The organism is Flavobacterium azizsancarii (assembly GCF_027980145.1).
GTDB classification, from domain to species: Bacteria; Bacteroidota; Bacteroidia; order Flavobacteriales; family Flavobacteriaceae; genus Flavobacterium; species Flavobacterium azizsancarii.
Window position 1 is genome coordinate 1 of sequence record NZ_JAMZNK010000029.1, and the last position, 57,671, is coordinate 57,671.

The following is a 57,671-nucleotide window of genomic DNA, read 5'->3' on the forward strand; positions in this document are numbered from 1 at the left end:
GTATCTATCTTAAAATGTATCGTAAATTAAGAACCGCCTTGGTACGGATCCGTATGCCGGGTGGTGTGGAAGGTCGCCTAGGGAATTAATCCCTAGGCTCCTATCCGATTAGTAAGAAAAGTTATTCAATGTTTTGTGCTGTTTTAGGATTTTAATATTTTATTGTATTAAAAAAAACATATAATATATTTTTTGTATTAATAAAAATTGGAAAATTAAAATAATATGTTAATTTCGTCATGCTATACTAACCAAGACCAATTATATTATGACTAAAAAATTACTTATCCTACTATTTTTTTTAGGTTCATTCTTTCTGCATTCGCAAAACTTAGTTTGGAGAACAAACATGACTGATGCTATTGCAATAAGTAATGAATTAAGAAGACCAATGTTAATTTTATTCACTGCCTCAGGTGTACCCGAAAATCTTCAAAACGAAATCTTTAAAACCCCGGATTTTGCCGTATGGTCCCGTGATAATGTAGTCCTTGTTAAACTGGATTTATCAGATCCTAACGCAGATCAAAGTGATAAAGATCAGAATATCAAATTAAAAAATGCTTTTGGTGTTCAGGACCTGCCGGAAGTTTGTTTTGCAAGTGCTTCGATTCGAAAAAGTAAAACAACATTTAGTGCATTAGGAAAAATTGCTTACAAACCAGGCGGCGCAAAAGCTTGGATAGCAGAATCAAATGCAATTTTGCACCCAAGTGAATAATAAAATTTAAATTAAGTTTCTTAGTTTAATTTGTAGATTCCCTTTTCGTTTTTTAAACGGAAAGGGATATTTTTTTATAGGTCTGTTTCAGCAAGTTAATTAGGAGTTTAGCTATTTAAAACGGATTATTTTTTAGTTTTCTTAAAAAATTAGTGTTTTATTATTGTATTGCTGTTTTTGTTGTTTTTTATGTATTTTGTGTTTGAATATAGCTTGTTTGGTGAGGATATTATGTTAATTTAGTCGCGTAAACCTACCTAAAAACCAATTTAATATGACCCAAAAACTACTTATTCTACTCTTATTTTTAGGCTCATTTTTTCTGCATTCACAAAACTTAGTTTGGAAAACAGATATGAATGATGCTATCGTGGCAAGTGATACACAAAAACGACCATTATTGATTTTTTTTACTGCTACCGGTATTTCGACAAGAATCCAGAGCGAAATTTTTGCAACACCGGATTTTGCAGTCTGGTCACGCGACAATGTTATTTTAGTCAAACTGGATTTATCTGATGCTGCAGCATCTGATGTTGTAAAAGAACAAAATGTGAAATTAAAAAATGCTTTGGGTATTGACGAATTGCCACAGGTATGCCTTTTATTGGCTTCTGTCAGAAAGGGAAAGACAACTTTTAATAATATGGGTTTGATTCCTTATAGACAAGGAGGGGCAAAAGTGTGGATAGCAGATGCAAATTCGATCCTGAATCCATAAATAATTTAAGTTAAACTCCTTTAATCTAAAAGACCCCTTTTTGTAGTTTAAGCAAAAAGGGATTTTTTATTTTAATCTCTTTTTTTGATTGTTAGTCAGAACTTTATAAAATAAAGCTTGATTTTTTATTAAACAATTAAAAACCTATGGATTTATTGTTTAATCTGTATTTGTGTGTCTTTTTTAGCATTTTTAATTAATAAATATTAATTTTTAGTATCATTTGTGTTAAATTGGCTAAATAAATGTAATTTAAAAAAGCCTCATATGATTAAAAAATTACTTGTCCTGCTATTTTTTTTAGCTTCATTTTTAGTTCATTCGCAAAATTTGGTTTGGAAAACAAATATGAATGATGCAATCAAAATGAGCGATGAGCAAAGAAAGCCCTTGTTGATTTTTTTTACTGCAAATGGTATTTCTAAAAGCATACAAAGCGAAGTTTTCGAAACATCAGATTTTCTGGACTGGTCAGGTAAAAATGTTGTTTTATTGAGGCTCGATTTGTCAGATTCTTCAATATCTGATGAAGAGAAAGAACAAAATATTAGATTAAAAGAAGCTTTGGGTATCGAAGAGTTGCCGCAAGTGTGTCTTGCTGCAGCATTTATTAGAAAAAACAGGCCAAGAATCGACAAACTGGGACTGCTCAGTTATAAAGTTGGAGGAGTAAAACAATGGATCTCTGACGCTAAAATAATATTGCTTGGCGAATAAAAGCAAATTTCAATTTAGTTTAATTTATAAAATCCCTTTTCATTTGTAGCGTGAAAAGGGGTGTTATTTTTCAGGCAGGTCGTTTTCCATATTTTCTGGATAGCATATGAATTTGAAGCATCGGCAATTATAATTTTGGGATGTAAATCTTCTAAAATGCGTTCTAAGTTTATTTTCGGTGATTGGGTTAGTATCAAAATATCAGGTTGAATTTTACTTTCGTAAGTTCCTGAACTATCGATTACAAAAATCTTTTTTCCGTTATAGAATAAAGTGTTTTTAATTCTTTTAGTGGATTTTATTTTACTGAAATTTCCAACTAAATAAGAATTCAAAGCGTTATTTTTAGAAAAAGTGTCTTTTGTAAAGACAGTGATTTCTTTGCCTTTTCGTTTTGAAATCAGTGTGTTTTTCTTTGTGTTGTATACAATTAATTCATTTCCGTTTTCGATTTCTTTTTTTGTGCAGATCAAAGAAGCCTGTAACGAAACTATTGTGATTAGTAAGAATACTAATTTGCTGTACGTTGGTTTTTTACTCCAGATTACAGCTGAGATAATCACTAAATAAAGAGTCAGCAGATAATAAGAATTAAAACTAATATCTCGTATAACAAACCATTCAAACGATGCTACAATGTGAATTGTTTTGTTTAAAAGATAAATGCTTTTTTCGAAAATTTCAATTAATAATATTGGCGGAGAACAGTAAATGGCAATAAGCATTACGATGATTCCCGCAATCATTATAAAGGATAAAAGTGGAATTATAATAATATTGGTAACAAAAAATAAGCCCGGAAATTGATGAAAATAGTACAAGCATAACGGCAGAGTGCCTATCTGAGCAGCAAATGAAACGGTAAGTGCATTCCAGATCGTTATTTGGATTTTGTTTTTAGGAGTCCATATTTTTTTTAATACAGGCTGCAGCCAGACAATAAAAAATAACGCAAGATAACTCAGCTGAAAACCAACATCAAATAAAAAATAAGGTTCAAAAAGTAATATTAGCAACATAGAAACTAATAAGGTATGATAAATACTTCCGCTTCGTCGCAAATGGTTGCCTATTGCCAGAAACGAAAACATTACGACAGAACGTAAAACAGACGGAGATAATCCTGAAATTACAGCAAAAGTTGTGAGAGATAATAAAATAGAAAGCAGTTTTATTAGGGAGCCTTTTCGTGTATTTGGAATTGGTTTTAAAATAAAATTGATAAAAATCATGATAAATCCCACATGCAATCCTGAAACCGAAAGTATGTGAGTCGCTCCTGAATATTGGTAATCCTGAATAATATCTGACGCAATTTCTTGTTGCTGTCCCAGGATAAGAGCCAATGCTACATTCATTTCTTCTTTGTTGAATTTGGCCTTTTCAAGATTGCGGACTATTCGGGAATGAAGTTTGCCGGAGTAGTACCAAATATCTTTTTTGAGTTTTTTATTAATTGTAATTTCAGCTTTGTTAATATAAACCTGAGCATAAATTTGCTTGTTGGCCAGATATTTACTGTAGTCAAATTGGTTTGGATTTTTGTTTGAAGTGTTTTGCTGTAATGTAGTTTTTACTTTTATGACGCTTCCTATAATTGGGTTTTTAAGGCTGTCTTTTTGTATGTTGACAATTATTTTGCCGGAATAAGCCTGATTGTTAATCGTGTTTATTACTGCAGTAAAGCGGTCGCTATAGGAGTTGCTTTTGAGTTTTTCCCGTAATGTAAAGGTTATAAATTGTGGCGTTTCGAAGGCTTTTTTGCAATGAATGTAATTGGATTTCTGAAGGGAATTAGTGTGCAGTAATAAAGTTAAAATACCCACGAAGAAAGAAATGAAATAAGTGCTTGAACCAAAAAGGATATTCAGGTTTTTATTTCTTTTAATCGTAAAATAAGAAAGTAAAAAAATAATTAAACCAATACTAAATACTGGAAGGACAACATATATTGACGGTTGACAGTAGTAACAAAATAAAATACCGATAAGAAACCAAATTGTAATTTTTGTTAAAGGAAAATCTAATACTTTCATTTGCTAAAAGTATTAAATATTTTGTAAGAAAAGAATTATATTTTATTTTTAAGGCAATCTATTCGATAACCCTGTTAATCTGTACATATGAATTTTGATAATAGGCTTCTTTAGTAGACGAAATAATGACTCCTTTTGAAGTAGAAGAATGCACAAATTTTATTTCGGTAGAATTGACTTCGACAATAAGGCCAACATGATTGATTTGTTTACTTCTGTTGGTTTTAAAAAAGATCAAATCACCTTTTTGAGCATCGCTGAATTTGATTATTTTTCCAACCTTTGCCTGTTCATAAGAAGGTCTTGGCAATTTAATATTTTCAGACTCAAATGTAGTATATACTAAACCGGAACAATCATAGCCATTTCTTGTTGTTCCGCCAGCTTTATAGCGAACACCAATATTATCTGTGGCTTTGCTGATCAAATTGTTTACCACGTATTTGTTCTCTTTTTTCGACTCTTTTTTGCTCACAGCAGTCGAAGTCGATTTACAAGAAGCAAAAAGCACTGATAAAAGGAGTAAGATGTATATTTTTTTCAAACCAAAAAATCTTTAAACTTGTTTTAAATCAGCAACAATAAGTTTCGCCGTTTTTTTGCTTGCACCAACTCCGCCTAATTTTTGCTCAAGGATATCATAATTCTTAAGCAGTTTTTCGCGATAATTCGGTTCCAGTAATTTTTGTAATTCTTCTTTGATTCGTTTTGTATTGCAATCGCTCTGAATCAATTCAGTTACAACCTCCTCGTCCATGATTAAATTCACCAGAGAGATGTATTTTAGAGTAATAATACGTTTTGCAATTTGATAAGAAATAGTACTTCCTTTATAACAAACTACTTCCGGAACTTTAAAAAGAGCCGTTTCAAGAGTTGCAGTTCCTGAAGTTACCAAAGCCGCAGTCGAAGAACGCAATAAATCATAGGTTTTATTCGAAATGAACTTAATGTTTTTATTGCTGATAAATTGTTGGTAAAACTCAAAATCCTGACTAGGAGCTCCTGCGATTACAAATTCATAATCCTGAAAATCATCGACAACACTTAGCATGACACTCAGCATTTTGGTAATTTCCTGTTTTCGGCTTCCGGGCAAAACCGCAATAATAGGTTTTTCGCCTAACTGGTTTTCTTTTCTAAAAGTAGCTTCATCAAAAGGCGGCTGATTCTGAATAGCATCAATTAATGGATGCCCAACGAATTCTACAGGAAAATGATGTTTGTCCTCATAGAAGCTTTTTTCGAAAGGTAAAATCACAAACATTTTATCAACGTCATGTTTGATCGCTTTAATTCGGTTTTCCTTCCAGGCCCAAATTTGAGGTGAAATATAATAATGAGTTTTATAATTTAATTCCTTGGCCCATTTTGCAATACGCATATTGAATCCCGGATAATCAATAAAAATCAAAACATCAGGTTGAAATTCCAGAATGTCTTTTTTGCAAATTTTGATATTGTTTAAAATGGTTTTCAGATTAAAAATCACTTCAATAAAACCCATAAATGCCAATTCACGATAGTGTTTTACTAAAGTTCCTCCGGCTTTTTGCATTAAATCACCTCCCCAAAATCTAATATCAGCCTGAGGATCTTCCTCATATAAAGCTTTCATTAAATTAGAACCATGCAGATCTCCGGAAGCTTCGCCAGCTATTATGTAATATTTCATATAAATTTTCTTGAAAGTGTGCTCCAATAATCAAACACAACATTTTTTTGCATAGCAAAGATAAGATTTAAATAAATAAAGTAGAAATTGCAAGAACAATCACTGCAAGAACAACACCTCTTGCCATGAGTTCCTCATTTCTTTTTAACAGAATTCCAAAAACCGCAAGATCCAATACTGTTCCTATAGTGATTACTTTTCCCATGTATCCTTGCTGTTTTATGGTTTGAATTCCTGTAGAGATGTCAAACTTTGTAAAAAAAGCAACAAATAAATAACTGCCTAATAATGCAGTAAAAATCCCGATGATAAAACCAATAAGGATGTCTTTCTTACTCATTTAAGTTCCATGTATTAAGGAGTTGCATAGAATGATGTGCCGTTAGGTCAAATTGCACCGGAACTACAGAAATATAACCATTTTCTAAAGCCCATTCATCAGTATCTTCACCTTGGTCTTCGTTAGTAAATTTGCCTGTAAGCCAGTAATAATCTTTACCGTGAGGTGTTTGGCGCTTGTCGAATTTCTGTGCATAGTACGCTTTCGCCTGACGGCAAATTTTGATTCCCTTAATCTCTTCTTCTTTTAGTTTCGGGAAATTAACGTTCAGAACAACACCCGGAGGAAGCTTGTTTTTAAGCGTTTCCAAAGTGATTTTTTTTACGAATGATTTTATTTGTTCAAAATCAGCATTCCAGTCAAAGTCTAAAAGGGAGAATCCAATGGCCTGAATTCCTTCTATTCCTGCCTCGACAGCAGCACTCATGGTTCCGGAATAAATTACATTTATAGAAGAATTTGTACCGTGATTAATACCTGAGACACATAGATCAGGTTTTCTTTTTAGGATTTCATTTACTGCCAGTTTTACACAATCAACAGGAGTTCCTGAGCAGCTGTATTCGGTTATAGGATCTTCTTCTTTCGAAATTTTGTCAAGAAATAAAGTGTTGTTTATGGTAATTGCATGACCCATTGCGCTTTGAGGTTTGTCCGGAGCTACTACAACTACCTCTCCAATAGTTTCCATAACACTTATCAGAGCCCTGATTCCGGGTGCTAAGATACCATCATCATTGGTTACTAATATTAGGGGTTTTTCATTTTTCATGCTGTGATATTTATTCTGATTTGTCAAAATTAAGACTTATAAAAACAAATGTAGTAACAGATTTTAGTAGAATACTAACAAATAAGTAAAAATTGTAAACTAAATTCAAGAAGACTTTTGAGCGTCAAACATTTTTATATCTTTAACAAAAAATTATAGTGAACTTGGCAAGTTGACATAGTTTTTACAGTTAACTTAGATTAAAAAATTTGATGAATGCTATTATTAAGTTTATGAAAAGAAATTATAAAATACTTATAGCCGTATTATGCTTGTCTTTAACCTTATTTGCTTTTAAAATTAATGCAGATAAGTCAGTTGATCCGGACCCGAACAGAGATAAAACACTTTTAGAATTACTTGCATTTGTTATTGAAAAAGGACATTATAGTCCTGCGGAAATAAATGATGAATTTTCTAAAGGAATTTTTAAAGATTACGTAAATGCACTGGATCCTTCAAAAAGATTCTTCTTACAGTCTGATATTGATGAGTTTAAGCAATATGAGCTGCAATTAGATGATCAGTTTTTGAATAAGGATTTAACGTTTTTCAATCTTACTTACACAAGATTGATGAAACGTATGGAAGAAAGCAAAAAACGTTATAAAACGATTTTAGCTCAGCCATTTAATTATGATGTTGATGAAACTTTCAATGCTGATTATGATAAGCTGCCTTATGCAAAAAATGCGACAGAGATTAATGAAAGATGGAGAAAACAAATTAAATTGTCGACACTTTCTTCACTTGTAACGAAGCAAAAACTAGAAGAAGATAAAAAGAAAGCAGATCCTAATTATAAGGAAAAATCTTTCGAGACTCTGGAAAAAGAAACTCGTGATAGTTCTTTAAAATCATTAGATGATAACTTTAGCCTTATTAAAGATCTTAATAAAGAAGATTGGTTTTCTGTATATGTAAACTCAATTATGAGTCGTTTTGATCCGCATACAAGTTATTTTGCTCCGGAAGAAAAAGATCGTTTTGATGTAAATATCAGTGGAAAACTAGAAGGTATCGGAGCAAGATTAACCAAGAAAAATGATTTCACTCAAATAGATGAGTTAATTTCCGGCGGACCAGCCTGGAAAGGAAAACAACTGGAAGCAGGAGATTTAATCTTGAAAGTAGCACAAGGAAACGAAGAGCCTGTAGATGTTGTAGGGATGCGTCTGGATGATGTTGTGAAAAAAATTAAAGGTCACAAAGGAACAGAAGTAAAACTAACAGTTAAAAAAGTAGACGGAACTATCAAAGTAATTTCGATTGTCAGAGATATTGTCGAAATTGAAGAAACCTATGCTAAATCTAGTATTGTAGAAAGAAACGGATTGAAATATGGTGTGATTTATTTACCTAAATTTTATATCGATTTTGAAAATAAAGACGGTCGTGATGCAGGAAAAGATATCGCTCTTGAAGTTGAGAGATTGAAAAAAGAAGATATCAGCGGTATTGTACTTGACGTTCGTGATGACGGAGGTGGATCTTTATCTACAGTGGTTGATATTGCAGGTTTATTTATTGAAGACGGACCAATTGTTCAGGTAAAATCAGCAGGTAAAAAGAAAGAAGTTTTATACGATAAAGATAAAAAAATCGAGTGGGACGGACCATTAGTAATTATGGTAAACAGCTTCTCAGCTTCGGCATCAGAGATTTTGGCTGCTGCAATTCAGGATTACAAAAGAGGTGTGATCATTGGTAGTAAACAAACTTACGGAAAAGGAACTGTGCAAAATGTTCTGGATTTAAATCAATTCGTTCGTAATGCCAATTATGGTGATTTGGGAGCATTGAAAATTACAGGACAAAAGTTTTACAGAATCAACGGAGGTTCAACTCAATTAGAGGGTGTTCATAGTGATGTTGTTATGCCGGATCGTTATGCTTACCTAAAAATGGGAGAGCGTGATAATGAAAATGCTATGCCATGGGATAAGATTGATCCAGCGGATTATACTACGTGGAAATCGAATGAGAATTTTGCTAAAGCAATTGGCAATAGTAAGAATAGAATCGCTCAAAATGCACAATTCAAATTAATTGAAGACAATGCAAAATGGATCGATGTTAAAAACAAAGAGAACACTTACAGCTTAAATATCAATAGCTTTAAAGCAACTCAGGAGCAAGTTGAAAAAGAAGGTAAAAAATACAAACCAATTTCAGATTATAAAAATGATCTGGTTTTTAAATCTTTGCCATACGAAGAACTTGAAATGAAAAGTGATGCGAGCTTAAAAGAAAAAAGAGATGCATGGCATCAGTCATTGTCTAAAGATATTTATGTAGAAGAGGCATTGAATGTTTTAGATGATTTGCAATCTAAAGGTGGTGTCGCAAAAGGATCTGTTTCTCCTAAAATGAAAAAGGATAAATTAGTAAAATCTTAATTCTTTAAAGGATTAATTTGTTAGAAAACGCTTCAAAAAGTACTGCTTTTTGGAGCGTTTTTTTTGTAAGTTTAACTCAAAATTAAATACGGATAAATGAGGAATTGTATTGTTTTAGGTTTGATGGTCTTTGCATTATTGTCATGCAAAAAAGAAATGAGTGATAATGTTATGATTCAGGAAAAGGAATCTGGTTTTGTTTCCGGTCAAAATAGTACAGACTCACTGTATACATTTGCCTATCTGCCAAGTTCTACAACCAGACAAATTGTAAAACATCAATATTATACACTTTCTTATAATGAAAAGTTTGAGCAGGCTGAATGGGTTGCTTATGAATTAAAGAAAGAATACCTGAAAAATTCAAATTACAAACGTCCTTATTTTATTGAAGATCCAAAGGTAACAACACGTTCTGCAGATTGGAGAAATTACAAAAATTCAGGCTATGATAAAGGACATCTTTGTCCTGCCGGCGACATGGAATTTGATCAGAATGCTTATAATGATACCTTTTATACTTCAAATATTTCACCTCAGGATCATGATTTTAATAGCGGAATCTGGAATAGACTGGAGCAAAAAACACGCTATTGGGCAGATAAATACAATGATATTTATGTAGTAACAGGAGGGATTCTGAAAGATTCAGATAAAAAAATAGGAACAGAAAAAGTAGCTGTTCCTAAATATTTTTATAAAATTGTCCTCGCTAAAACGGGAAAAGAGCATAAAGCGATTGCTTTTTTGATTCCAAATGAGGACAGCAAGAAATCGCTTTATGATTTTGTAGTTCCAATTGAGACTTTAGAAAAAATGACAGGAATTGATTTCTTTCCCAATTTAAAAAACTTAAAAGACAGTAAGGATTTTTAGGATAGCGCTGCTTTCATAAGAACTCATTACTAAAGATATTTAGCGCAAAATAAACACGAATTAGTTGGTAAAATAATGTCACAAACTAAGTTAGCGTAATTAAACTTTGTGCAAGTTCTTACAATTGGTGTTTATAATATTTTTGTCTATAATAGTAGCTATTGGAACAGTCATCAGAATTGGAAAATTACAAGTTTTTTTGTGCTTTTCCCGGGTTAAATAGCATATAACTTAATAAGGCTAAAATCCAGACACCAATTCCTCCGTACAATAATACCATCTCAAAACCATGGGCAAGAGCTGCATGTAAAACAGATCCGGAAGAGTCTAAGATATTCAATTCCGGAAAATCCTGATTCAGGGACGAAAAGTTTCCGGCTGCCACTTTTTCTGCAATAGTGTGCAAGGCTGTTTTATTAAGAGATCCTGCAAAAGCAGCATTCAGATAAGAATAAATTCCCTCGACCAGAATAAAGCCCATTAATGCAATGTTAATAGATAGTGCAATCATTCTTGCGCTCATATCGATACCGGATGCCATACCAGCCCGATTACTCGAAACTGAACCTGTGGTGGTATTGGTCACCGGAGTATTAGTAAAACCAAGTCCAATACCGGCCATCAAAGAACCCGGAAGCATTGTAACCCAACTTGGATTGTCTGCAATCATACCATATCGCATCAAAATAAACCCTAATCCTAATATAAAAAGGCCAAATGGAATTACGATTCCTGAACGATATCGAACCGAAAAATATTCGGCAAATGGAGGAATGATTAAAGTAGGCAGCGTGTAGGCAAGCAAAGAAAGTCCTACTGAGACCACATCATATCCTAAATAGGTTTGAAAATAAATAGGCAAATAAATTATAAAGGGCCAGAAGCTGAAATTCATTCCTATAGAACCCATGATTGCGCCCGAAAAATCACGTATTTTGAATACAGAAAAATCAAACATGGGATATTCATTTGTTTTTTCGACCCATATAAATAAGATAAAACTTATTGCTGCAACAATTATACTGCCCAAAGCTATTGGGCTTGTGAAACCTAGATCCGGTCCTTGTGTAATAAAATAAATTAAGCCAAAAATAGCTGCCGACAAGGTAATCATACCCCAAATGTCGATTTTTTTAGCATGAGAATCCTTAGACTCGTCTACATAACCGTAAACCAAAGCCACGGCAAGAATAGCAATGGGAAAATGAATTAGAAAGACCCATTCCCACGATAATAATGCTATTATTGATCCGCCAATAATAGGTCCGAACCCTAATCCGACACCAAGAATAATTCCCCAGATACTAAATGCCCTGCTGCGTTCCTTTCCTTCCTGAAATTGATGGGATAAAGTGGCTACCTGACAAATTAACATTGCCCCGCCGCTTACTCCCTGAAAAAAACGGCTAATAACCAGAAACGTTATATTTTGAGCGAGACCGCAAGCTAAAGAAGAAATCCCAAATAAAATTAAGGTTATTATAAGAATGCGTTTTCGGCCATATCGATCAGCAAGAGTTCCTGCGGCCATTAGAACCGTAGTACAGCCAATAGTATAAATATTCATGATCCATTGCATGTCTCTAAGGTTCGCTTTTAGTACTTTTTCTAATGTTGGGAGTATTACGGGAACACTTGAGATTTCGAGAGAAAACATTAATGTAGCCAGGCAAATGGCGATTAAGGCAATTGTGTTTTTGGTTGAGGAAATTTTTTGCTCCATTTCTTATGTTGTTTTATGTTTGGCAAAAATAAACTGCTATAAGATGTTATTTCAGTACTATTTTGTTATAAAAAGGTATCTTTGCAGGATGAGAAAAGAAAACATGCATCAATCTGTCGAAGTGCTTTATAAAAAAGTAGATGAATGCCCAATTGTAAATTCACAATTTAGTTTCTTTCAATTGGTATATGTTATTTCAGGAAATGGATTTCTTCATATCAACGGCAATTGTATTTCTTATCAAACAGGGAATCTGATGTTGCTTACTCCAAATGACTATCACACATTTGATATTACAAATACAACTGAGTTTTTGTTGGTAAAGCTTAATAGCGAATATGTAAAAGAGTACAGGTCTAAAAGTATTGATCATATCGAATGTTTGTTGCATTATGCAACGCATTTGTCAGGCTGTATTTTGAATAGAAAAGAAGACGAGTTTCTTGTCAGTTCAATATCAGAATCGTTAGTACATGTTATAAACAGCAAAGATATTTATGATGAGGATTTAATAATTCACTATGTAAATGCGCTAATTGTAATTGCCGCAAGAAACATTGCAAAAATAAAACCACTGGGAATAAAAGAAAGTGCTGATAAAAGAATTCTTGAAATCATCAATTATATTCAGGCTAATATTTTCTGTCCTCAAAAAATAAAGGTCTCCGTTATAGCAGAGAAATTTGATATATCAGATTCCTATTTAGGAAGTTATTTTAAAAATCATTGTGGCGAAACGATCCAGTCTTTTGTCTCCAATTATAAAATAAGATTAATAGAGCACCGCTTAAGTTTTAGCGATATGAGGATCAATGAAATTGTAGATGAATTTGGTTTTTCTGACGAAAGCCATCTCAATAAATTTTTCAAGAAACATAGAAATATAAGCCTCACAGGATATCGAAAAGCTAAGATTCTGTTGGCTTAATTTTCGCTCTAAATGGATACAAAAAAAGCCGAAGATTACTCTTCGGCTTCTGTTATTTTTATCAGTTTTGAGCTTAGAAAGCAGTCAAAGCTTTTAATTCTGCAATAGTCTGAGTTGGATTCTCTGCTTTAAAAACAAAGCTTCCTGCAACTAATACATCAGCACCGGCTTCTACCAATTGTTTGGCATTTTTGCTCGTTACACCACCATCAATTTCGATAATTGTAGAAGCATTTTTGCGGGTAATTAAAGCTTTTAGCTTTTTAACTTTATCATAAGTGTTTTCTATAAATGATTGTCCTCCAAAACCTGGATTCACGCTCATAATGCAAACTAAGTCAATATCGTTTATTACGTCTTCCAGCAAATCAATATTAGTATGAGGATTAATCGCTACTCCGGCTTTCATTCCTTCTGCTTTGATTGCCTGAAGAGTTCTGTGAAGGTGAGTACACGCTTCATAATGAACAGTTAGGTTATTTGCACCTAAATCTGCAAAAGTTTTGATATATCTGTCCGGATCAACAATCATCAAATGAACGTCGATTGTTTTTTTTGCATGTCTTGAAATTGCTTCTAAAACCGGCATTCCAAAAGAAATATTAGGAACAAAAACACCATCCATAATATCAATATGAAACCAATCAGCCTGACTGTTATTGATCATTTCGATATCACGTTGTAAATTGGCAAAATCAGCTGCAAGAACAGAAGGAGCAATAAGTGTATTCTTCATTGTGTAGTTGTGTGTAGTGTTATTTTTGCAAAAGTAAGACTTTAGTTTTTGTTTACAATGAAATTAGATTTCATTTTTTATGAACCATTAAGAGATTAAGCTAATTAAGTTTAGTTTGCTTAATTAGCTTATTTTAAATTCATTGATAATTTAACTTTATGAAGCTTAATATGTTAATGGTTAAAATAAACACAATAAAAAACTCCGGTAATCAGCCGGAGTTTCAATCATCAATCAAAAAACGAACAGTCAATCAAACTGTTGTTTGCGTTAAAAAAATTCCAAGTTTTAAGTTTCAAGTTACTCAAAGTAGCCTGAAACCTGAAACCTGAAACAAATATTTTTTATCCTAAGTAAGTTTTAAGAATTTTACTTCTTGAAGTATGTTTTAATCTACGGATTGCTTTTTCTTTAATCTGACGAACACGCTCACGAGTAAGGTCGAAAGTTTCTCCAATTTCTTCTAAAGTCATTGGGTGCTGATCGCCAAGACCAAAATACAAACGAACAACATCTGCCTCTCTTGGAGTTAATGTTTCTAATGAGCGCTCGATTTCAGTACGTAATGATTCGTGAATTAACTCTCTGTCCGGGTTTGGAGATTCTCCAGAACGTAAAACGTCATAAAGGTTAGAATCTTCACCTTCAACAAGAGGTGCATCCATTGATAAGTGACGACCGGAGTTTTTCATAGACTCTTTTACGTCATTTACAGTCATGTCAAGTTCTTTTGCAATTTCTTCAGCAGAAGGCGGACGCTCGTTAGATTGCTCTAATAAAGCATACATCTTGTTGATTTTATTGATAGAACCAATTTTGTTTAATGGTAAACGAACAATACGGGATTGTTCAGCCAAAGCCTGAAGGATCGATTGACGAATCCACCATACAGCATAAGAGATGAATTTGAAACCACGAGTTTCATCAAAACGCTGAGCAGCTTTGATCAAACCTAAGTTTCCTTCATTAATTAAATCCGGAAGAGTTAATCCTTGATTTTGATATTGTTTAGCAACCGATACAACGAAACGCAGGTTGGCTTTTGTTAATTTTTCTAAAGCTTTTTGATCACCAGCCTTTATTCTTTGTGCTAATTCTACCTCTTCATCAGCGGTAATTAGGTCAACTTTTCCAATTTCTTGTAGGTATTTGTCTAACGATGCAGTTTCACGATTGGTTACCTGCTTGGTGATTTTAAGTTGTCTCATGTTTTTTGTCTCCTCAATTTTTAAGTGTACAAGTAGTTATACGTAAAGAGATGCGAAAAGGTTACAATATTTTTTATTTTTTTATTTTTCTAATAAAAAGAAAGCTCTTATTTGAGAATTGTTAAAGTTCTAATTCAGGCTTGAGCCCTTTATATCGATGATTTCTTTGATGAAAACGGGTTTTCCGGTGGACGAAAATCCTTCTAAAATTATTTCGAATTTACCTGAAACATCAGATGCGTAAAACTTTATTTTTGAATCAGCGGCACTTAAATCTACTTTTGGCAACCATAATAACTGATGTCTGTAATCAGGAATTCTGGCATTTTTAGGAGTGGCATAATCAGGACTGAAATATTCTTTTTTAGACTGAGGTCTCAAAAGCTCCGGTCTTATGATAAAACTTCCTTTAAGTTTTGTTTCATAATCTCCGTTTTTGGTAGTAAACGCAACCACACCATTAAAAGATTTTGAGCCATAATAGTAGATTCCTTTTACAACATTGATTTTATAAATATTTTTAGGATTATAGGCAAAGAGTTCATTCAGGTCTTCTATTATTAATCCGTCAACAATGATTAGTGGAGGCAGCTCAGATTCGTAATTTTGGTCGAAGTCGTAAACATGAATCGCATAGTTGTTTTTGTTCTTTGTATAGTACGTACCGTAGACAACCTCAGTTATAGTTTCCTGTACCGTTGGAAATCTTGTATAATCATCTAGTTTGTATTCTTTTGATAAATTACTGTAAAAAGGAATCGTATCGTTTGAAGATAATATGCTGTCTTTTTTGATGTTGTAATAAGCATTCTCTATTTGACTCGCGATTAACCTTTCGGAAATGTTTTGTTTGAATTCTGAATTGAAGGAAAGAGTAGGGAATGTCAGGCTTGAGAAATCGAGATCTTTTGGTTTGTCTATTTCAATAGTATAATCCTGTTTGTTGTCTTCGATGATTTGAACAACGAGATTTGAACCGGTATTGGATTTTCCCAGATTAAAAATGAATCTGCTTTCAGCATCAGTTTTGGTTAATTTTAAAACATAATTTTTGCCTACTATAGACAGGGCAACTTTTTTATTTTTAGTGTCTGAACTGGCGGAGGATATTTTTCCTGAAATTATTTCACCACGTAATTCCGGTAGAATATAATTGGTATTGTGTATTGCATTATCAGAGTTTTTATTGAGATTGCTTATTTGCAATTCTTTGAAGTTGGTTTTGTTTTGAGATAAAAAACCATCCGCTTTTTTTATTGAAAGGCTATAGTTGCCCTTGGTAAAATCATCAGAATTTGTTTTTATTTTAAAAGCTATTAAATCCCTGTTTGTATATGTTTTGCTTGTTAAGTCAAAAGATATATTTTCATCAGTTGCATTTTCTGAAAGATTTGATTCTTTCTGAGAAATTGTGTTTGTTACTTTTTCTTTATAGGGATTTACAATATAGAGATCGATATTGCAATATTCCGCAGCTCTTTTGTTTAGCATCCAATTGGTATAACCAATTAGTTTATAGTTTCCTGTTTCGAGCGTTGTAGGAATAAAAAAATCACTATTAGCCGTGCCGTCTTCAAGAAATAACTTATGAGTAAAAACGGTTTTTTTATTGCTGTCGATCAGTTGTAGGTAGGCAATCTTGCTGTATTTCGAAACTTGATTTGTTGATTTGTCGATACAGAAAACCTTGTACAATAAAGTTTCTCCCGTAAGATACGCATTAGCATTTGTGCTGATATAAAGCGACTCGTTTAGCGTTTTGTCTATCTCATTGAGTTCAGTAATAGAATTGGTTTTTTGAGCAAACGAACTTTGCTGTAAACTAATTGCCAGAGCTACGAGTAATATGTATTTTAATCTATCCAAAATAATGGTTTTATATTTGATGAAAATGAAGTGCAGTCTCCGCATTCTATAGGATATAATATATAGTCTCCGCTTTCGTCAGGAAAGTATGTTCTTAGTCCGCTTGCCAATAAGTTTAGAATTACATCTCCTTGGCAAGGCGGTTCATCAAAGCAATATTTATAAATATAGCTGTCCTTATCTGCTACAGGAATTGGAGCCGGACAATCATACTGATATTTTGGGATAAACTGCCCGGGAAGAACATCAATAAAATTGAAAAATAATCTCTTTTCTGAATAAGAAGATACCTCAAAATAACCAATTACTTTTTCTCCGGGGTTGTCAACCGGATTAATGTTTCCGTAAAAGAAACCGGGCTGGGTTTGTGATAAAATACTTCCGTTATTTGATATTTCTTTCAATGTTTCAAAGAAAGTATGAGCAGCAAGACTCTGAACATATTGTTTGACTAATATGCTATATCTGCTTCTGATAATAGGATCTTTACTGCTAATGAATCTCACAGGAAAATTAATTACTCTGTCCTCGCTCAGCTGGTTGGTATTTGTTAAGATTAATTCATTTGATTTCTGGCTTAAATAACAAATTCGGGCTTCTGAGGTTCTGTCTTCAAAAACGACTTTTCCTCTTGGGTTTGTACCGGGAGTAAAAAGAACCGGAACAGCTTTTTGATAATACCATTTAGGGGCAACAACCCTATAGGTTTCTTCGTATTCGTACCTGTAATATCTTGATTTATTGGTAGGATCTGCACTGTTTACGGTAATTTCGACACCAAGTTCACCATTTTTTGTTACCGCTTTAGATTCTAAACTGTTAATCTGGGTTTGTTGCGGCAATTTTTCTGTAGTCGAAACATAAGATCTTCCATTGCTTGTGCGAACATGCAATTGATATTGTCTGTCCGGACTTGCCTGAAATTGATCTGAAGAAACATACAAATCTTTAGTTTCCTGAAAATCATATTTAGTGCCAAGATCATCCGTTATAAACACTGTTGCTTTAGTCTCGAAGGTTGGTGTTTTTTCTTCAAGTTTATAGGTTCGGGATAATTTAATTTCCTGATGCTTATATTCATTAGTAATTGTTGCTTCTATCACAATAGCATCTTCAAACCCATTGGTCTGATACTGATAAGGTGTCGTACAGCCCAATACCGAAGAAAGAACTAATAGTACAAGAAATCTATATAGGAAGATTTTTTTCATAACCTTTTAAAATTTAAAATTATAGGTAATAGTTGGTATCGGCACCGAGAAAATAGAAGTCTGGTAGGCTTTTACCTGGCCTTCTTTAGTCACAAAAAAGATAGAGTACGGATTGTTTCGGCCTAATACATTATAAACAGAAATATTCCAGAAACTGTGAGCCAGTTTTTTTATTTTGTGATTCCCCTCAATATTTAATCCAATATCTAATCTGTAATAATCCGGTATTCTGTATCTGTTACGATCACTATACATCGTGTATTCTGCTCCGTTATACGTATATTTTCCAATAGGATATGTAATTGGACGTCCGGTTTGATAAACAAAATTCGAAGAAAAACTATAGCGATGAGTGATCTTATAATTCATTACGATACTCACATCATGAGGTTTATCAAAATTCGTTGGAAAGAAAGCACCATTGTTTACTTTTTCATCATTAAACTGACTGTCCAGTTTTATAAATGTTCTGGAATAAGTGTATCCAATCCAGCCATTAAGTCTTCCTGTTGATTTTTTTAGTAAAAACTCAATACCATACGCCTTACCATTTCCTTGTAATAATTCTGTTTCTAAATTTTCATTTAAAAGAATGTTTGCACCCACCTTATAATCTAATATGTTTTTAGATGTTTTATAATAACCCTCCAGGCTCAACTCAATATCTTTATAGTCTAGTTTTTTAAAGATCCCCAGAGAATACTGCAAGCCGCTTTCAGGTTTTACATTCAGGTCAGACAGTTTCCAGGTGTCAGTAGGCGATTGGGTTGTATTGTTCGTCAGGAGATGAATGTATTGATAGTTTTTATCAAAACCGGCTTTAACGAACAGGCTTTCATCAAAAATATAACGTAATCCTATTCGGGGTTCAAACCCTCCGGAAGAATTTATGACTTCATTATTCGCATAAACTTTTTCTTCTGTTACAGTCGACGGAGTTTTGGGAACGCCCTCTTGATAAATTTTTTGAGTAGAAGGGCCAAGAGCTGCATAATAAGAATATCGGGCACCAATGTCTAACAATAATTTTTCGGTGATTTTATATTTGTCAGAGAAAAACAAAGCCGATTCCAGACCTTTTTCATCGTCAATTTTTATAGAATTCACTAAGGATGATGCTCCGTTTGGATTAATTTCTCCCGGATTGACTTTGTATAATTTACTGGCTATTCCGTAAGTTAATCTGTGTTTGCTGTTCAACTCACTATTGAATTTCAGGCTTGCCTGAGTTTCGTTTATTTTATATTTAAAAATAAAAGATTCAGGATTCGCTGATTCATAATCAATGCTAAATTTATATTCACTGTTCGTCACATTAAGCTCACTGTTGTTTTTCTCGTTAAAAGAATGTTTCCATTTCAAAGAAACAAGACTGTTGCTGTACCTGTACAAAGAGTCAGGCGTTATGCTGTATTTGTCTTTACTATAATAACCCGTAGCCTCAACTGAATTGTTTTTATTTATTTTGTGACTGTATTTTGCAAATAAATCATAGAATGATGCCTGGCTATTTTTCAGGTTCTCATCGTCTAATGATTTTAAAATCCAATCAGAGTATGTGGCTCTTCCGCCCACTAACAAACTCGCTTTTCCTTTTACAACAGGAATAGAAGCAGTAAGATTACTCGTTACAGGACCAATACCTCCTTCTCCGGAAAATTTTTCAGTGTTGCCGTTTTTAGAAGTGATATCAAAAACAGAAGACAATCGGCCTCCAAATTCTGATGGTATGCCGCCTTTATAAATATCAACTTTATTTATCGTGTAGGGATTAAGAGAAGAGAAAAATCCAAAAAGATGAGCAGGATTGTAAATGGTTCCGTTATCCAGCAACATCAAGTTTTGATCTTCTTTTCCGCCTCGTACATTAAATCCTGAAGAACCTTCTCCAGCCGTTTTTATTCCCGGAATGGTTAAGGCAATTTTTAGTACATCTCTTTCTCCCAGAACCAACGGAACGGTTTTTATGCCCTCGGCTTCAATTGTTGTAACGCCTGTTATGGCAGTTCTGATGTTCTGACTGTTCTTTCCTTTTACAATAACCTCTTTTAATTGATTTATTTTTTCGATTATAGAAAAATCTAACGTTCCGTTACTATAGATCATTATTTTTCGGGAAGTATTATTGTACAAAATCGACTGAATTTCGATCGTAGCCAAACCTACCGGAAGTTTTAAACTATAAAATCCTTCACTATTAGTTATCGTTGATATTTCCGTATTTTTTACCTTAACAGTTACATCTCCTAATTTTTTGTCATCTTTTAGATCTGTTATATGACCGGAAAGCGTATAAAAATCAATCTCAGCATCTATCGTTTCCTTACCGATTAATGCGATTGGAGCTGTTTTTTCGGCTTTGTTTTTGGTAACCGAGTCGTATTGCTGAAAAAACACCGGGACATTTATATCCTTTGTTTTAGTATTCTGAAACGTATTATAAATGATGCTGTTTTTTGTTAAGATGATCCTGTTCTTATCCATAAAGAAGTTAAGGTCAGTATCTTCAAAAACTTTAGTCAAAACATCCTGGAACGGTTTGTTCGAAAAATTTCCTGACACTAATATCGTCGTATCAAACCAATCGTCCTGAAAATAGAACCTGTAATCAGTAGAAGCTTCTATTTTTTTTAAAACATCTATCCTGTTGATGTTGCTGTAACTAAGGTTGATATTGTTTTTTTGATCTTGTGAATAGAGCAATGGATTAAAACCGAAAAATAATAAAAAGATGATAAATATTCTCATTTGGCTAATTTCTACTGATTTTAATTATTGATATATTTTAAAAGATTCTTTGTGAATAGCGGAATATTCTCTTTTTTTAAGTTTCTATAAGTAAGGTAGAAATCATTTATTTTTCTTTTGCTGTCAGGGAACAATGCTATGATTTCTTTTTTATCATTGGCGGGGTAAAATTTGCCTTCTTTAAGTATGATAAATTCATGTTTGGGTATGAATTCTATTAAATCAATTTCTTGGTTGCTGTTTTTCTTCCTGTCTTTATAATATTTTATATAAAGAACAATGTTATTTCCTGCCGGAACCTCCTGATAGTATCCTTTTCTAAAAATGGCAGAATTAAATTCTTTAAGGTTGACAAATTTTTCAGTTCCTATTTTAAAAGAGCTGATGTTATTTTTAATAAGATTGATTTTTGTGGTGTTTTGGTCACCATACGGTTTTAGAACCAGTTCATCGCTATAAGTGTCAAGATTTAGAAGCAAATCAAAATATTCCTGATCGTTATAACGAATGCTTCCTTTTATAAAATCCTGCGAAATATAATAGCGATTGTGACCACTGATGGCCCTGTCAAAGTTTAAATGGGCAGGTCCGTTTTCAAATTCCAGCGATTCTACACCAAGGTTTTTATCGAACCAATTGTAGGCAGTGATTTCATTGCTGGTTTGGCAATAAATGGCGGGAGTATTTAATAATATTCCAAATAGAATAAAAGAAAGAGACTTTTTTTGAAGTTTTTTCAAAGGATTGGTGGTTTGAATGTTTTGGTATAGCTTTCCAAAAATATCAAAAAAATGTTAATATTTGATTTATTTTTATTAATATTTGTTATTTTAATGTGAATTTTGAGTAAAATAAGGGCTTGGTCTAAAATAAAAAAAACACCCAGACTTAAAAAAATTAAGCTGTAGTGTTTTTTAGCGAAAAAAGGGGCAAACTTTTTTATTCGGATAAGTCATCATATGCATCAAGCATATCATCGAATATTTTTTTTAATGATTTTATATAAATCGGAAATGCAATGAATAATAATATATATTCCTTTCTGAAAACAGTAACGTCATCAAGAATTTCATATAAGCTAGGAATAATTAATGTTAATGAAACCGCAACACCAACCCACGGATTATCTTTTATTTTTTTTAAAATGTCTAAAATTTTCATGTCTGCTTGTTTGGTTATTGCAATTTTCATTTTAGGCTATCTTGATTTTGGGGTTTCTAAGGGTAAATGTAATTTTGATTTCCCCGTTTGGTATAAAAAATGTCACGAAAGCCTTTTTTTATGTCATGAAATCTGGAGAACTTCTTTTGGATTGGGATATTTCTTTCAAAACAAAAAATCCTCCCGGGATGGAGAGGATTTTTAGAAATGTTTTTCGGATTGGTTTTTTAAGATAAAATATTCATTTTCTTTAAAAAATCTTTATACGTATCGCTAAGATTTATTTTATGATCGCCTTTCAGGATAATCAGATTATCTGCCAGAATAATCTCTTCGATTTTATCTGTATTGACAATCGTATTGCGGTGTGTTTTTACGAATTTATTCTTATCTAATAAATTACTGATTTTAGTCAGTGAGATCTGAATGACAAATTTTTCCTTTTCAGTAATGATATTGCAATAACGTTCTTCGACTTCAATATAGATAATGTCATTTAAGGCTACTTTTTTCAGAGAGCTTTTTTTCTTTATAAACAAGTAATCATTGCTAATCACGGTATCTTGTTCTTCGCTCATGAAAACATTTGTTTGAGCATAGAATTTTTCTACAGCCATTTCGATCGCATATAGAATTTCAAGTTCATTAAATGGTTTCATCAAAAAGCTAAAAGGTCTTGTGAGTTTAGCCCTTTCAAAAATTTGACGGTCTTGCGAACTGGTCAAAAACACGAATGGTTTCGAAGCATTAGGAATAATATTGATGGATTCTGCAAAAGTTATTCCGTCTGGTTTCCCGTCCAGAAAAACATCGATGATAATAATGTCTACAGGACTTTCGTAAAAAAGTTTTAATGCGTCTGTAAAATTTGCAGCAACTCCCGCAACGTTATAATTGTTTTCAAGTAAAACCTTGATAAGGGCATCACTTTGTTCAGGAGTATCTTCTATGATTAATACATTGATATTATCCATTGTTTATTGTTTTTGGAAGGCAAGCAGGTATGTGGTATTTTAAAGAAGTAAAGTAAAGAATTATTATAGAGAAAATGATTGTTTAAAAAAGGATTTTTTCAGGATGTTTGTTTCAAACAAAAAGACATATAGTTTTTTTTAAGATCAGTCAGGCTTATTTATGTTAGAGCATGCGCTAAAATGAAACCCCAATGTTTCTATTTAAAGAAAGATTGGGGTTTGTAAATATTAGTTTTTTAAATTCAATGAATTAATCTGATATACTTGTTTTTGTACCTCTAGATGTTTTAGGATCTTCCCCTCCCGCAATAACTTGTAATTGTTTTCTGGAAAGAGCAGTAAAGTTTTTAAGGCTCGATGTTTTTGCCGTGTTTGTTTTATTTTTCATGGTCTGTCTTATTGATTTGGTTTTAAATTAATCAGCTACACTCGTCTTTGTACCTCTAGATAGTTTTGGATCATCTCCTCCTGTGATAACTTGTAATTGTTTTCTGGAAAGAGCAGTGAAGTCTTTTAGGTTTGATGTTTTTGTAATTGCTGTGGTTTTGTTTTTCATAGGTTTATATTCTTTTTAGTTATCTAATGTTTCAATTTGTCTTAAATCATTTTTGAATTAATCATTTACACTCGTCTTTGTTCCTCTAGATGTTTTAGGATCGTCTCCTCCTGTAATAACTTGTAGTTGTTTTCTGGAAAGAGGAGTGAAGTCTTTTAGGTTTGATGTTTTTGCCGTTGCTGTGATTTTGTTTTTCATGGTATTTTATTTTTTTGATTATAGCAATAAAAATAAACAAAAAAATAAGGCGAGTACATAAAAAAATGTAGGATAATTTAGAGTGAAATAAGTTTATTGATTTGTTTAGTAGATTATTACGAGAAACCCGTTGGGTGAAATGCCTAAATATTTTAATTGGCACCCATAGAAATATAGCATTTATGATTGTGAAAAAAGTAAAATAAAAAGAAACTCGTTTCTCACACATAGTCCAGATAGCTATCGGGATGTGTTAATGCTGGTGAAACGCCTTTTTTAAGTTCAATAATTCTATGTTTCTATGTGTTAAAAATAATTACACCCAACGAACGGGTTATGAGAAATAAAAAAGATTGCCCAATAGAAAGATTTTTAAGCAATCGTTTTTGGGAAAGTCAATATCATTTTAGTTCCTTTTCCAATTTGACTTTCTATGGCTAGCGTGCCACTATTTTTTCGGATCATTTGTTTGCATAGTTGCAAGCCTAAACCAGTTCCTATAATCTCTGAGTTTTCTTTTTTTGCCAACAATTCGTTCTCAGTAAGCAATTCTTGAATAGTTTGCTGGCTCATTCCAATTCCGTTGTCCTCAATGATAAGGGTGCAGAAATCGGGATTAATTTCCTGAGTATAAAAACTTATTTTTCCATCTCTATTAGAGAATTTAATGGCATTGTCTAGTAAATTCCTAAGCACAATCTTTAGGGAATCAAGATCTACATAAATAAAAATATTTTTCGAAACCGAATTATCAAAAGTAATCGATTTGTCCAGAAGCAAAGGTTTGTAGTTGTATTCGATTTGCTGAACGATAGAATACAAATGAATAGATTCCTTATGAAAATACAATTGTTTCGTTTGCAGCATCGCCCAATGCAGTAAATTGTCTAGTAAGCTATAAGCGCCATTGGCAATAGTGCTATTCTGGATGATAAGTTGATGAAGTTCATCATAGTTTTTAGTTTCGAGTGTAGCAGATAATTTAGCGTTACTCGTTTTTAGTGCATTTACAGACGATCTCAAATCATGACTAACAATAGAGAACAATTGATCTTTAGTAGCATTGAGTTCATCGAGTTTGTTTTTTTGGAGTAAAATGGTCTTCGCGTTTTTTACTTTTTGACCGTATAAGTAAACGCCTCCGGTTAAAATTAAAAGTAAGCCTATTGAGGCAAAAAACAGACTGTTGCGTTGAGTATCTTTTAGCTTGTTCTCGACTTCTAGTACTTTAATTTGTTTTTGTTTTTGAGCAACAGTAAACTTTTTCTCAAAATCAGCGACTGCCCATATTTTGTTTTGGTTGTTTAGAGAGTCCTTCCAATCTTCTGCTTCTTTTCTGTAATCTATAGCTTTTTTATAATTGCCTCTATTTTCTTCTACAACAGCCATGTTGAAGGCTGTGGTTTGTTTAAGGTCGAAATCTTTTATGTCTTTAGATAAATTATAAGCTTTTTGAAAATAGTATATGGCTTGTTGGTCTTTATATTGTGCATAATAGAAATTGGCGATGTTTATGTTAGCTCGTACAACACTTTTTGTAATATGTTTTGGATTTAAAAAAATATCGTTTGTTAAATAAAACTCCGCTTTATCAAACTGTTTTAAGTGTAAATAACAGATCCCAATATTTCTGTATAAATCGGCTATTTCAGTTTCGTCTTTATGATTTAATATTTCTTTTTGAGCCTTTAAAAAATAAATAATTGCTTTTTCAAAATTTTTCTCAAAATAAAATAACAATCCAATATTATTATCAACTAAATAATAATATTGGAATGATTTACTTATTAAGTCAAATTCAATACGTGATTGTTGGTAGAGCCCTTTCATCATCAATGAGTACCCTCTGAAATAATGACAATATTGTTTAGTTGCTAAATCGGTATTAGAGTTTAATTGTTTTACAGAATATACTAATGTAGAGTCCCATTCTTTTCTTAAAAAAAAAAACTGTGCCTTGCTGAAGTTTTTTTCGCTTTTTATGGTAGCTGCTTTTTTTTGAACAGCAATATCAAAATACTTCGAGTTCTTTTCTTGTTGAGAGAAAATTATTGAGGGTAAAAAAAGAAACAATAAAAGAAAGGTGTGTATTTTTTTTGTCATTATTAGTATTTAATAAAATCAATAATGTTCAATTGTATTTATGATTTATGGATTGTAAACTTAATAATTGTCAAATATTTACTGCAATGTATATACAGATGATGAAAATGTGATAGAGATGCCTTTCTTTTATATTAAGTTGATGCACTTGTTTTTGTGCCTCTAGATATTTTTGGATCTTCTCCTAAACCACCTCCAACATGAGTTGTTGAATTTAAATTTTTCAAATAAGAAACAACTTCTGTGATGTTTCCAACGGTTTTAGAAGTGTAGTCGATCTCTACGTACCAAACATCATAAGTTTCTGGTGAGGCATCATCCCAATCGTAATCGAAAAAAATTTCGAAAACATTCTCATCTTCTGATAGGCTTCCCACAACCGGGGTTTTTGAATCTTTAGAATTAATGTAGATCGTAGCACAGATTTTTAATGTGTCTACGCCATTGTCTGAAAAATGGTTTGCCGAAGCTAGGGGAGGAACAGGAAAGGTAAGATTCTCTGTGTCTGTGAATTTGAAATCGATGTTGTTGATTTTGGTAATCTGGATAACTTTAAATTCCATAAAAGGGGTTTTAGGGTTAATATGTTTATTTTTGGTGGGTTAAAGTTATTTTTTTTCTTCGAATAAAGAGTGAATTTGGTGTGTTTTTTTTGGTTGTATTCTTGTTAAAAATGTTTTTTATTGTGATTGCCGTTTTAAGATAAAAACGAAAAACCCCAATTCAACTAAATGAACTGGGGTTTGTGTGAATAAACTTTTAGTAAAAGATGCTTCAAAAAAATAAATCAACTTGAGCATTTATTTTTTCGACATAATACTCTATTTTTCTAATCGCTCTGTTAAAGAATAGATTTTGTTCTTTAATCCCGGACTGTCCTAAAGGCTTAGAATTGGAGATTTGCTGTTTGAAAAACCGATATACATTTTTGCAGCTCTCTTCATTATCAGTAATAAAGTAACCTAAAAGTGTATAAGGTACAAACATCGTTAGTTTTTCGTTTGCTTCTATAAGCATGTTATTATTCAGTAATATTAGCTCATTATAATAGATAGAGAAGTTGTTATTGGGGTCGTTGCATTTTTCTTTAATCAAATTGATGATTCTCTTTAAGTCAGTGCATAATGCGTTGGCATTTTTCAGATTAAGCAAGCCAGCTTCATAGAAGTATAAGATTTGCTGTAAACTGCTGTTTATCGTAGTGTCGTTCCAGATTTCATTTACCGTTCTGTTTTCGTAGGCATTTTTTAGTTTTTGCATGTATTCTGTAAAAGATTCTTCGATTACAAAGTTTTCAAAGGCAACTTTATTCTGATTTGTATTCAAAAGATTCAACCATACGAAAGCTTTAAATTTTGATAAAATAGTGCCGTCCATAAAATAGAATAACGGAATATCCTTAGCAGAATAGAAAAGTGTGGTTTGCGGGTTTTTAGTCAGTAGTTCAATTTGCTCCGCCGATGTTTTGAAATAGTGGTGCATGTCTTTCAGTGTCTCAATTTCGATTGTTTTCTCTACAATTACTTTTTCCTTTTTTGAAAATAAATTATCAAGAGAAATATTGAAATGATCCGCCAGCGTAATAGTTTCATCAATAGAAAATTTACTTTTTCCCGATATCCTGCGATGCGATGCATCGTAACTGATTTCTAAAACAGTTGCAATTTCATCTATTAGAGAAATTGAGGTTTGAATTTTATTTCTGATTGCTTTTAAAAACGTTTCCTGATATTTCATAATTTGCGATAATCGCAAATATACAAAATACCATTATTGATTTCTGCAAAATTATATGTGATAATTGCAATAGGTTTGTCCTGTAATTTTAAAACTATAATTATGAAAACATCATTTTTAGTGCTCTTGTTATTTGTCTTTGGAGTAATGCGCGCTCAGGATACAATTAAAAATCAGGCCATTGATTCTGTTGAGCAGCATTCGAGAATTTTTAGTCTTTCGCCCATTTCTAAAAAAACAGACAAAGTAAACGGATTGGTTCTGGGGGTTGGACATGTTGAAAATAAACGCATAAGTTCTCAGACAATTAATGGTATAAATATAGAGGCAAATCCGGCGCCGGCAGCAGGAGTTTTATATGCTTTTATGTGTTTAATGTATATGGAAAAAATAATCGAAAATTATAAAAAGGAAGTGATTGTAAAAGCGACCGAAGAAGATTATAAGATTAAAAACATGAATTATACGCCCTATTTAAAATTAAATGGTCTAAATGTTAGTTCCGGGTGTTTTTTTACAACCACAAGTATGAACGGGCTGAATATTTCTGCTGGAAACAAATTCAAAAATTTCAACGGACTTTCAGTTACTGTTTTGGGAACTATTGCTGATCAGCAAAACGGAATTTCAATTGGATTGTATAGTGCAAATAATAATTTGACAGGTTCAGCGATTGGTGTTTACAATAGATCGTATCAATTGAGCGGTTTGCATATAGGAGTTTTTAATCAAGCCAGAATTAATAAGGGGTTGCAGATTGGTGTTTTTAATAAATCAGACTCTAAGGGTTTTCAACTGGGTTTTTGGAATGTAAATAACAAAAGGGCAATGCCTTTTTTAAATTTTTAAATGATGAAAAAAGTTCCTTTTGTACTTATTGCTATTCGATTAGTGCTAGGTTTTGTGATGATTGTGATAGCAAATAACAATTTTACTTATGCCAGATTAATTTTAGTGGCACTAATGATATTGGGATTGCTAACAGATATTTTTGATGGTATCATTGCCCGAAGAGTAGGTGTGTCATCAGAAAAATTAAGAAGGATGGACAGTCAGGTCGATTTGGTTTTTTGGCTTTGTGTTGGTTGGTGCGCCTGGTTGTTAAATCCCGAAATTATTATAGAACATAAATATGCTATTTATTTAATTTTTGTGATGGAAGGACTAACCTATGTTTTTAGTTTTTTAAAATTCAAAAAAGAAACCTGTACACATGCTCTTTTGTCTAAATTATGGGGAGTAACATTGTTGCTTGCATTTGTCTCTATGATTGGTTTTGGTCACGCCGGAATTCCTTTTTTTCTGGCTGTTTTTTTTGGTGTAGTGGGGCATATTGATGTATATCTGATAATCTATTTTCTTCCTAAATGGACGCATGATGTTCCTAGTTCTTATCATGCATATTTAATCCGTAACGGAAAATCAATTAAGCGACATAAATGGTTTAATGGCTGAGTTGTTTAAGAAACAGGTTAAGTGCTGGTTTACATTTTTTATGTAAAATGAGGATATAGAAATGAAAACGAAAAACCCCAATTCAACTAAATGAACTGGGGTTTTCTATGAATAAACCTTTAGTAAACTAAGATCTGATTACTCTTTTTTCTCCTCACGTGGAGGTCTTGGAAGAAGTGCTTTTCTTGACACTTTTTCTTTTCTTGTTTTAGGATCTAATCCTAAATATTTCACCTGGAATACATCTCCCATGTTTACTACGTCAGTAACATTTTCGGTACGTTCCCAAGCAAGTTCAGATACGTGAAGCAATACTTCGTTTCCTGGTGCAGCAGTATATTCTACTACAGCTCCAAAATCAAGCATTTTGATTACTTTAACTTCGTAAGCTTCTCCCATTTGAGGTTTGAAAGTGATAGATTGGATTTTTGCCAATACCGCTTCAATTCCAGCAGGATCTGTACCTAAGATTTCGATAACACCTTCTTCGTTTACTTCGTTGATCACGATAGTTGTACCTGTAGCTTTTTGTAATTCCTGAATTACTTTTCCACCAGGTCCAATTAATGCTCCAATAAAGTTTCCAGGAATAGTTCTGGTAATGATTTTTGGAGAATGCGCTTTAACATCTGCATTTGGTTTAGCAAGCGTTTCAAGTAATTTTCCTAAAATATGCAAACGACCGTCACGAGCCTGAGCCAAAGCCTGCTCCATGATTTCGTATTTCAATCCGTCAATTTTGATGTCCATTTGACAAGCTGTAATACCTTCAGAAGTTCCCGTTACCTTGAAATCCATATCTCCTAAGTGATCTTCATCACCTAAAATATCAGATAAAACTGCAAAACGATCACCATCAGTGATTAATCCCATTGCAATTCCAGAAACTGGACGAATCATTTGAATACCAGCATCCATTAATGCTAATGTTCCTGCACAAACTGTAGCCATAGAAGATGAACCATTAGATTCTAATACTTCAGAAACAACTCTGATTGTATAAGGATTTTCAGCAGGGATCATGTTTTTCAATGCTCTTTGCGCTAAGTTTCCGTGACCAACTTCTCTTCTTGAAGTTCCTCTTAACGGACGAGCTTCTCCTGTAGAAAATGGAGGGAAGTTATAGTGCAAATAGAATTTTTCTTCTCCTTGTTCAGATGGTGAATCAATTTGGTTTGCTTCTCTAGACGTTCCTAAAGTTGCAGTTGCCAAAGCTTGAGTTTCTCCACGTGTAAACAATGCAGAACCGTGTACAGATGGTAAATAATCTACTTCACACCAGATAGGTCTGATTTCTGTAGTTTTTCTTCCGTCAAGACGAGTTCCTAAGTCTAAAGTTACGTTACGAACAGCTTCTTTATTGGTTTTGTAGAAGTATTTAGAAACTAAATCTCCGTTTTCTGCCAATTCTTCTTCTGTAAACAACGCTTTTACTTCTTCTTTTACAGCATCAAATGCAGCAGAACGTTCGTGTTTAGCCGAACCAACTTTTGCAATGTTGTAAATTTTATCATAAGCCGCTGCTTTTACTTTTGCGTAAATAGCATCGTCAGTTTTTTCAGTTTCGTAAGTACGAACTTCTTTTTTACCAAAAGCAGCCTGTAAACGTTCTTGAGCAGCAATTTGGTTTTTAATATGTTCGTGAGCAAATTTAATTGCTTCTAACATTTCAGCTTCTGAGATTTCTTTCATTTCTCCTTCTACCATTGCGATAGAATCAGTCGAAGCTCCAATCATCATATCTATGTCAGATAATTCTAATTGTGCGCGAGATGGATTGATGATAAATTTACCGTCAATTCTTCCAACTCTTGCTTCAGAAATTAAAGTTTCAAAAGGAATGTCAGACAATGCAAGAGCTGCCGAAGCTGCTAATCCTGCTAATGCATCCGGCATCACTTCTTCGTCATGAGACATTAACTGAATCATAACCTGAACTTCTGCGTGATAATCACTTGGGAAAAGCGGACGTAAAACACGGTCAACTAATCTCATTGTTAATACTTCGCTGTCGCTAGGGCGAGCTTCTCTTTTGAAGAAACCACCTGGAAAACGACCTGCTGCTGCAAATTTTTCGCGGTAATCTACCGTTAACGGTAAAAAGTCAATACCCGGACTTGCTTTTCTTGATGATACAACTGTTCCTAAAATAACAGTTTTACCAATTCTTACTACTACAGAACCATCAGCTTGTTTGGCTAAACGTCCTGTCTCGATTGTGATGCTTCTGCCATCACCTAAATCGATACTTTCTACAAATAATTGTGGAATCATAATTTTTTCCTTATTGGTTATACAATGGGTTTTAGTTGTGTTGTAGTTGTTGTGTGTAGTTGTTGTTTATTCTAAAACCCAATGAAAAACCAAACTTTTTTTCTTTTTAAAAATGCTTGTAATATATATAATCTGTAAAAACAAAAAGAGGCACTTTCGCACCTCTTTTCTATATTGATTATTTTCTGATATTCAATACTTTGATAATCTCACGATATCTGTTGATCTCTTTCTTTTTCAAGTAATCAAGCAACGATCTTCTTTTACCTACTAATAGTACTAATGAACGCTCAGTATTATAATCGTGACGATTTTTTTTCAAGTGCTCAGTCAAGTGACTAATTCTGTAAGTAAACAATGCGATTTGAGCTTCTGCTTTTCCAGTGTTTGTTGCTTCACCGTGTTGTGCAAAAATCTCTTCTTTTTTCTCTTTAGTTAAATACATTCCAATATTATTTAATGATTTTTATGTATGTCATACATCTTTTGTAAGACGGGTGCAAAATTAGAACTTTTTTTTGGAAAAAAGAATTTTACGACCTGTTTTTTACAATTGTTATAGGTAGCGAGTAACGAGCTCTTACCGGGATGCCTCTTTTTGTGCCCGGATTCCAGTCTTTAGCATTTTTTATAGCCAGGATTGCAATTTCATCTAATCCGTATCCAACTCCTTTTAATATCTTAGGATCAACTAAACTTCCGTCTTTATCGACAATAAAAGTCAGGTATATTTTTCCATATGCTTTATTTCTGGCTTCTAACGGTATGTACATTGCTTTACTAATATAACTATAAAAGGACTTAATACCTTTTTTAGGACTAGGGCGCTGTTCGGCAACAGTATAAGGATGTTCAATATTTAAAGAATCTAAGGTTATTCCGGAAACCAGTTTGCCGTTTTCATGATTCTCTGTAAAACTATATTTTGATTTTAGAAACTTACCTTTCCAGATTCCATCTCGCAAGCCGTTTTTTACTTTTCCATTTTCTTCTATATATTCATCTTTATAGTCGAGATCTCCATTGCCCGAAATTACTTTTTGCTCCTTTTGATCGTTCCAGTAATTATTTAATTTATAATCGGTGTTATCATCATTAGTAGTAAAATATTCAAATTCAGATTTTATGTTGCCGTTTTCATACCAGTTAAATTCTTTTCCGGTCTTTTTTCCGTTCAAATAATTAACAGTCGATTTTTTGTTTCCGTTTTCATAATAGTAAACAAACTGGCCTTCACGCTTGATAACATCTTTATCTGCAGAAGTTCCAATCATTTTTAAAACTTTGGATTTGTAGTACTCTTTTAAAACGTAAGCCTTCTTATCTAAAAAATATTCTTCAACAATTCTAATGTATTTATAGTTGTCCTCCGTACTTTCGACCCAACTGGAGTCCAGATAAGTGATCTTGCTCGCTGGAATTGTAGTTTGAGAAAATAGTTTTGTCGAAATTGTAAAGAAAATAAAAATACGTAAAATTAGTTTCATAATATATTTCAAGGTTAAGTTAGATGGGTATGTTGAGTTTAGTATAATTTAGCAACTTCCTGATTTACAAATTCTAAAAATCTTTCATCAGCTTCTGTAAATGGATCTATTACGTGGCTGTCAATATCAATTTGACCAATGTTTTGCCCGTTGACAAATAAAGGAACAACGATTTCAGATTTTACCGTAAAGCTACAGGCGATATAATTGTCCTGAGCGGCAACATCCGGCACCACAAAATTGGCGTTACTTTCAGCTACTTGTCCGCAAATTCCTTTTCCAAATGGGATAACGGTATGATCTGTTTCTGCTCCTATATATGGACCTAAATGTAATGTTTTGGTTTCGTGATTGGCAAAATAAAAACCAACCCAGTTGTAGTATTCGATTTCTGCATTTAAAAGCTGGCAGATCGATAATAATTTTTCGTCTCTAAGAGTTTTAGTGTCAGCAACAATAGCGCTTATTTTTGGTTGTAATTCCTGAAATGTCATGATGTGAAAATTTTATACAAAAGTATTTAAAGCTAATCTCAAAAAACATATAAATCTCAAAATTTTTTCTTTAAAAAAATGCCTGCTAAAATTTAAGTCTTACTGGAATACTATATAAGGCATTTTTTCCTGTATAGATAAATTAGTTTATATTCTTTTTTTAGGTAATTTTGCAGCATGAATTTAAAAAAGTGCACAGGACTATTTTTAGCATTGCTCTTGTTGGTTTCCAACATAGGGTTTGCTTTTGATGTGCATTATTGCGGAGGTAAAATCGCTTCGGTTTCATTAAATACTTCCGTTGCTGCCTCTCACGGAAAGAAATGTTGTGGAGTGTCTGAAAAAGAATCTTCTTGTTGTAAGGACAAAGTGGTTCATTTTGAAAAAAAATCAGACGATGCTACTCTTAAGTTTTTCTTTTTTCAATTTGCTTTTGCACCTGTAGTACAGGAATTCAAATCAATTGTTTTTGTAACAATTCCAATTTTTAAAAGCAGTCAGATCATTTCGTATTATTCTGATGCGAATGCTCCTCCTTTATTTAAATTATATCACCAGTATATTTTTTATTCCTGATTTTGATAGTTTAGAGTCAAGCCGTCTTTTGGTTTGCAATACGCTGTTTGCTTATTTCTCAATTGAGGATATGCTTAAAAACAGCTTTTCTAATTACTATTAAAATCTTTTTCATGAAAAAAAATATGATGCTTTTGGGCGTGATTTTACTTTCTTTTTCTGCTTTTTCACAAGAGAATTTAGAGGAAGTGAAAATTACCAAAAAGCAAAAAGGAATCAAAAAATCCTATACGCTTACTGCTAATACAACTGTTATTACAAGCAAAGAACTGTTAAAAGCCGCTTGCTGTAATCTGGCCGAAAGTTTCGAGACAAATCCTTCAATCGATGTGAATTTTTCTGATGCTTTAACAGGAACCAAGCAAATAAAAATGCTTGGTCTGACAAGTCCTTATTTAATGATTACCGAAGAAAATATTCCTTCGGTTCGTGGCGCTTCCCAGGCTTACGGTTTGTCATTTACGCCCGGAACATGGATCGAGAGTGTTCAGATTACCAAAGGTGCCGGTAGTGTTGTAAACGGTTACGAGAGTATTTCAGGGCAAATAAATACAGAACTTCTAAAACCTTTAAGCGACATTCCGTTCTTCCTGAATGTTTATGGTTCTACCGATGCCCGTTTTGAGGTAAATACTCATTTTAATAAAAAATTGTCTGATAAATGGGCAACAAGTTTGTTTGTTCACGGAAATGCCCGTGTTGCAAAAAATGACATGAATGATGATGGGTTTCTGGATAATCCGCTAGGGAAACAAATCAATGTCCTGAACCGTTATCAATATTATAATCCCGAAAGCGGTATTGTGAGCTTTATCAATTTTAGATATATGAATGATAAAAAACAAACGGGAGAAGTTGATTTTGATAAAGACAGAGATCGCGGTACTACAAATCATTGGGGATCTGAAATTAATACGGAACGTTTTGATGTGTCTACAAAAGTGGGTTACGTTTTTAAGGATATGCCATATCAGAGTATTGGTTTTCAGAATGCTTTTAACAGCCACAATCAAAACTCTTATTTTGGGTTGAATTTATATGATATCAGACAGAATAGTTTTTATTCTAATTTAATTTTCAATTCGATTATCAATAATACAAAACACAAGTTCTCGACCGGTTTAAATTTTACTTACGATCAGTATCAGGAATTTGTTAATGTAACGGATTACAGTAGAATTGATAATTCGGTTGGAGCATTCTTTGAATATACATATGATAATAATGATAATTTTAGTTTGATTTTAGGAGGCAGAGTTGATAATCATAATCGTCTGGGCTTTTTTGCAACACCTCGTTTGCATATGAGATATAATCCCTGGAAAGATGGAGTACTTCGTTTTTCTGCAGGAAGGGGAAAACGCTCAGCGAATATTTTTGCAGAGAATCAACAGCTTTTTGCTAGTTCCAGAACGTTCTCCATTTTAGATACCGGAGGAAAGATTTATGGATTGAATCCTGAAATTGCATGGAACTACGGTGTGAGTTTTTCTCAGAAATTTAAACTTTTCAGTAAAAATGCTGAGGTAGGATTTGATTTCTATCGTACCGATTTTAAGAATCAGGCAATTGTAGATTTGATGCAAAGCCCGCAAGAGGTTTCGTTCTATAATCTAAGAGGTAGCTCTTTTGCAAATAGCTTTCAGTTCGAGTTTAATTATGAGCTGATTCATAACTTGAATTTAAGAACTGCTTATAAATATTATGATGTTCAAACGGATTATTTAACGGGTACTTTTCAGCGTCCGTTGCAGGCGAAACTTCGTTTTTTAGGAAATCTGGAATATGAAACCCAATTGAAAGATGAAAAACAATGGAAGTTTGATTTTACCTTTAATTGGTCCGGAAAACAACAGCTGCCTTATACAGCATCAAATCCTGTGGAGGATCAGTTTCCTGATTTTTCGCCATCGTATGCCGTTATGAATGTTCAGGTAACAAGAGTTTTTTCGTCAGTTTTAGAAGTATATGCAGGAGGGGAAAACATTGGAAATTACAAACAGAAGAAAGCTATTTTGGGTGCCGGAGATCCTTTTGGTCCTAACTTTGATGCTTCTATTGCATATGCTCCAATTTTTGGACAAATGTATTACGCAGGATTACGATTTAAAATAAAATAAAGAATTCAATTTCAAAAATCAATAACAAATAATAAAATGAAAAATTTAATTTTAATTGCAATGATCACTTTTTTAGGATTTTCGGCTCAGGCTCAAACTAAAAAAAATAAGAATTTAAAATACACAACAGAAGTAAACGGTAATTGTGAGCAATGTAAAAAGCGAATCGAAAAAGCAGCATTTAGTGTTCCTGGAGTAAAATCAGCTACCTGGGATATTAGTTCGCATCAATTGGCAGTAATTTTAAATGAAGAGAAATCGTCTCCGGAAGATTTGAATAAAGCCGTTGCTAAAGTAGGGCATGATACTAAGGATGTTAAAGCAACTGAAGCTGATTATGAGAATTTGCATTCTTGTTGTAAATATGTAAGAGAATAATTATTTTGAGAGCCCATGTTTTTGTCAGGGCTTTTTAATAGTTAATTTATCTTTAAAATAGAGCAAATTATTGGTGTTGAAGCAAATTATTGTTAATTTCACGAACTTATAAATATAACCAAACGCATTTATGAATAATTTTGATTGGAGTCAATTAATTAACCCTGAATTTTATATTACATTAAGTATAGGAGGTGTTCAAATTGGTTTGTTTATTGTTTTGTTTATTGTTTTTGCAGAGACAGGACTTTTTGCAGGTTTCTTTCTTCCGGGAGACAGTTTACTTTTTTTAGCGGGTATTTATAGTCGTGACTTAATGCTGAATGTTGTTGATATTCCGGCAGATTTCATAAATGTATTTGTCCTTTCTACGCTTGTTGCAATAATGGGAGTTTTGGGTAATATGACAGGATATTGGTTTGGTGCCAAAAGTGGCTATTATTTGTTTAAAAAAGAAGATTCATTTTGGTTCAAAAAGAAGTACTTGTTACAATCTAAGGATTTCTTTGAGAAGTATGGCGGTAAGGCGATTATCTATGCGCGTTTTCTTCCAATTTTCAGAACATTTGCACCAATCATTGCAGGGATCGTTTCTATGGATAAAAAGAAATTTATGTTCTTTAATGTTTTAAGTTCATTTTTATGGTCGTTCATTCTGATTTTTGCAGGTCATTATTTGTATGGAATCTTTCTAAGACAAGGAATTGATCTAAAGCACCATATTGAATATATCATTATCATAATTGTTATCATATCTACATTTCCGGTTTTGGTAAAGCTTTTAAAGAAAAGACCAAGCGAAAAGATATAATTAAATATACAAATACAAAAAAGTCCGAAGTTTAAAGCTTCGGACTTTTTTTATGCTTGATAGTTTTTTTAAGTATGGCGATGATTTAAACGTTGGAGCACAATATGAATCAATGCTAAATCTTGTGGAAAGTATAAAAAAATATACAAAGTGACTATTTTTTACCGCAGAGAAAGCAAAGATTTTTCGCAGAGTTCACTAAGATTTAAGTTGTGTTTACATAATCTAAGTGTACAAAGCTTTGTGTCTCGAGGCTTTGGGCAGTATCATTAAGTTAACGAATGGGTAATAGACAGAGAAGTAACCACAAAGTTTGTCATCTCGACGAAGGAGAGATCACACTAGTATTTCCGTTCAGCTATTCGCTAATCTTTGTCGATTTTTTTGTATGATCTCTCCTGCGTCGAGATGACAAGATTACGGATTCTGAAAGAGTTAATTCGCATTAAAAAATTTCTTAACTTAATGACATTGTCCGAGCGATAGCGAACAGGTGCAGCAATTTTTTAAATTTAGAATTTATCCCAAAGGATTACCATTCATTTACTTTATTGGCATCCATTTTCAAGAAGATAAACAATAAAATAGTGAATCCCCAAAGTCCGGAACCGCCATATGAAAAGAACGGCAGGGGAACCCCAATTGTTGGGAAAATTCCAATAACCATTGCAATGTTTACAAAAAAGTGAGTGAATAAAATTCCGGCAACACAATAGCCATAAACTCTGCTGAATTTTGTTTTTTGTCTTTCAGCCAGATAGATTACTCTTAATAATAAACCAACAAAAAGTGCGATCACAACCATTGATCCTGCAAAACCCCATTCTTCGCCTACAGTTGTAAAAATGTAATCGGTGTGTTGTTCCGGAACGAATCCTCCTTTTGTCTGAGTTCCTTCCAGAAAACCTTTTCCAATCCAGCCTCCTGATCCAATGGCAATTTCTGATTGGTTGGTATTATATCCGATCCCTTTCATATCGACAGTTTTACCTAGTAATATGTTAAAACGGTCACGGTGGTGTTGTTTGAAGATATTGTCAAAAACATAATCTACAGATAAAACAAAAGCCGAAATAACAGCTAATAAAATACTGCTTAAAATTATATTTCGATCAACGGCCCTGCCTTTAAAATGTATAATAATTAATACACCCAAGGCAATTAAAATAACTGCGTAAGGTTCTAAAACAAGCGTTAAGACAAATAATACTATGGTGATAAAACCAGTCCAGACATACCATGAAGGCAGCCCTTCGCGATACAAAACAACAATAAAAATACTGTAAATTAAGGCACTCCCGGGATCCGGTTGTGGTAAAATCAATAATACAGGCAAAAATACAATGGCTAAAGCCTGAACTTGCCTGTTTACATCTTTCAGATTGATTTGTGTATCACTTAGATATTTGGCCAGCGCTAATGATGTGGCAGCTTTTGCAAACTCAGAAGGCTGTATGGTAAAACTTCCAATAGCGTACCAGCATCTTTGTCCTGCGATGGTTTTTCCAAAAAGAAATAAACCGGCTAAAGACAAAAGGGAAACCCCGAAAATAATACTGGCATATTTTTCATAAAACTTTCCATCAACAAAAAGTACGATAAAAATCAAAGGAATTGTACAACCAATAAAAATTAATTGCTTTTGATAAGTTCCGTCCGTAGATAATAATGATGAGGAATAGATGTTGAGCCACCCCAGTATTACCAACGCAGTGTAAATAAAAACACTTATCCAGTCAATGTTATTTTTTATACTTTGGTTTTTCATTTGAAATAATGGTATTAATTTTCTTGGGTGGTGTCTAAACGTACTTTTTTTACTTCTACTTGTGGTTGCTTTACCATTTTAGCTCTCATAACAGAGTCTTTTGGAGTAGATTCAATAGCGCTCGCTGCAGTCATTCCTCCTAATTTTGCATATTCGCTTACAAGACTTTTGTTTAATACCCTAATTTCTAAATCATTTCTAGTAATTTTCTTTCTTAGGTATTTTTCTATCATCAAACTTGCAATTGGTCCGGCAACTGCAGCACCAAAACCTCCATTTTCAATCATAATTGCGATTGCGATCTTAGGATTGTCTTTTGGCGCAAAGGCTACAAATATTGAGTGATCTTTAAGCTGTGTTCTTTTTCCGTTTATTTTAGCAAAATTCTCCGCTGTCCCGGTTTTTCCACAAATATCAATACCTTCAACTCTTAATGCACGCGCAGTACCAAGGTTGTAAACATCAAACAAACCGCTGATAACCGGAGGGAAATATTTTTGATCTACCGTAGTAACGTGTTTTGTGGTAAACTTAGCATCAATTTTTTTGCCCTCAATTTTTTTTATGATATGAGGTGTATAATAATAACCTTGATTCGCTACAGTAGCCATCATATTCGCTAACTGAATAGGCGTCATTAAAACCTCTCCCTGACCAATAGCATTCGATACAATTGTGGTACTTCGCCATCCTCCGTTAGGATATATTTTTTTGTACGTTTTAGATGTTGGTATATTTCCTCTTTTACCGGTTGGTAAATCATATCCCATAAACTGACCTAGCCCAAAACTTTTTACGTGATCACTCCATACATCTACAGCTTTAGCCGGATCTGCATATTTATTTATAGTTAGCATATAAGTCTGTGCGAAATAAGTATTACATGAATTGTAAATACCATTATGTAACTGTTGGTTTGGTGCGTGACTATGGCATTTCATAAAACGACCTCTTCCATAACTGAATCCATTATGACAAAAAAACGTGGTGTTTTCGTTTATTACCTGTTCCTGTAAGCCAATTAAACCTGTTAAAATTTTGAAAGGTGAACCTGGCGGGTATTCTGCAAGTAATCCACGGTCATATAATGGTTTTGCTATAGAATCATGATATAATAAAGTATAGTTTTTAGAGCGTTGTCTTCCTACCAAGATACCCGGATCATAAGACGGTGCAGTAACTAGCGCTAAAATTTCTCCTGATTTAGGTTCAATAGCGACAATTCCTCCTCTTTTATTGATCATTAATTCTTCTCCGTACTTTTGAAGTTCAGCATCAATAGTCAGATTAATGTCTTCTCCGGCAACAGCGATAGTGTCGTATTTACCTTCTTTATAAGAACCAATTTCTCTATTATATTTATCTTTCTGGATGTATTTTACGCCTTTTATTCCGCGTAAAACTTCTTCGTAGCTTTCTTCAACACCTTGTCTTCCAATCAAGTCACCGCTATTGTAATAAGGGTTTTTAGCAATTAATTTTTCATTTACCTGTAAAATAGAGCCAAAAATATTGGCGCCATAATCTACTTCGTAATCACGAAGTGATCTTTTTTGGAAATAGAAACCTTCATATTTTCTGATCTTTTCCTGAAAAGCGGCAAATTCAGATTTATTTAATTGCGGTAAAAATACAGAAGGTAATCGTGGGCTGTATACTTTGGCTTTTGCAATGCGCTTATCGTAGTCTTCTTTGGTGATATTCAGTAATGCACAGAATTCAGTGATATTTAAGTCATCTTTGATTTCTCTCGGAATAACCATGATATCGTAAGAAGCCTGATTGGCTACTAATAATTTCCCGTATCGATCATAGATATATCCCCTTTCAGGATAGTCGTACTGTTTCTTTATTGCGTTATTATCTGATTTTAACTTGAAAGAATCATCTATAATTTGCAAATAAAATACCCTCATCACAAGCAAAGATGCTGCGATAATAATTAAAGAGGGCAGCAGAACTTTTCTCATCGTTTATTGGGCTTAATAAGGTAAATTATTATAATTGAGGTGATTATTGTAAATATAGAACTAAATAAAGTTCGGAGCAAAATGTCTCCAATAAATCTAAATTCAAAAGCTTCCAGTATAAATAATACAATATGATGTATTACAACAGAGACCAGAATAAATGAGAATCGTTCAGGAGTTAATGAATCGTTCAGCTTTATAGTTTGGTATTCATAACTAAGCCCAAATGAGAACTTAAAAATATAAGGTCTGTAATAGGCGAGAATAACACATGCCGTAGCATGAATTCCTCCGGAATTGCAAAACATATCCATTGTTAGACCAAGTAAAAAGCTCGAGAAAATTAATCCCGCCTTGTTGCCGTTTACCGGATACAAAATAATGTATAGGATGTATGGGAAGGGACTTATGTACCCTAAAAAATTCATATTATTGAAAATAACAATTTGAATTGTTAGTAACATAATAAAACGAAGAATATTGACTAACAAAGCGCTATTCATTTTTTTTCTTGTTTTCTAAATTAATAAGTTCCTCTCTGTCCCTGCTCTTAATAATATAAACGTGTCCTAAGTTGGTCATATCGTTAAATAGTTTAACGTTTATGACATAGGAACTAGTGTTCGCTTTTGTTGAAATCTTATCGACAGTACCAATGTTGATTCCTTCAGGGAAAATTACAGATTGGCCACCTGTAACAATTGTATCTCCTTTTCTGATAGAAGCTAATCTTGGCACATCTTCTAATTGAACAAATCCGGTGCTTTTTCCGTCCCAGGTTAAAGAACCAAAGTGATTTGATTTTTTAAGTTTTGCATTAATATGCGATCTCATATTCAAAATACTAACTACTGTAGAGTATCTTGGCGAAGTATTATCAATTATACCAATAATTCCTAAGCTGTTGATTACTCCCATATCCGGCTTGATTCCTTCGTTTGCTCCGGAATTTAGCGTGATAAAGTTCTCATGCGTATTGTATGAGTTATGAATTACTTTTGAAACAATAATATCTGCAGGTTTTACGCCTTTGATAGTATCCGGTGGAGGAAGTTTTGTGGTATCTTCTTTATTAAATAACAGGCTTTTTAATCTTGCATTTTCAAGTACAAGTTCGTCATTTTCAGTTTTTAAATTCAAATATTCGTTTACACGATTAATTTTTTCATAAACACCGCCGCTTAAAAAATTAGCAGAACTGATTACTTTACTTCTATGATAAGAATGGGATTGAATTGTGAGAGCCAACGAAATGCCTAAAAGCAGCAAAAACAGCAATCGATTACTGTTTCTTATAATAAAATTAAAAATTTGCTGCATTTCTTGTTCGATTATTTTGTTTCAGGATATGCTTTTGGGTTCAAGTTTTACAAGAGTCAGATTAATCGAACCTGACTCTTGTAAGGATATGTTTTATTTGTTTAGTGTCTTATTTGATTAAGATACTTTTGAATTTTGCAATGTTTTTAAGTGCCATTCCGGTTCCACGAACTACAGCTCTTAACGGATCTTCGGCAATATAAACAGGTAAATCTGTTTTTAGCGAAATACGTTTGTCAAGACCTCTTAGCATAGATCCACCACCAGCTAAATAAATACCGGTGTTATAGATATCTGCAGCTAATTCAGGAGGAGTTTGCGATAATGTTTCCATTACAGCATCTTCAATACGTTGAATCGATTTGTCTAATGCTTTAGCGATTTCACGGTAAGAAACATCAACCTGTTTTGGTTTACCCGTAAGTAAATCTCTACCTTGAACTGACATATCTTCCGGAGGTCCGTCTAAATCTTCGATAGCAGCCCCAATTTGAATTTTTATTTTTTCAGCAGTACTTTCTCCCACAAAAAGATTGTGTTGTGTACGCATGTAATAAACAATATCGTTTGTAAAAACGTCACCTGCAATTTTTACAGATTTGTCACATACAATACCACCTAAAGCAATAACTGCAATTTCAGTAGTACCACCACCAATATCTACAATCATATTACCTTTTGGCTGCATAATATCGATACCAATACCAATTGCTGCTGCCATTGGCTCATGAATCAGGTAAACTTCTTTTCCGTTTACTCTTTCACAAGATTCTTTTACAGCTCGCATTTCAACTTCAGTAATACCGGAAGGAATACAAACTACCATTCTTAAAGCTGGAGTAAACATTCTTTTTTTCAAAGCAGGAATACTTTTGATGAACATATTGATCATCTTTTCCGAAGCATCAAAATCAGCAATTACACCATCCTTCAAAGGCCTTATGGTTTTGATATTTTCATGCGTTTTACCTTGCATCATATTGGCTTCCTTACCAACAGCAATGATTTTGCCTGATATTCTATCACGTGCAACGATTGACGGACTATCAATAACAACTTTATCATTATGTATGATTAAAGTGTTTGCGGTACCAAGGTCTATCGCAATATCCTCGGTCATGAAATCAAAAAATCCCATAAGTTTTTTAGGGGTTTAAAATGTTATAAATTATTTTGAACAAAGTTAAACAAATTAATGTTTAAAATGACGTGTTCCTGTAAATACCATTGCAACATTATTTTCATTGCAATAATTTATGCTTAATTCGTCTTTTATTGAACCTCCCGGCTGAATTACTGCTGTAATTCCTGCATTTTTAGCTAATTCTACACAATCCGGAAATGGGAAAAATGCATCACTCGCCATAGAAGCGCCGGTTAAATCAAATCCAAAAGCTTTAGCTTTATCTACAGCTTGTACCAAAGCATCAACTCTTGACGTCTGGCCTGTACCTGAAGAAATTAATGTTCCGTTTTTTGCAAAAACAATCGTGTTCGATTTTGTGTTTTTACAAATCTTAGAAGCAAATATTAAATCTTCTATTTCCTGAGCGGTAGGCTCTGTAATTGTAACGGTTTTTAAATGCTCTTTAGTATCTGTAATATTATTTCTGTCCTGAATTAACAAACCATTAAGACATGTTCTTACTTGTCTTGAAGGCAATTCAACTTCATTTTGAACTAATATGATTCTGTTTTTCTTTTCTTGTAAAACTGCAATTGCATCGTCATCATAACTTGGTGCGATTACTACTTCACAAAACAATTTGTTGATTTCCTGTGCAGTAGCCAAATCAATTTTAGTGTTTGCAATCAAAACTCCGCCAAAAGCAGAAGTTGGATCACAAGCCAAAGCTGCTAAATAAGCTTCGCTAATTGTTTTTCTGGAAGCCAGGCCACAAGCATTATTATGTTTTAAAATTGCAAACGTTGGACCATCAGTTTTAAACTCATTGATTAAGTTTACTGCAGCATCAACATCTAATAAGTTATTGTATGATAATTCTTTTCCGTGAACTTTTTTGAACATTGCGTCAAAATCGCCAAAGAAGAAACCTTTTTGATGAGGATTTTCTCCATATCTTAAAATCTGACCACCTTCGATACTTTCTTTGTAGATTGTTTCGTCAGTATTGAAATAATTAAAAATAGCACCATCATAATGAGATGAAACGTGGAATGCTTTTGTAGCAAGCAATCTTCTGTTTTCAAGAGTTGTTGCTCCGTTTTGTTCTGTGATCAAATCTAGAAGCAAACTATATTCGTTTACCGAAGCTACGATTACAGTGTCTTTGAAATTTTTTGCACCGGCACGAATCAATGAAATTCCGCCAATATCAATTTTTTCAATAATATCCTGCTCACTTGCACCTGAAGCAACTGTTTTTTCAAACGGGTACAAATCAACAATTACCAAGTCAATCTGAGGGATATCAAATTCCTTCATTTGCTGAACGTCACCTTCGTTATCCTGACGGTTTAAGATTCCACCAAAAATTTTCGGGTGCAATGTTTTTACTCTTCCACCAAGAATTTCAGGGAATGAAGTAATATCCTCAACCGGAACTACAGGAATTCCAAGGTTTTTAATAAAATCTTCTGTTCCTCCAGTCGAATAAAGTGTTACGTTTTGTTCGTGTAATTTTCTAACGATTGGCTCAAGTCCGTCTTTTGAAAAAACAGAAATTAATGCCGATTGTATTGTTTTAGTTGTGCTCATTGTGTAGTTATGATTTTCAGACTGCAAAAGTAGTTTTTTTAAATATTATTTTAAAGAAAATTAATGTAACATTATGCTAAAAAAAACTACTGATGAGTAAGTTAACTTTTATTAGGTTTTTGTTTTTAAATTATTGAATTTTACTTTAATGAAAAATACACATACATGCTTGTTTATCTAAGGTTATTAAAAGAAAGTTTTCGCTTTGCCATAAACGCTTTGCGAAATAATAAATTACGTACCTTATTGTCACTGTTGGGAGTTACGATTGGTATTTTTTCGATTATAGCAGTATTGGCTGCTGTAGATTCCTTAGATCGAAAAATTTCAAAAGATTTAAGCAGCTTAGATAAAAACACGATTTATTTGATGAAATATTGTTTCGGGCCTTCTGAAATTCCGCAATGGAAAAGAGAGCAGTTTCCAAATGTGAAATATGATGAATATATCAGTCTGAAAAATTCTCTTAATAATACAGAGCAAGTGGCGTATCAGCTTTTTGTAAATCATGAAACTTTAAAATACGATTCAAAAACCGTTAGCGATGTTAATGTAGTTCCTTCGTCAAGCGAAATGGTCGATATCGAAGGATTGAGTTTTGATAAGGGAAGATTTTATAATGAATCCGAATCAAATTCAGGAAGTCCTGTTATTGTTTTAGGATATGATATTGCCGAAGGCCTTTTTGGAACAAGTGATCCCATCGGAAAAAATATTCGTTTGTATGGGCAGCGTTTTACTGTAATTGGAGTAATAGCAAAACAGGGTGCCGGTTTTTTTGGGAATAGTAATGATACATCTGTTTATTTGCCAACTAATTTTTTACGTCGCATGTATGGTGATAGTGATTCAATGACTCCGGTAATTGTACTAAAACCTGTAAAGGGTGTAGATATGGAGGCGTATAAGGCTGAAGCTGCCCAAAAACTAAGAGCAATTCGCGGAATGAAAGCAGGGGAGGCAGATAATTTCTTTATTAATGTGCTTTCTGGTTTTACTGATTTTGTTGACGGAATTTTAGGGAGTTTAAGGTTTGGAGGAATTTTTATAAGTTTCTTCTCTTTCCTTGTTGGAGGTTTTGGAGTGGCAAATATTATGTTTGTTTCGGTAAAAGAGCGTACGAACTTAATTGGAATTCAGAAATCCTTAGGGGCAAAAAATAGATTTATATTGTTTCAGTTTTTGTTTGAAGCCGTTATACTTTGTTTAATTGGCGGAATAATTGGTTTGTTGATTGTTTGGCTAATGTCTATTCTTTTAACCAATTTGTTAGATTTTGAATTTGTGTTAAGTTTCTGGAATGTTATTATTGGGGCAGGATTGTCAATTATGGTTGGCGTGATTTCAGGAATTTTGCCTGCAATTTCAGCATCGAAACTTGATCCTGTTGAAGCAATCAGAACCGGAATGTAAAGTCAATCCTTGAAAATTTCATCTTTTTACAACTTCAAATTTTGATTTGTTATCTTATTTTGTCGTAATTTTAATAGCTTAAATTAAAAATACAACAATATGATACCAGTAAAAGCGTATGCAGCCTATGATGCCGAAAATCCCTTAAAACCTTATACGTTTGAAAGAAAAGAAGTAGGTGCTCATCAGGTTCAGATAGAAATTTTATATAGTGGCGTTTGCCATTCTGATATTCACACCGCAAAAGGAGATTGGGGACCTGTAGATTATCCTTTGGTTCCGGGACATGAAATTGTAGGCCGAATCGTTGCTGTTGGAAGCGAAGTTTCTAAATTTAAAGTTGGAGAGTTAGCCGGAGTAGGTTGTTTCGTAGATTCGTGCAGAGTTTGCCCAAGTTGCCAATCTGGCGAAGAGCAATTTTGTGACGAAGGAATGACGGGAACTTACAACAGTGTCGAAAGAGGAACAAATATCCCAACTCGCGGAGGATATTCAACCAGCATCATTGTCGATGAAAGTTATACGCTTCATGTATCTGAAAAATTAGATATAAAAGGAGTGGCGCCATTATTATGTGCAGGAATCACCACTTATTCGCCATTACGTTATCTAAAAGTAGGTAAGGGGCATAAAGTTGGTGTTTTAGGCCTTGGTGGTTTAGGGCATATGGCAGTGAAATTTGCTGTTTCGTTTGGTGCAGAAGTTACTATGTTAAGCCATTCGCCATCTAAGGAAGCTGATGCTAAAAAATTAGGCGCACATAAATTTGCATTAACTTCAAATCCTGAAACTATGGAATCTATGGCCAATAGTTTCGATTTTATCTTAAATACGGTTTCAGCAAAACACGATCATAATGCCTATTTGAATTTATTAAAAACTAACGGAACCATGATTGTAGTAGGAGCTCCGCCAGCGCCTGCTGAAATTCCTGTTTTTACTTTAATCATGAAACGTAGAAGTATTATGGGAAGTTTAATTGGTGGAATCAAAGAAACTCAGGAAATGTTAGATTATTGTGCTGAACACAATATTACATCAGATGTTGAAATCATCGATATGTCATACATTAATGAAGCATATGATCGTATGAATAAAAGCGATGTAAAATATCGATTCGTAATTGATATGGCTTCACTTAAATAGGTTCAAAGGAACAGAGTTGCAAAGGTTCAAAGGTTTTTCCAGTATTGGGCTACAACTTTGTGATTTTAAAATTAATAATAAAGTTCCGGAGGAACGATTTATATTGTAGGGATGGATTTTAATCCATTCTTCTCCATCCATATTGCAATCTATCACTATCACAATTGATATCGCATTTTTGTCATTTCGACCAAAGGGAGAAATCACATAAAGTGGCTCGACAAAGATTGTCGCTAATTTGTACGGAGTTACTTGATGAGATTCCTCGTTCTTCTCAATGATGTCGCATTTTTGTCATTTCGACCAAAGGGAGAAATCACATAAAGTGGCTCGATAAAGATTATCGCTAATTTGTACGGAGTTACTTGGTTAGATTCCTCGTTCCTCGGAATGACAAAAATACTCACATAAAAAAAATCCTGAGAAAATATTTCTCAGGATTTTTTTATAGCAATCAATGTATTTTAGAATCTTATTTTTCTTTTAATAATTTTTCTAAATACTCTACTTTTTCTTTTTCTGCCTGAAGCATACGCTCATAAAGTTCAATTACTTTGTCTAATGGGTTGAATGAACAATGACTAGGACTGAATATTCCATTTACACCATTACTAATGCTGTTGTCGTAAAAATTATTAAAATAACTTATCATGTTTTCTTCAGTAAAGTTTTTTATAGCTTCAACACTTACGCCAAGGGCTTTTGCTATATCAGCAAGTTTTCCATCATCTATTGTTTCGCTGTTTTCAATAGCCGAAATTGCCTGTTGGTTTGTTCCTAAAGCTTGTGCCAATGCTTCTTGCTTCATGTCTTTCAGTTCACGAATACGGCTAATTTTTCGCCCTATATGGTTTGGTTTTGTTGCTGCGCTCATAATTCAAAGATATTTATATTCCTTTAAAGAAAAATGCTTTTGGTAAAAAACAAGTTAGTTTATGTAAGTTACATTTTTTTTGTAAGGCCATTATTTACTTTTTTAAAAAAGTAAAAGTACAATTTTTCAGACAAGTATTGATCAGCGATAGAATATTTAGATATAAAAACAAAAAGCGAATCTTGTCTTTCTGTTTTTACTTTCTATTAGAGAACTTGATTTTAGTTCGATCCCATTTAATAGAATCAGAGTAATAATAATCGTTATTCATTTTGTATTTCAAAACAGTATCTTCTTCTTGAGTGGTTCTTCTAATTTCGTAAGCTTGTAATTGATTCTTGTTTATAAACTGCATAAAGAAAGTGTTCTTTATGGTGTCGTTTTGGGAAGCGACAATTAATATTCGTCTGTTTTTTTCTTTGCTAAGAATATTTTCTGATAAAAAATCAACTAAGCTTGTTTCTGGAATCTTAACAATGTCTTTTGGCTGTAGGTCAAGAAAATGTGGAAGTGTATCTTTTTCGCTACCATAACTACAGAATTCAAGAAAATATCTTTTTTGATAAAAATATAGATTTCCTTTTTTGTCAATTATTAATTGGCTTTCTGCATAGAAAATTTTTCTTGGCGGCAGAGCAACTCTGCTAGTATTTGTTTTTATGGAATCGTAATATTTTTCAAGTTTCTTGTCTTCATAGGAGATTATATAAGGTTTATTTTTTGCAATAAGTTTTTCTTCTTTCTTGGCACAATTCAAAAGAAAGAGACAAATTATAAAGCCAATAAAAACTCTTTTCATAAAAACTAAGATTTAAAATAAAGATATAAAAAAATCTCACCTGCAATTAAGCTGATGAGATTTTATATGTTTTAGAAGTTTAAAAAACTATCTAATTGTATTATTCTGAATCAAATCGATATATAAGTTAATCTTATCTTTCAATTCTTTTCTTGGCGTGATAAAGTCTAAGAAACCGTGCTCTAATAAGAACTCAGCAGTCTGGAAACCTTCCGGTAAATCTTTTCCTGTAGTGTCACGAACAACACGAGGACCAGCAAAACCAATCAAAGCTCCGGGCTCAGAGATATTGATATCTCCTAACATGGCATATGATGCAGTTGTTCCTCCGGTTGTAGGATCTGTACATAAAGAGATGTAAGGTAATCCTGCTTCTGCAAGTTGAGCAAGTTTTACAGATGTTTTGGCTAATTGCATTAATGAATAAGCCGCTTCCATCATACGAGCTCCACCTGATTTAGAAATCATTAAAAAAGGCATTTTGTTTTTGATCGCGTGATCAATACCTCTGGCAATTTTTTCTCCAACAACAGCTCCCATAGATCCACCAATAAAGGCAAAATCCATACAACAAATAACAAGTTCTTTTCCTTTAGATTTTCCCACTCCTGTACGCACAGCGTCCTTTAGGTGGGTTTTTTCCATTACATCTTTAAGGCGATCAGCATATTTTTTTGTATCAACAAAATGCAATGGATCTTTTGATGTCATGTTTTTATCTAATTCAACAAATTCGTTATTGTCAAATAAAATTTCAAAATAGGTTGCGCTTCCAATTCTAACGTGAAAATCATCTTCAGGGCTTACAAATAAGTTTCTGGCTAATTCGTCAGCATCAATAATTTTTCCCGTAGGAGATTTGTACCACAATCCTTTCGGAACGTCCATTTTATCTTCAGTCGCAGTGGTAATCCCTTTTTCTTGTCTTTTAAACCAAGCCATTTGTCTAGTATTCAGTGTTCAGTAATCCGTTTTCAGTATTCAGCTTTTAATAATCAGTTTTTAAGTATTCAGCATTTGAGAACTGAATACTTAAAACTGTAAACTGAATACTTTTATAGTGTATTCACATTATTCAAGTCAGCAAAAGCTTGCTCAAGTCTTGTGTTGAATGTTACTTCACTTTCACGTACCCATCTTCTTGGGTCATAATATTTTTTGTTAGGAACATCAGCACCTTCTGGGTTACCAATTTGAGATTTTAAATAGTCAATGTTTTTAACCATATAATCACGAATTCCTTCAGTATATGCAAATTGCAAATCAGTATCGATGTTCATTTTGATAACTCCGTAGCTAATTCCTTCTCTGATTTCTTCAAGTGTAGAACCTGAACCTCCGTGAAAAACGAAATCTACCGGGTTAGCACCAGTGTTGAATTTGTTTTGAACGTAATCCTGAGAATTTTTTAAGATTTTTGGAGTTAATTTTACGTTTCCTGGTTTGTAAACACCGTGAACGTTTCCAAAAGCAGCAGCAATTGTAAATTTAGGGCTTATTTTAGATAATTCTTCATAAGCATAAGCTACTTCTTCTGGTTGAGTATATAATTTTGAACTATCAATGTCAGAGTTGTCAACGCCATCTTCTTCACCACCTGTAATACCAAGTTCGATTTCTAATGTCATTCCCATTTTGCTCATTCTAGCCAAGTACTCTTTACAGATTTCGATATTTTCTTCGATTGGCTCTTCAGACAAATCGATCATATGAGAACTGAATAATGGTTTTCCTGTTTCTGCAAAATGTTTTTCAGAAGCATCTAATAAACCATCGATCCAAGGTAATAATTTTTTTGCACAGTGGTCAGTATGTAAGATTACAGTTGCACCGTAAGCTTCTGCCAAAGTATGAATATGTTTTGCTCCGGCGATTCCACCAGCGATTGCTGCTTTTTCACCTGCATTAGATAAACCTTTTCCAGCGTTAAATTGTGCTCCTCCGTTAGAAAATTGAATGATAACCGGTGCATTAAGTTTTGCTGCAGTTTCAAGAACTCCATTGATTGTGCTTGATCCAGTAACATTTACTGCAGGTAAAGCAAATCCTTTTTCTTTTGCATAATTAAAAATTTCCTGTACTTGATCTCCTGTAGCTACTCCGGGTTTAATATTGTGTGCCATTGTAATTTTTTTTAGTTGTTTTTAGTTTTTAGGTTGCAAAAATAAGAATTAATTAGCATTAGAATGGATAATTTATCCCAAAATTTAAAACCGAATGACCAAAATTGTATTCTTTGAACCAGCGATCTCCTTTCTCATGTGCTGGGTTATAGGTCTTAAAGCCTAAATCTAAACGAATAACAAAAAAGCTTAAATCGTAACGTAAACCGAATCCTGAACCTAAAGCAATTTCAGCTAAATCGTTTAAGTTGTTGAATCTTGCCTTCTCGTCAATCACATTATCGAGCACATTCCAGATATTTCCGGCATCTGCAAAGATAGCTCCCTTCACGTCACCAAAAAGTTTGAATCGGAATTCAGCACTCATCGCAATTTTCATGTTTGCCTCGTTAAAATCGTTCGCTGCATTCGTACTGCCCGGACCCAATTTGTAGGGTTGCCATGCACGGTTATCGTTTGATCCTCCGGCGTAATAACTTCGTGAAAACGGAATGTAATTTGAATTGCCAAACGGAACTGCTATCCCAAAAAAGCTTCTTACTGCTAATACTTTTTCTTTACCAAAGTCCCAGTGTTTGATATAATCAAATTCTGTTTTTATGTATTCTGAATATTCTAAGTTGAATATTTCATAGTTGCCATTTGTGTTTTTAGGTAATTTTGCAATGTCAGATATTGCAGTTAATAAAGTTCCTGCAGATTCTATTTTTGTTCTAAACTGATAAAATGTATTGTCAGCAAGATCTTTTTTAGTGGTTTTGCTAAAAGTATAACTTGTAGCTAAGATAAAATCATTTTCAGTCAGACGAACTCTTCTTTCTTCTATACTTTGTACATCCTTATATTGAGGATCTCCGGGAAGTAGAGCAGTTTTATTTGTTAAGACATCACTAGTAAAGCCTGTAGTTCCTGTAGGAATAGTCAGGTCTTTTCTCGCTTGCTCCTCAGGTGTATCTCCCCAATTTAGAGGTGTAGTATTGTAGTCTTTACCAATACCATTTAACTCGTTGTAAGAAGAAGTATAGACTTTGAAATAGTTGCCCGGATTTAAGTTTCGTACAAATTGAGCATTAAGTAATTCAAGCTTTGCAGTATTGTTTCGTTTAGGAGACCAGTTGTAAGCAAGTCCGCCGGTAAAGTTTTCCTTGTCCAGACCAATATTCCTTTGCTTAGAGAAACCTGCTGTAATACTGGTAGAAGGAATCATCCTTTTCGGGATAATTTTTTCAGTCCCAAAAGGCATCAGGATTCTTGGGAAGTTTAATTTTAAATCGACACCATATTCTGAAACATTAAAGAAATTATCATTAGGGTTGGCCATATCTTTAGAGGAACCCAAATTTAGACGAGTAGAGATTTCGAGAGTTTCAGCTCTGTTAAATACGTTTCTAATAGTTTCAGATATACTTGCTCCAATACCAAAATCCTGAATATTAGAATGCGTCACATCAAAAGTAGTCCCAAAACTATATTTTTTTCTTGGGGTTAAATAAATATTAGCAATTAAGGATTGTGCAGTCGAGTCGCGTTTGTCAACCTGATATTGGATTGAAGGGTAATTAAAAATTTTCAGATTATTTAAATACCTTGATGAAAGAGTTGTTCTGGTATCAGAAAAAGTGCTTCCTTTATTAATAAAAATCGCATCAGTAATAGCGCGGGGTTTGTATTTTAGTTTTTTGTAGCTATACAGGTTAAAGTTGTTGTAGCTTATACTATCAGTTATTTTCTTTTTTGCATTTGCAGCAGAATAATCGGTGTAAATATTAACATCACTTATTTTGTAAAGCTTGAAAGGTTCTGTTCTGCTCGAATCTCTTTCCTGAATATTGTTGTTGTTTACAATTAAAGTAACATCAGCTTTGTTCTTCTTTCCAATCGTATCAATGTCGAAAGTAACATAAGTAGGCTGGAAAAAATAGGCGCCATGATTTCTGAAATAAGTAGTAAGTCGGTTTTTTTCTTCTTCAAAATCAGCAGTTTTGTACTGATTGCCAGATTTTAAAAATGAAGGTTCATTGTTGTTTTTGTATAATGAATCTAACGCCGGAGTCATAATATTAGTTCTGATAGTGTCTAATTTATAAGCTGGTCCGGTAGTAATGATATAATTTATTTTTGCTTTTTTTCTTGCAACGCTATCAATGCTGTAATCTGTTGCAACATTAAAATATCCAGTATTAAAATAGTAGAATTTTAAACGTAAAAGAGATTTTTTTGTTTTTGCGGTATCAATAACTACAGGCGCTTCGCCAGTGTTTTTCAGGAATTCACTAAGACCCTTGTTTAAAAAAGATTGTCCAAGTCTGTCAACTTGTTTTGCAGATAATATTTTTGCCTGACGCTCATATAGACCAGGATGTTTTTTAAATTTTGCCTGATAAGTAGAGTCCGGATTCAGGTTCGCCAAATTATATAAATTCAAGCGTAAGCGATATCCTAACAAAGTACCATTTGGTTTTTGATACATCTGGTTAGATGCTATTTCGTCATTTGTCGCCTTTCCGTTTACAAGAATAGTATTTTTAACAAGAAGGTTTTTTCCATCAGGAACTCTTTTTACAGCATTACAACCGCAAATAAATATTGCTATTAGAATAAATGCTGTTATTTTTGTGGAACTATTTTTCAAGTGTTAAATATTTAATTCAAAAGTACATTATTTTATGGTTAGTAAAAACCAAATAAAGCTTATCTCAGGCTTACATCAAAAAAAGCAACGTTTTGCAAATCAATTATTTTTCGCCGAAGGAGTAAAAGTAATTCAAGAATTGTTGCTTTCCAATTTTGAATTAGAGCATTTGTATACGACTCTAAATGATTTTGAAGAAGTTTCTTCTTCAAAACGCACGCTCATTACTGATCAGGAACTTAAAAAAATTAGTGCTTTATCAACTCCAAATTCATGTCTGGCAGTGTTTAAAATGCCAGCCGAAAATAAAATAATCAATTCAGGATTGATCGTAGCTTTAGACGATATTCGTGATCCTGGAAATTTAGGAACGATTTTGCGCCTTTGTGACTGGTTTGGTATCAAACAAATAATTTGTTCAAAAGAAACCGTCGATATTTATAATCCAAAAGTAGTACAGGCAACAATGGGGTCTATTGCGAGAGTAAATGTGAATTATATTGATTTAAAGACTTTTATTGCACAAACGGATCTACCGGTTTTTGGAACCTTTATGGATGGTGAGAATATTTATCAATCAAGTTTACCTCAAAACGGAATCATTATTATGGGTAATGAAGCCAATGGGATTTCATTAGAGATTGAAAAAATGGTGACAAGCCGACTCACAATTCCAAGGTTTGGAGAACTACAAAAAACCGAAAGTTTAAATGTAGCTACCGCAACAGCAATTATTCTTAGTGAATTTAAACGAAATAGTTAGAGTTTTGTTTTAATGAAAAGTAAAATTAATTAAAAGAGCTCTGGATTTCATCGAATCGATATTGTCCGTCCACGGGCTAGGTCCGTTTGAAGGATTATCACGAATTAATTCATTAGTAATACCAAACATACCTCTGATAGAAGGAGAGAAGATAAAATACTCTGAGAAAATATCAATTCCAAAACCTACCTCATAAGCCGCAGTCCATTGCTTAACCCTGAACTTTCCTTCAAAGTTATCGTCTTTGGATTTTGCGTTGCTGGAGAGATTTAATGTAGTCGACATTCCGCCAACTAAATACGGACGGATATTTCCGGTACGTAATGCAGAGAATTTTAATAATAAAGGAAAGTGAATATAAGTACTGTTTACTTCTCTTAAATAATCTTTCTCTAATGGTTGATTTGGATAATATAAATCACGTTTTGTGTAATACAAACCTGGTTCGAAACGTAAGTTTATGTATTCCTGTAATCTTAGATCGGCAACAACACCAACATTAAAACCGGTAGTTTTTTTAATCTGAATATCCGGACCGGGAGTTTTGTAGTCAAATTTAAAATCGAAACTATTAAAACCCAGGTAATATCCAAAATAGAGACGTTGTTTTTGCCAGTTTTCCAGATTAATAATAGGATCTTTACTAAACATGCTTTTGGCAAATTGAGAGTATCCGTTTGTCGTTAAGACTAATAAAAGTAAGACTACAATTTTTTTCATACTATTTTTTAGAGGCAGAATAAATGGTTGCAACACCAAAAGTTTGAGGCATAGCTATAACATCTATAAACCCAATTTTTCTTAAAATATTGTTTAAGGCTTCTCCGTATGGAAAAACAGCAGCAGATTCAGACAAATAACCATAAGCAGAATTATCTTTAGAAAATAATTTTCCGATGATTGGAAGTATGTTTTTGCTGTAGAATTTATATCCTTGTTTATAAGGTGTTTTATCAGGAACCGATGTTTCTAAAATTACAAATACACCATTTGGTTTTAAAACCCTTAAAATCTCAGCAAAACCTTTCTCCAGATTCTCGAAATTTCGAACACCAAAACCTACCGTTATAGCATCAAAATGATTGTCTTCAAAAGGTATTTTTTCAGAGTCCCCTAAAACTAAGTCAATAATATTGGATAGTTTTTTTTCTTCGACTTTCCTTTTTCCAACTTCAAGCATTCCGGCAGAAATATCCAGGCCAATTATTTTTTCGGCATTCGTTTGTGTCATTAAAATAGCCAGATCACCAGTTCCTGTTGCAATATCAAGAATGATTTTTGGTTTTTTGTCGGACACTATTTTTAAAACTTTTTTACGCCACTTAATGTCAATTCCAAATGAAATTACGCGGTTTAAATTATCGTAGTTCCCAGAGATGTTATCAAACATTTGGGCAACTTGTTCTTTTTTACCTAAAGAAGAGTCTTTGTATGGGGTTATTTTTTCAGACATTTTTTTTATTTACGCAAATATAATACAATCTGACTTAACTGTAATTGAGTTTTTTTATTTGTAAATTAAATGTTTTCAGTAAAAGGCTTTTAATTGTTGTTTAACTGCTAATTTCTGCCCATCACTAAAAGTGGGTATTTTGAAAAAATCACTAAAAGTGGGTATTGTGGAGTATGAATTTTAGAGCCAACTTTGCTACAGTTAAAAGATAAAATTTTAATGATTGAAATAATGACTTAAGTCAGATGAAGGCTTTTTTTGCACTGGTATTTCATTTGTTCTTGTAAGCAGTTTTGAAAGTATTGTTCTTGGGACCAATATTCTTTTTAAAGTGCGAAATACGTTCTTAGGATTAAATTTGTTTTTGGAAATTTTAATTTTCTTGCCTTTAATATCTTAGTGGTATTTGTTATTAAAGGCTCTTTGAGACTCGTTCTCATTTAACATTATGTTATTCAGTTATTCAAATGTTTCTTAACATTTGAGTTTTTTTACCAAAACTATTACTTGAATTAGTCAGATTAAAAAATCAATCGTTTTTTAAAAAACATCCTTCACAAGAGGATGTTTTTTTATTTTCTTATGTATGTTTCATAAGTGTAATCGTAAAGATGTTTCTCGTCTTTCAGGTTTTCTTCAGATTCGACAATTTGCCATTCATTTTTATTAATTTTTGGAAAAAAAGCATCCGCGTCAAAAGTGTGATGAACTTTGGTTATTTCTATGATATCTGTATAAGGTAAACCCAGATTGTAAATTTCACCTCCGCCAATAATATACGAATCTTCGTCTTCAGGACATACCGCGATCGCTTTTTCGATACTGTCAACTACAATGCAGCCTTCCGGATGATAGTCTTTTTGACGTGTAATTACAACATGAACTCTGTTTGGAAGTGGTTTTGGGAAACTCTCAAAGGTTTTTCTTCCCATAATAATATGATGATTCGTAGTAAGTGTTTTAAATCTTTTAAAATCATTTGGTAAATGCCAAACTAATTCATTGTTTTTTCCAAGTGCATTATTTTCGGCTACTGCCGCTATCATTATAATCATAGCAATTTAATAACTAAATTTTATTTTCAGTATCATCATTTATTCTCGACTCTAATTGAGTAATTCTTTTTTGTTGCAATCCAACAAGTCGGTCAATTTGTTCTCTTTCCCATTTTTTATTCATAAATCGATCTGTTATGTACACTTTTATAAAGTGTAGAATAAAGATAAAGAACCATATAGTAACGCCCCAAATGCACCAGTTTTGCTCTGTGTTAGCGCCAAAACCAAAAAATCTATTGGCAATAAATAAAAATAAACTTCCTAGTAGAAAAAGTACAAAATGAAAATATAGAATTTTTTTTTGTCTAAGTCTTCTTCTGGCGTATTCGTATTGTTCGTGCACTTCTTTTTCCATAAGATATAAATGAGGTCATAAAGTTAAAATTTATTTTGTAATCACCCTATTTAGATTCGGGAATATTTCTTCTAAAGTGAGCTGAGAGTTTGAATTCCAAAATTTTATGCGGGTTAAATTATTGATACAGCTAAAATAATATTCTGTTTTTGATATTATCACAAATCGGATGTGAAGGTATCGAAAGTTCGTGTGAATTTATGTAATTTTAATTTATGAATCTAAAAACTAAATAGTTATGTCCTTAAAGAAACAATTTATTAAAACAAAGCCTGTA

55 protein-coding genes (1 of these 55 running past the window's edge) are annotated in these 57,671 nt (G+C 33.1%); 16 read left to right on the top strand and 39 right to left on the bottom strand.

The annotated features are described in order from the left end of the window. Nucleotides 1-268 precede the first annotated feature (268 nt). The 3 genes from NJT12_RS16030 (at nucleotide 269) to NJT12_RS16040 (ending at nucleotide 2,159) form a co-directional block, all read left to right on the top strand. Nucleotides 269-721: a thioredoxin family protein gene (locus NJT12_RS16030; protein WP_271336937.1), complete on the top strand. Its 453-nt coding sequence runs from the start codon at nucleotides 269-271 to the stop codon at nucleotides 719-721. Between the two features lie 274 nt (nucleotides 722-995). Then, entirely contained in the window at nucleotides 996-1,442 is a 447-nt protein-coding gene (locus NJT12_RS16035) for a thioredoxin domain-containing protein (RefSeq protein WP_271336938.1), read from the top strand. Between the two features lie 267 nt (nucleotides 1,443-1,709). Continuing rightward, nucleotides 1,710-2,159, top strand: coding sequence for a thioredoxin domain-containing protein (locus tag NJT12_RS16040; protein ID WP_271336939.1), 450 nt, complete (start codon nucleotides 1,710-1,712; stop codon nucleotides 2,157-2,159). A 14-nt stretch (nucleotides 2,160-2,173) separates the two neighbouring features. Here NJT12_RS16040 and NJT12_RS16045 read toward each other — a convergent pair whose 3' ends face one another. The 5 genes from NJT12_RS16045 to surE form a co-directional block, all read right to left on the bottom strand. After that, nucleotides 2,174-4,195 (bottom strand): ComEC/Rec2 family competence protein, encoded by a 2,022-nt coding sequence (locus NJT12_RS16045; RefSeq protein WP_271336940.1) that lies wholly within the window; start codon nucleotides 4,193-4,195, stop codon nucleotides 2,174-2,176. A 58-nt stretch (nucleotides 4,196-4,253) separates the two neighbouring features. Then, nucleotides 4,254-4,739, bottom strand: coding sequence for a C40 family peptidase (locus tag NJT12_RS16050; RefSeq protein WP_271336941.1), 486 nt, complete (start codon nucleotides 4,737-4,739; stop codon nucleotides 4,254-4,256). A gap of 12 nt (nucleotides 4,740-4,751) precedes the next feature. Then, entirely contained in the window at nucleotides 4,752-5,870 is a 1,119-nt protein-coding gene (lpxB, locus tag NJT12_RS16055; protein ID WP_271336942.1) for a lipid-A-disaccharide synthase, read from the bottom strand. Between the two features lie 67 nt (nucleotides 5,871-5,937). Next, a complete protein-coding gene (locus NJT12_RS16060) occupies nucleotides 5,938-6,210 on the bottom strand; it encodes a hypothetical protein (RefSeq protein WP_271336943.1) in 273 nt (90 codons plus the stop codon). Beyond that, complete coding sequence (gene surE / locus NJT12_RS16065; RefSeq protein ID WP_271336944.1) at nucleotides 6,203-6,982, bottom strand: 5'/3'-nucleotidase SurE; 780 nt, start codon at nucleotides 6,980-6,982, stop codon at nucleotides 6,203-6,205. Before surE ends, NJT12_RS16060 begins: the two co-directional genes overlap by 8 nt. 212 nt (nucleotides 6,983-7,194) lie before the next feature. Here surE and NJT12_RS16070 point away from each other — a divergent pair, with 212 nt between their 5' ends. Further along, on the top strand, nucleotides 7,195-9,381 hold the full coding sequence (locus NJT12_RS16070) for a carboxy terminal-processing peptidase (protein WP_271336945.1): 2,187 nt from the start codon (nucleotides 7,195-7,197) through the stop codon (nucleotides 9,379-9,381). A gap of 96 nt (nucleotides 9,382-9,477) precedes the next feature. Then, on the top strand, nucleotides 9,478-10,257 hold the full coding sequence (locus tag NJT12_RS16075) for a DNA/RNA non-specific endonuclease (protein WP_271336946.1): 780 nt from the start codon (nucleotides 9,478-9,480) through the stop codon (nucleotides 10,255-10,257). A gap of 187 nt (nucleotides 10,258-10,444) precedes the next feature. Here the strand turns inward: NJT12_RS16075 and NJT12_RS16080 are convergent, their stop codons facing one another. Next, entirely contained in the window at nucleotides 10,445-11,980 is a 1,536-nt protein-coding gene (locus NJT12_RS16080) for an MFS transporter (protein WP_271336947.1), read from the bottom strand. 88 nt (nucleotides 11,981-12,068) lie between these two features. Between NJT12_RS16080 and NJT12_RS16085 the strand changes: the two genes are divergently transcribed. Next, complete coding sequence (locus NJT12_RS16085) at nucleotides 12,069-12,908, top strand: AraC family transcriptional regulator (RefSeq protein ID WP_271336948.1); 840 nt, start codon at nucleotides 12,069-12,071, stop codon at nucleotides 12,906-12,908. Nucleotides 12,909-12,981: 73 nt separating this feature from the next. On the opposite strand, the gene rpe is transcribed toward NJT12_RS16085, so the two are convergent. The 14 genes from rpe to NJT12_RS16155 form a co-directional block, all read right to left on the bottom strand. Then, nucleotides 12,982-13,644 (bottom strand): ribulose-phosphate 3-epimerase, encoded by a 663-nt coding sequence (rpe, locus tag NJT12_RS16090; protein ID WP_271336949.1) that lies wholly within the window; start codon nucleotides 13,642-13,644, stop codon nucleotides 12,982-12,984. A 344-nt stretch (nucleotides 13,645-13,988) separates the two neighbouring features. Then, nucleotides 13,989-14,852 carry a sigma-70 family RNA polymerase sigma factor gene (locus NJT12_RS16095; protein ID WP_140508168.1) on the bottom strand — a complete coding sequence of 288 codons (864 nt, stop codon included), beginning with the start codon at nucleotides 14,850-14,852 and terminating at the stop codon, nucleotides 13,989-13,991. A gap of 129 nt (nucleotides 14,853-14,981) precedes the next feature. Next, a complete protein-coding gene (locus tag NJT12_RS16100; RefSeq protein WP_271336950.1) occupies nucleotides 14,982-16,718 on the bottom strand; it encodes a hypothetical protein in 1,737 nt (578 codons plus the stop codon). Continuing rightward, nucleotides 16,706-17,929 carry a DUF4249 domain-containing protein gene (locus NJT12_RS16105; protein ID WP_271336951.1) on the bottom strand — a complete coding sequence of 408 codons (1,224 nt, stop codon included), beginning with the start codon at nucleotides 17,927-17,929 and terminating at the stop codon, nucleotides 16,706-16,708. Before NJT12_RS16105 ends, NJT12_RS16100 begins: the two co-directional genes overlap by 13 nt. Before the next feature lie 6 nt (nucleotides 17,930-17,935). Further along, on the bottom strand, nucleotides 17,936-20,677 hold the full coding sequence (locus tag NJT12_RS16110) for a TonB-dependent receptor (protein WP_271336952.1): 2,742 nt from the start codon (nucleotides 20,675-20,677) through the stop codon (nucleotides 17,936-17,938). Between the two features lie 20 nt (nucleotides 20,678-20,697). Then, nucleotides 20,698-21,417, bottom strand: coding sequence for a hypothetical protein (locus NJT12_RS16115; RefSeq protein WP_271336953.1), 720 nt, complete (start codon nucleotides 21,415-21,417; stop codon nucleotides 20,698-20,700). Nucleotides 21,418-21,616: 199 nt separating this feature from the next. Then, nucleotides 21,617-21,868: a hypothetical protein gene (locus NJT12_RS16120; protein WP_271336954.1), complete on the bottom strand. Its 252-nt coding sequence runs from the start codon at nucleotides 21,866-21,868 to the stop codon at nucleotides 21,617-21,619. Between the two features lie 197 nt (nucleotides 21,869-22,065). Beyond that, nucleotides 22,066-22,812, bottom strand: coding sequence for a LytR/AlgR family response regulator transcription factor (locus NJT12_RS16125; protein WP_271336955.1), 747 nt, complete (start codon nucleotides 22,810-22,812; stop codon nucleotides 22,066-22,068). Nucleotides 22,813-23,062: 250 nt separating this feature from the next. Then, nucleotides 23,063-23,200, bottom strand: coding sequence for a hypothetical protein (locus NJT12_RS16130; protein WP_271336956.1), 138 nt, complete (start codon nucleotides 23,198-23,200; stop codon nucleotides 23,063-23,065). A gap of 27 nt (nucleotides 23,201-23,227) precedes the next feature. Then, nucleotides 23,228-23,368 carry a hypothetical protein gene (locus NJT12_RS16135; RefSeq protein WP_271336957.1) on the bottom strand — a complete coding sequence of 47 codons (141 nt, stop codon included), beginning with the start codon at nucleotides 23,366-23,368 and terminating at the stop codon, nucleotides 23,228-23,230. 57 nt (nucleotides 23,369-23,425) lie between these two features. Continuing rightward, entirely contained in the window at nucleotides 23,426-23,566 is a 141-nt protein-coding gene (locus NJT12_RS16140) for a hypothetical protein (RefSeq protein WP_271336958.1), read from the bottom strand. A 372-nt stretch (nucleotides 23,567-23,938) separates the two neighbouring features. Continuing rightward, nucleotides 23,939-25,669: a tetratricopeptide repeat-containing sensor histidine kinase gene (locus NJT12_RS16145; RefSeq protein WP_271336959.1), complete on the bottom strand. Its 1,731-nt coding sequence runs from the start codon at nucleotides 25,667-25,669 to the stop codon at nucleotides 23,939-23,941. 134 nt (nucleotides 25,670-25,803) lie between these two features. Further along, nucleotides 25,804-26,232, bottom strand: coding sequence for a hypothetical protein (locus tag NJT12_RS16150; RefSeq protein WP_271336960.1), 429 nt, complete (start codon nucleotides 26,230-26,232; stop codon nucleotides 25,804-25,806). A 211-nt stretch (nucleotides 26,233-26,443) separates the two neighbouring features. Beyond that, on the bottom strand, nucleotides 26,444-27,406 hold the full coding sequence (locus tag NJT12_RS16155; RefSeq protein WP_271336961.1) for a hypothetical protein: 963 nt from the start codon (nucleotides 27,404-27,406) through the stop codon (nucleotides 26,444-26,446). A 102-nt stretch (nucleotides 27,407-27,508) separates the two neighbouring features. Between NJT12_RS16155 and NJT12_RS16160 the strand changes: the two genes are divergently transcribed. Further along, nucleotides 27,509-28,255, top strand: coding sequence for an LA_2272 family surface repeat-containing protein (locus NJT12_RS16160; protein WP_271336962.1), 747 nt, complete (start codon nucleotides 27,509-27,511; stop codon nucleotides 28,253-28,255). A gap of 3 nt (nucleotides 28,256-28,258) precedes the next feature. Beyond that, nucleotides 28,259-28,861, top strand: coding sequence for a CDP-alcohol phosphatidyltransferase family protein (locus tag NJT12_RS16165; RefSeq protein ID WP_271337002.1), 603 nt, complete (start codon nucleotides 28,259-28,261; stop codon nucleotides 28,859-28,861). Nucleotides 28,862-28,999: 138 nt separating this feature from the next. On the opposite strand, the gene NJT12_RS16170 is transcribed toward NJT12_RS16165, so the two are convergent. The 4 genes from NJT12_RS16170 to NJT12_RS16185 form a co-directional block, all read right to left on the bottom strand. Beyond that, the gene (locus NJT12_RS16170; RefSeq protein WP_271336963.1) at nucleotides 29,000-31,135 is read right to left on the bottom strand and encodes a polyribonucleotide nucleotidyltransferase; all 2,136 of its coding nucleotides are present in this window, start codon (nucleotides 31,133-31,135) and stop codon (nucleotides 29,000-29,002) included. 178 nt (nucleotides 31,136-31,313) lie between these two features. After that, nucleotides 31,314-31,580 (bottom strand): 30S ribosomal protein S15, encoded by a 267-nt coding sequence (gene rpsO, locus NJT12_RS16175; protein ID WP_041516556.1) that lies wholly within the window; start codon nucleotides 31,578-31,580, stop codon nucleotides 31,314-31,316. A gap of 88 nt (nucleotides 31,581-31,668) precedes the next feature. Next, the gene (locus tag NJT12_RS16180; RefSeq protein ID WP_271336964.1) at nucleotides 31,669-32,622 is read right to left on the bottom strand and encodes an energy transducer TonB; all 954 of its coding nucleotides are present in this window, start codon (nucleotides 32,620-32,622) and stop codon (nucleotides 31,669-31,671) included. Nucleotides 32,623-32,660: 38 nt separating this feature from the next. Continuing rightward, nucleotides 32,661-33,116: a GAF domain-containing protein gene (locus tag NJT12_RS16185; protein ID WP_271336965.1), complete on the bottom strand. Its 456-nt coding sequence runs from the start codon at nucleotides 33,114-33,116 to the stop codon at nucleotides 32,661-32,663. 177 nt (nucleotides 33,117-33,293) lie between these two features. Between NJT12_RS16185 and NJT12_RS16190 the strand changes: the two genes are divergently transcribed. The 4 genes from NJT12_RS16190 to NJT12_RS16205 all read left to right on the top strand — a co-directional run bounded on the left by NJT12_RS16190 (nucleotide 33,294) and on the right by NJT12_RS16205 (nucleotide 37,001). Next, nucleotides 33,294-33,692, top strand: coding sequence for an HYC_CC_PP family protein (locus NJT12_RS16190; RefSeq protein WP_271336966.1), 399 nt, complete (start codon nucleotides 33,294-33,296; stop codon nucleotides 33,690-33,692). A gap of 113 nt (nucleotides 33,693-33,805) precedes the next feature. Continuing rightward, on the top strand, nucleotides 33,806-35,812 hold the full coding sequence (locus tag NJT12_RS16195; RefSeq protein WP_271336967.1) for a TonB-dependent receptor plug domain-containing protein: 2,007 nt from the start codon (nucleotides 33,806-33,808) through the stop codon (nucleotides 35,810-35,812). A 36-nt stretch (nucleotides 35,813-35,848) separates the two neighbouring features. Next, a complete protein-coding gene (locus tag NJT12_RS16200) occupies nucleotides 35,849-36,190 on the top strand; it encodes a heavy-metal-associated domain-containing protein (RefSeq protein ID WP_271336968.1) in 342 nt (113 codons plus the stop codon). 130 nt (nucleotides 36,191-36,320) lie between these two features. Further along, nucleotides 36,321-37,001, top strand: a complete 681-nt coding sequence (locus NJT12_RS16205; protein ID WP_271336970.1) for a DedA family protein — start codon at nucleotides 36,321-36,323, stop codon at nucleotides 36,999-37,001. Nucleotides 37,002-37,533: 532 nt separating this feature from the next. Here NJT12_RS16205 and rodA read toward each other — a convergent pair. The 6 genes from rodA to purH form a co-directional block, all read right to left on the bottom strand. Beyond that, a complete protein-coding gene (gene rodA / locus NJT12_RS16210; protein ID WP_271336971.1) occupies nucleotides 37,534-38,769 on the bottom strand; it encodes a rod shape-determining protein RodA in 1,236 nt (411 codons plus the stop codon). 14 nt (nucleotides 38,770-38,783) lie between these two features. Next, on the bottom strand, nucleotides 38,784-40,739 hold the full coding sequence (gene mrdA, locus NJT12_RS16215) for a penicillin-binding protein 2 (protein ID WP_271336973.1): 1,956 nt from the start codon (nucleotides 40,737-40,739) through the stop codon (nucleotides 38,784-38,786). Then, entirely contained in the window at nucleotides 40,736-41,242 is a 507-nt protein-coding gene (locus NJT12_RS16220; RefSeq protein ID WP_271336974.1) for a rod shape-determining protein MreD, read from the bottom strand. The genes mrdA and NJT12_RS16220 overlap by 4 nt, the downstream gene beginning before the upstream one ends. Further along, the gene (mreC, locus tag NJT12_RS16225; protein ID WP_271336975.1) at nucleotides 41,235-42,059 is read right to left on the bottom strand and encodes a rod shape-determining protein MreC; all 825 of its coding nucleotides are present in this window, start codon (nucleotides 42,057-42,059) and stop codon (nucleotides 41,235-41,237) included. The genes NJT12_RS16220 and mreC overlap by 8 nt, the downstream gene beginning before the upstream one ends. A 109-nt stretch (nucleotides 42,060-42,168) precedes the next feature. Then, a complete protein-coding gene (locus NJT12_RS16230; RefSeq protein WP_026983887.1) occupies nucleotides 42,169-43,197 on the bottom strand; it encodes a rod shape-determining protein in 1,029 nt (342 codons plus the stop codon). Between the two features lie 54 nt (nucleotides 43,198-43,251). Further along, complete coding sequence (purH, locus tag NJT12_RS16235) at nucleotides 43,252-44,778, bottom strand: bifunctional phosphoribosylaminoimidazolecarboxamide formyltransferase/IMP cyclohydrolase (protein WP_271336977.1); 1,527 nt, start codon at nucleotides 44,776-44,778, stop codon at nucleotides 43,252-43,254. A 165-nt stretch (nucleotides 44,779-44,943) separates the two neighbouring features. On the opposite strand from purH, the gene NJT12_RS16240 reads away from it, so the two are divergent. Together NJT12_RS16240 and NJT12_RS16245 are read left to right on the top strand one after the other, a co-directional pair. After that, nucleotides 44,944-46,191, top strand: a complete 1,248-nt coding sequence (locus NJT12_RS16240) for an ABC transporter permease (protein WP_271336979.1) — start codon at nucleotides 44,944-44,946, stop codon at nucleotides 46,189-46,191. Between the two features lie 99 nt (nucleotides 46,192-46,290). Continuing rightward, nucleotides 46,291-47,337 carry an NAD(P)-dependent alcohol dehydrogenase gene (locus NJT12_RS16245; protein ID WP_271336980.1) on the top strand — a complete coding sequence of 349 codons (1,047 nt, stop codon included), beginning with the start codon at nucleotides 46,291-46,293 and terminating at the stop codon, nucleotides 47,335-47,337. A gap of 472 nt (nucleotides 47,338-47,809) precedes the next feature. Here the strand turns inward: NJT12_RS16245 and NJT12_RS16250 are convergent, their stop codons facing one another. The 5 genes from NJT12_RS16250 to tamL form a co-directional block, all read right to left on the bottom strand. After that, a complete protein-coding gene (locus NJT12_RS16250; protein WP_271336981.1) occupies nucleotides 47,810-48,211 on the bottom strand; it encodes a helix-turn-helix domain-containing protein in 402 nt (133 codons plus the stop codon). Nucleotides 48,212-48,407: 196 nt separating this feature from the next. Beyond that, nucleotides 48,408-49,010: a hypothetical protein gene (locus tag NJT12_RS16255; RefSeq protein ID WP_271336982.1), complete on the bottom strand. Its 603-nt coding sequence runs from the start codon at nucleotides 49,008-49,010 to the stop codon at nucleotides 48,408-48,410. An 87-nt stretch (nucleotides 49,011-49,097) separates the two neighbouring features. Next, nucleotides 49,098-49,952 (bottom strand): acetyl-CoA carboxylase, carboxyltransferase subunit beta, encoded by an 855-nt coding sequence (gene accD / locus NJT12_RS16260; RefSeq protein ID WP_271336984.1) that lies wholly within the window; start codon nucleotides 49,950-49,952, stop codon nucleotides 49,098-49,100. A gap of 113 nt (nucleotides 49,953-50,065) precedes the next feature. Beyond that, nucleotides 50,066-51,133: a class II fructose-bisphosphate aldolase gene (fbaA, locus tag NJT12_RS16265; protein ID WP_271336987.1), complete on the bottom strand. Its 1,068-nt coding sequence runs from the start codon at nucleotides 51,131-51,133 to the stop codon at nucleotides 50,066-50,068. Between the two features lie 58 nt (nucleotides 51,134-51,191). Further along, on the bottom strand, nucleotides 51,192-53,765 hold the full coding sequence (tamL, locus tag NJT12_RS16270; protein ID WP_271336988.1) for a translocation and assembly module lipoprotein TamL: 2,574 nt from the start codon (nucleotides 53,763-53,765) through the stop codon (nucleotides 51,192-51,194). A 34-nt stretch (nucleotides 53,766-53,799) separates the two neighbouring features. Between tamL and NJT12_RS16275 the strand changes: the two genes are divergently transcribed. Continuing rightward, nucleotides 53,800-54,528, top strand: coding sequence for a TrmH family RNA methyltransferase (locus NJT12_RS16275; RefSeq protein WP_271336989.1), 729 nt, complete (start codon nucleotides 53,800-53,802; stop codon nucleotides 54,526-54,528). Nucleotides 54,529-54,537: 9 nt separating this feature from the next. Here the strand turns inward: NJT12_RS16275 and porT are convergent, their stop codons facing one another. From porT to NJT12_RS16295, 4 genes are all read right to left on the bottom strand, one after another. After that, nucleotides 54,538-55,248, bottom strand: coding sequence for a type IX secretion/gliding motility protein PorT/SprT (gene porT / locus NJT12_RS16280; RefSeq protein ID WP_271336990.1), 711 nt, complete (start codon nucleotides 55,246-55,248; stop codon nucleotides 54,538-54,540). Nucleotide 55,249: 1 nt separating this feature from the next. Next, nucleotides 55,250-55,981, bottom strand: coding sequence for a bifunctional demethylmenaquinone methyltransferase/2-methoxy-6-polyprenyl-1,4-benzoquinol methylase UbiE (gene ubiE, locus NJT12_RS16285; RefSeq protein WP_271336991.1), 732 nt, complete (start codon nucleotides 55,979-55,981; stop codon nucleotides 55,250-55,252). Nucleotides 55,982-56,553: 572 nt separating this feature from the next. Then, nucleotides 56,554-57,036: a dihydrofolate reductase gene (locus NJT12_RS16290; protein ID WP_271336992.1), complete on the bottom strand. Its 483-nt coding sequence runs from the start codon at nucleotides 57,034-57,036 to the stop codon at nucleotides 56,554-56,556. Between the two features lie 13 nt (nucleotides 57,037-57,049). Then, the gene (locus NJT12_RS16295) at nucleotides 57,050-57,394 is read right to left on the bottom strand and encodes a 2TM domain-containing protein (RefSeq protein ID WP_271336993.1); all 345 of its coding nucleotides are present in this window, start codon (nucleotides 57,392-57,394) and stop codon (nucleotides 57,050-57,052) included. A 238-nt stretch (nucleotides 57,395-57,632) separates the two neighbouring features. Here NJT12_RS16295 and NJT12_RS16300 point away from each other — a divergent pair, with 238 nt between their 5' ends. After that, on the top strand, nucleotides 57,633-57,671 hold the start of the coding sequence (locus NJT12_RS16300; RefSeq protein ID WP_271336994.1) for an isoamylase early set domain-containing protein. Its footprint extends 258 nt past the window's final position; 39 of the gene's 297 nt are visible here — the first part of the coding sequence; the start codon lies at nucleotides 57,633-57,635; its stop codon lies off the right edge, out of view.

Excerpts from the sequence above, each read along its gene's own strand:
- mrdA (WP_271336973.1), bottom strand. The coding sequence starts at position 40,739 with ATGAGAAAAGTTCTGCTGCCCTCTTTAATTATTATCGCAGCATCTTTG.
- NJT12_RS16110 (WP_271336952.1), bottom strand. The coding sequence starts at position 20,677 with ATGAGAATATTTATCATCTTTTTATTATTTTTCGGTTTTAATCCATTG.
- NJT12_RS16160 (WP_271336962.1), top strand. The coding sequence starts at position 27,509 with ATGAAAACATCATTTTTAGTGCTCTTGTTATTTGTCTTTGGAGTAATG.
- ubiE (WP_271336991.1), bottom strand. The coding sequence starts at position 55,981 with ATGTCTGAAAAAATAACCCCATACAAAGACTCTTCTTTAGGTAAAAAA.
- NJT12_RS16150 (WP_271336960.1), bottom strand. The coding sequence starts at position 26,232 with ATGGAATTTAAAGTTATCCAGATTACCAAAATCAACAACATCGATTTC.
- NJT12_RS16195 (WP_271336967.1), top strand. The coding sequence starts at position 33,806 with ATGAAAAAAAATATGATGCTTTTGGGCGTGATTTTACTTTCTTTTTCT.
- NJT12_RS16105 (WP_271336951.1), bottom strand. The coding sequence starts at position 17,929 with ATGAAAAAAATCTTCCTATATAGATTTCTTGTACTATTAGTTCTTTCT.
- NJT12_RS16170 (WP_271336963.1), bottom strand. The coding sequence starts at position 31,135 with ATGATTCCACAATTATTTGTAGAAAGTATCGATTTAGGTGATGGCAGA.
- accD (WP_271336984.1), bottom strand. The coding sequence starts at position 49,952 with ATGGCTTGGTTTAAAAGACAAGAAAAAGGGATTACCACTGCGACTGAA.
- surE (WP_271336944.1), bottom strand. The coding sequence starts at position 6,982 with ATGAAAAATGAAAAACCCCTAATATTAGTAACCAATGATGATGGTATC.
- NJT12_RS16145 (WP_271336959.1), bottom strand. The coding sequence starts at position 25,669 with ATGACAAAAAAAATACACACCTTTCTTTTATTGTTTCTTTTTTTACCC.
- NJT12_RS16030 (WP_271336937.1), top strand. The coding sequence starts at position 269 with ATGACTAAAAAATTACTTATCCTACTATTTTTTTTAGGTTCATTCTTT.
- NJT12_RS16080 (WP_271336947.1), bottom strand. The coding sequence starts at position 11,980 with ATGGAGCAAAAAATTTCCTCAACCAAAAACACAATTGCCTTAATCGCC.
- NJT12_RS16205 (WP_271336970.1), top strand. The coding sequence starts at position 36,321 with ATGAATAATTTTGATTGGAGTCAATTAATTAACCCTGAATTTTATATT.
- NJT12_RS16035 (WP_271336938.1), top strand. The coding sequence starts at position 996 with ATGACCCAAAAACTACTTATTCTACTCTTATTTTTAGGCTCATTTTTT.
- mreC (WP_271336975.1), bottom strand. The coding sequence starts at position 42,059 with ATGCAGCAAATTTTTAATTTTATTATAAGAAACAGTAATCGATTGCTG.
- NJT12_RS16040 (WP_271336939.1), top strand. The coding sequence starts at position 1,710 with ATGATTAAAAAATTACTTGTCCTGCTATTTTTTTTAGCTTCATTTTTA.
- NJT12_RS16250 (WP_271336981.1), bottom strand. The coding sequence starts at position 48,211 with ATGAGCGCAGCAACAAAACCAAACCATATAGGGCGAAAAATTAGCCGT.
- NJT12_RS16155 (WP_271336961.1), bottom strand. The coding sequence starts at position 27,406 with ATGAAATATCAGGAAACGTTTTTAAAAGCAATCAGAAATAAAATTCAA.
- NJT12_RS16045 (WP_271336940.1), bottom strand. The coding sequence starts at position 4,195 with ATGAAAGTATTAGATTTTCCTTTAACAAAAATTACAATTTGGTTTCTT.
- NJT12_RS16290 (WP_271336992.1), bottom strand. The coding sequence starts at position 57,036 with ATGATTATAATGATAGCGGCAGTAGCCGAAAATAATGCACTTGGAAAA.
- porT (WP_271336990.1), bottom strand. The coding sequence starts at position 55,248 with ATGAAAAAAATTGTAGTCTTACTTTTATTAGTCTTAACGACAAACGGA.
- NJT12_RS16125 (WP_271336955.1), bottom strand. The coding sequence starts at position 22,812 with ATGGATAATATCAATGTATTAATCATAGAAGATACTCCTGAACAAAGT.
- NJT12_RS16230 (WP_026983887.1), bottom strand. The coding sequence starts at position 43,197 with ATGGGATTTTTTGATTTCATGACCGAGGATATTGCGATAGACCTTGGT.
- NJT12_RS16220 (WP_271336974.1), bottom strand. The coding sequence starts at position 41,242 with ATGAATAGCGCTTTGTTAGTCAATATTCTTCGTTTTATTATGTTACTA.
- NJT12_RS16180 (WP_271336964.1), bottom strand. The coding sequence starts at position 32,622 with ATGAAACTAATTTTACGTATTTTTATTTTCTTTACAATTTCGACAAAA.
- NJT12_RS16190 (WP_271336966.1), top strand. The coding sequence starts at position 33,294 with ATGAATTTAAAAAAGTGCACAGGACTATTTTTAGCATTGCTCTTGTTG.
- NJT12_RS16085 (WP_271336948.1), top strand. The coding sequence starts at position 12,069 with ATGAGAAAAGAAAACATGCATCAATCTGTCGAAGTGCTTTATAAAAAA.
- lpxB (WP_271336942.1), bottom strand. The coding sequence starts at position 5,870 with ATGAAATATTACATAATAGCTGGCGAAGCTTCCGGAGATCTGCATGGT.
- NJT12_RS16275 (WP_271336989.1), top strand. The coding sequence starts at position 53,800 with ATGGTTAGTAAAAACCAAATAAAGCTTATCTCAGGCTTACATCAAAAA.
- NJT12_RS16255 (WP_271336982.1), bottom strand. The coding sequence starts at position 49,010 with ATGAAAAGAGTTTTTATTGGCTTTATAATTTGTCTCTTTCTTTTGAAT.
- NJT12_RS16070 (WP_271336945.1), top strand. The coding sequence starts at position 7,195 with ATGAATGCTATTATTAAGTTTATGAAAAGAAATTATAAAATACTTATA.
- rpsO (WP_041516556.1), bottom strand. The coding sequence starts at position 31,580 with ATGTATTTAACTAAAGAGAAAAAAGAAGAGATTTTTGCACAACACGGT.
- NJT12_RS16165 (WP_271337002.1), top strand. The coding sequence starts at position 28,259 with ATGAAAAAAGTTCCTTTTGTACTTATTGCTATTCGATTAGTGCTAGGT.
- NJT12_RS16095 (WP_140508168.1), bottom strand. The coding sequence starts at position 14,852 with ATGAGACAACTTAAAATCACCAAGCAGGTAACCAATCGTGAAACTGCA.
- NJT12_RS16130 (WP_271336956.1), bottom strand. The coding sequence starts at position 23,200 with ATGAAAAATAAAACAAACACGGCAAAAACATCGAGCCTTAAAAACTTT.
- NJT12_RS16295 (WP_271336993.1), bottom strand. The coding sequence starts at position 57,394 with ATGGAAAAAGAAGTGCACGAACAATACGAATACGCCAGAAGAAGACTT.
- NJT12_RS16120 (WP_271336954.1), bottom strand. The coding sequence starts at position 21,868 with ATGAAAATTGCAATAACCAAACAAGCAGACATGAAAATTTTAGACATT.
- purH (WP_271336977.1), bottom strand. The coding sequence starts at position 44,778 with ATGAGCACAACTAAAACAATACAATCGGCATTAATTTCTGTTTTTTCA.
- NJT12_RS16200 (WP_271336968.1), top strand. The coding sequence starts at position 35,849 with ATGAAAAATTTAATTTTAATTGCAATGATCACTTTTTTAGGATTTTCG.
- NJT12_RS16245 (WP_271336980.1), top strand. The coding sequence starts at position 46,291 with ATGATACCAGTAAAAGCGTATGCAGCCTATGATGCCGAAAATCCCTTA.
- NJT12_RS16075 (WP_271336946.1), top strand. The coding sequence starts at position 9,478 with ATGAGGAATTGTATTGTTTTAGGTTTGATGGTCTTTGCATTATTGTCA.
- NJT12_RS16240 (WP_271336979.1), top strand. The coding sequence starts at position 44,944 with ATGCTTGTTTATCTAAGGTTATTAAAAGAAAGTTTTCGCTTTGCCATA.
- NJT12_RS16135 (WP_271336957.1), bottom strand. The coding sequence starts at position 23,368 with ATGAAAAACAAAACCACAGCAATTACAAAAACATCAAACCTAAAAGAC.
- rpe (WP_271336949.1), bottom strand. The coding sequence starts at position 13,644 with ATGAAGAATACACTTATTGCTCCTTCTGTTCTTGCAGCTGATTTTGCC.
- rodA (WP_271336971.1), bottom strand. The coding sequence starts at position 38,769 with ATGAAAAACCAAAGTATAAAAAATAACATTGACTGGATAAGTGTTTTT.
- NJT12_RS16140 (WP_271336958.1), bottom strand. The coding sequence starts at position 23,566 with ATGAAAAACAAAATCACAGCAACGGCAAAAACATCAAACCTAAAAGAC.
- NJT12_RS16185 (WP_271336965.1), bottom strand. The coding sequence starts at position 33,116 with ATGACATTTCAGGAATTACAACCAAAAATAAGCGCTATTGTTGCTGAC.
- fbaA (WP_271336987.1), bottom strand. The coding sequence starts at position 51,133 with ATGGCACACAATATTAAACCCGGAGTAGCTACAGGAGATCAAGTACAG.
- NJT12_RS16060 (WP_271336943.1), bottom strand. The coding sequence starts at position 6,210 with ATGAGTAAGAAAGACATCCTTATTGGTTTTATCATCGGGATTTTTACT.